This window comes from Oribacterium asaccharolyticum ACB7 (assembly GCF_000238075.1).
Lineage (GTDB): Bacteria > Bacillota > Clostridia > Lachnospirales > Lachnospiraceae > Oribacterium > Oribacterium asaccharolyticum.
Map to the genome: position 1 here is coordinate 520707 of NZ_JH414506.1, position 57671 is coordinate 578377.

Annotated in this window: 53 protein-coding genes (2 of these 53 cut by a window edge); 10 read left to right on the top strand and 43 right to left on the bottom strand. The window is 44.0% G+C overall.

The features are described from left to right. From HMPREF9624_RS10380 to HMPREF9624_RS10475, 21 genes are all read right to left on the bottom strand, one after another. A protein-coding gene (locus tag HMPREF9624_RS10380; protein ID WP_009537707.1) for a replication initiator protein A crosses the window boundary here: on the bottom strand, nucleotides 1–104 show its beginning. The gene continues 667 nt to the left of window position 1, outside the view; 104 of the gene's 771 nt are visible here — the first part of the coding sequence; the start codon lies at nucleotides 102–104; its stop codon lies off the left edge, out of view. 87 nt (nucleotides 105–191) lie between these two features. Then, nucleotides 192–476, bottom strand: a complete 285-nt coding sequence (locus HMPREF9624_RS10385; RefSeq protein ID WP_009537708.1) for a CD1845 family protein — start codon at nucleotides 474–476, stop codon at nucleotides 192–194. Then, on the bottom strand, nucleotides 477–638 hold the full coding sequence (locus HMPREF9624_RS11820; protein WP_001843395.1) for a hypothetical protein: 162 nt from the start codon (nucleotides 636–638) through the stop codon (nucleotides 477–479). Then, complete coding sequence (gene rlmD / locus HMPREF9624_RS11825) at nucleotides 635–2266, bottom strand: 23S rRNA (uracil(1939)-C(5))-methyltransferase RlmD (RefSeq protein WP_009537710.1); 1632 nt, start codon at nucleotides 2264–2266, stop codon at nucleotides 635–637. The genes HMPREF9624_RS11820 and rlmD overlap by 4 nt, the downstream gene beginning before the upstream one ends. A gap of 25 nt (nucleotides 2267–2291) precedes the next feature. Continuing rightward, nucleotides 2292–3335, bottom strand: coding sequence for a DUF1304 family protein (locus tag HMPREF9624_RS10395; RefSeq protein ID WP_009537711.1), 1044 nt, complete (start codon nucleotides 3333–3335; stop codon nucleotides 2292–2294). Continuing rightward, nucleotides 3274–5406 carry a 1,4-alpha-glucan branching protein GlgB gene (gene glgB / locus HMPREF9624_RS10400; RefSeq protein ID WP_009537712.1) on the bottom strand — a complete coding sequence of 711 codons (2133 nt, stop codon included), beginning with the start codon at nucleotides 5404–5406 and terminating at the stop codon, nucleotides 3274–3276. The genes HMPREF9624_RS10395 and glgB overlap by 62 nt, the downstream gene beginning before the upstream one ends. Nucleotides 5407–5561: 155 nt before the next feature. Continuing rightward, nucleotides 5562–6869: an alpha-amylase family glycosyl hydrolase gene (locus HMPREF9624_RS10405; protein WP_009537713.1), complete on the bottom strand. Its 1308-nt coding sequence runs from the start codon at nucleotides 6867–6869 to the stop codon at nucleotides 5562–5564. 16 nt (nucleotides 6870–6885) lie between these two features. Then, nucleotides 6886–8055: an aminotransferase class I/II-fold pyridoxal phosphate-dependent enzyme gene (locus HMPREF9624_RS10410; RefSeq protein ID WP_009537714.1), complete on the bottom strand. Its 1170-nt coding sequence runs from the start codon at nucleotides 8053–8055 to the stop codon at nucleotides 6886–6888. After that, nucleotides 8052–8534 carry an Lrp/AsnC family transcriptional regulator gene (locus HMPREF9624_RS10415; protein WP_009537715.1) on the bottom strand — a complete coding sequence of 161 codons (483 nt, stop codon included), beginning with the start codon at nucleotides 8532–8534 and terminating at the stop codon, nucleotides 8052–8054. The genes HMPREF9624_RS10410 and HMPREF9624_RS10415 overlap by 4 nt, the downstream gene beginning before the upstream one ends. A 193-nt stretch (nucleotides 8535–8727) precedes the next feature. Then, nucleotides 8728–9438: a hypothetical protein gene (locus tag HMPREF9624_RS10420; RefSeq protein WP_009537716.1), complete on the bottom strand. Its 711-nt coding sequence runs from the start codon at nucleotides 9436–9438 to the stop codon at nucleotides 8728–8730. Between the two features lie 205 nt (nucleotides 9439–9643). Then, nucleotides 9644–10069: an ATP synthase F1 subunit epsilon gene (atpC, locus tag HMPREF9624_RS10425; protein ID WP_009428699.1), complete on the bottom strand. Its 426-nt coding sequence runs from the start codon at nucleotides 10067–10069 to the stop codon at nucleotides 9644–9646. 11 nt (nucleotides 10070–10080) lie between these two features. Continuing rightward, nucleotides 10081–11472, bottom strand: coding sequence for a F0F1 ATP synthase subunit beta (gene atpD / locus HMPREF9624_RS10430; protein ID WP_009429180.1), 1392 nt, complete (start codon nucleotides 11470–11472; stop codon nucleotides 10081–10083). A 19-nt stretch (nucleotides 11473–11491) separates the two neighbouring features. Then, nucleotides 11492–12397 carry an ATP synthase F1 subunit gamma gene (gene atpG / locus HMPREF9624_RS10435; RefSeq protein ID WP_009537718.1) on the bottom strand — a complete coding sequence of 302 codons (906 nt, stop codon included), beginning with the start codon at nucleotides 12395–12397 and terminating at the stop codon, nucleotides 11492–11494. A gap of 12 nt (nucleotides 12398–12409) precedes the next feature. Further along, nucleotides 12410–14431 (bottom strand): F0F1 ATP synthase subunit alpha, encoded by a 2022-nt coding sequence (gene atpA, locus HMPREF9624_RS10440; protein ID WP_009537719.1) that lies wholly within the window; start codon nucleotides 14429–14431, stop codon nucleotides 12410–12412. A gap of 6 nt (nucleotides 14432–14437) precedes the next feature. Continuing rightward, the gene (locus tag HMPREF9624_RS10445) at nucleotides 14438–14926 is read right to left on the bottom strand and encodes an ATP synthase F0 subunit B (RefSeq protein WP_009537720.1); all 489 of its coding nucleotides are present in this window, start codon (nucleotides 14924–14926) and stop codon (nucleotides 14438–14440) included. A 36-nt stretch (nucleotides 14927–14962) separates the two neighbouring features. Further along, entirely contained in the window at nucleotides 14963–15178 is a 216-nt protein-coding gene (atpE, locus tag HMPREF9624_RS10450; protein WP_009535206.1) for an ATP synthase F0 subunit C, read from the bottom strand. Nucleotides 15179–15343: 165 nt separating this feature from the next. Next, nucleotides 15344–16030 (bottom strand): F0F1 ATP synthase subunit A, encoded by a 687-nt coding sequence (locus tag HMPREF9624_RS10455; RefSeq protein ID WP_009427848.1) that lies wholly within the window; start codon nucleotides 16028–16030, stop codon nucleotides 15344–15346. A 202-nt stretch (nucleotides 16031–16232) separates the two neighbouring features. After that, nucleotides 16233–17366: an SH3 domain-containing protein gene (locus HMPREF9624_RS10460; protein ID WP_009537721.1), complete on the bottom strand. Its 1134-nt coding sequence runs from the start codon at nucleotides 17364–17366 to the stop codon at nucleotides 16233–16235. A gap of 119 nt (nucleotides 17367–17485) precedes the next feature. Beyond that, complete coding sequence (locus HMPREF9624_RS10465; RefSeq protein WP_009428860.1) at nucleotides 17486–17671, bottom strand: hypothetical protein; 186 nt, start codon at nucleotides 17669–17671, stop codon at nucleotides 17486–17488. 313 nt (nucleotides 17672–17984) lie between these two features. Next, a complete protein-coding gene (lepB, locus tag HMPREF9624_RS10470) occupies nucleotides 17985–18551 on the bottom strand; it encodes a signal peptidase I (RefSeq protein ID WP_009537722.1) in 567 nt (188 codons plus the stop codon). Continuing rightward, the gene (locus tag HMPREF9624_RS10475) at nucleotides 18544–18798 is read right to left on the bottom strand and encodes a hypothetical protein (protein ID WP_009537723.1); all 255 of its coding nucleotides are present in this window, start codon (nucleotides 18796–18798) and stop codon (nucleotides 18544–18546) included. The genes lepB and HMPREF9624_RS10475 overlap by 8 nt, the downstream gene beginning before the upstream one ends. A gap of 253 nt (nucleotides 18799–19051) precedes the next feature. Between HMPREF9624_RS10475 and xth the strand changes: the two genes are divergently transcribed. Genes xth through HMPREF9624_RS10490 form a run of 3 tightly spaced genes read left to right on the top strand, consistent with a single transcriptional unit; the run spans nucleotide 19052 to nucleotide 21826 of the window. Continuing rightward, nucleotides 19052–19807 (top strand): exodeoxyribonuclease III, encoded by a 756-nt coding sequence (xth, locus tag HMPREF9624_RS10480; RefSeq protein ID WP_009537724.1) that lies wholly within the window; start codon nucleotides 19052–19054, stop codon nucleotides 19805–19807. 16 nt (nucleotides 19808–19823) lie between these two features. Continuing rightward, nucleotides 19824–20618 (top strand): phosphatase, encoded by a 795-nt coding sequence (locus HMPREF9624_RS10485; RefSeq protein WP_009537725.1) that lies wholly within the window; start codon nucleotides 19824–19826, stop codon nucleotides 20616–20618. 23 nt (nucleotides 20619–20641) lie between these two features. Further along, entirely contained in the window at nucleotides 20642–21826 is a 1185-nt protein-coding gene (locus tag HMPREF9624_RS10490; RefSeq protein WP_009537726.1) for a M20 metallopeptidase family protein, read from the top strand. Between the two features lie 4 nt (nucleotides 21827–21830). On the opposite strand, the gene HMPREF9624_RS10495 is transcribed toward HMPREF9624_RS10490, so the two are convergent. The 5 genes from HMPREF9624_RS10495 to HMPREF9624_RS10515 form a co-directional block, all read right to left on the bottom strand. Then, entirely contained in the window at nucleotides 21831–23129 is a 1299-nt protein-coding gene (locus tag HMPREF9624_RS10495; RefSeq protein ID WP_009427986.1) for a UDP-N-acetylglucosamine 1-carboxyvinyltransferase, read from the bottom strand. 204 nt (nucleotides 23130–23333) lie between these two features. Further along, nucleotides 23334–24332 (bottom strand): helix-turn-helix domain-containing protein, encoded by a 999-nt coding sequence (locus HMPREF9624_RS10500; RefSeq protein WP_009537727.1) that lies wholly within the window; start codon nucleotides 24330–24332, stop codon nucleotides 23334–23336. Between the two features lie 179 nt (nucleotides 24333–24511). After that, entirely contained in the window at nucleotides 24512–25399 is an 888-nt protein-coding gene (locus tag HMPREF9624_RS10505) for a YitT family protein (protein ID WP_009537728.1), read from the bottom strand. Nucleotides 25400–25421: 22 nt separating this feature from the next. Then, entirely contained in the window at nucleotides 25422–26834 is a 1413-nt protein-coding gene (gene murC, locus HMPREF9624_RS10510; protein WP_009537729.1) for a UDP-N-acetylmuramate--L-alanine ligase, read from the bottom strand. A gap of 111 nt (nucleotides 26835–26945) precedes the next feature. Beyond that, on the bottom strand, nucleotides 26946–27440 hold the full coding sequence (locus HMPREF9624_RS10515; protein ID WP_009537730.1) for a QueT transporter family protein: 495 nt from the start codon (nucleotides 27438–27440) through the stop codon (nucleotides 26946–26948). A gap of 297 nt (nucleotides 27441–27737) precedes the next feature. Here HMPREF9624_RS10515 and HMPREF9624_RS10520 point away from each other — a divergent pair, with 297 nt between their 5' ends. After that, a complete protein-coding gene (locus HMPREF9624_RS10520) occupies nucleotides 27738–28244 on the top strand; it encodes a GNAT family N-acetyltransferase (protein WP_009537731.1) in 507 nt (168 codons plus the stop codon). A 41-nt stretch (nucleotides 28245–28285) separates the two neighbouring features. On the opposite strand, the gene HMPREF9624_RS10525 is transcribed toward HMPREF9624_RS10520, so the two are convergent. Next, complete coding sequence (locus HMPREF9624_RS10525; protein WP_036595106.1) at nucleotides 28286–30604, bottom strand: ATP-dependent helicase; 2319 nt, start codon at nucleotides 30602–30604, stop codon at nucleotides 28286–28288. Nucleotides 30605–30925: 321 nt separating this feature from the next. On the opposite strand from HMPREF9624_RS10525, the gene HMPREF9624_RS10530 reads away from it, so the two are divergent. The 3 genes from HMPREF9624_RS10530 to dtd are packed head-to-tail and all read left to right on the top strand — an operon-like array spanning nucleotide 30926 to nucleotide 32181. Further along, nucleotides 30926–31546, top strand: coding sequence for a DUF1836 domain-containing protein (locus HMPREF9624_RS10530; RefSeq protein ID WP_009537733.1), 621 nt, complete (start codon nucleotides 30926–30928; stop codon nucleotides 31544–31546). A 1-nt stretch (nucleotide 31547) separates the two neighbouring features. Continuing rightward, nucleotides 31548–31724 (top strand): DUF4250 domain-containing protein, encoded by a 177-nt coding sequence (locus tag HMPREF9624_RS11670; RefSeq protein ID WP_009537734.1) that lies wholly within the window; start codon nucleotides 31548–31550, stop codon nucleotides 31722–31724. Between the two features lie 10 nt (nucleotides 31725–31734). Further along, nucleotides 31735–32181 carry a D-aminoacyl-tRNA deacylase gene (gene dtd, locus HMPREF9624_RS10535; RefSeq protein WP_009537735.1) on the top strand — a complete coding sequence of 149 codons (447 nt, stop codon included), beginning with the start codon at nucleotides 31735–31737 and terminating at the stop codon, nucleotides 32179–32181. 142 nt (nucleotides 32182–32323) lie between these two features. On the opposite strand, the gene HMPREF9624_RS10540 is transcribed toward dtd, so the two are convergent. The 3 genes from HMPREF9624_RS10540 to HMPREF9624_RS10550 all read right to left on the bottom strand — a co-directional run bounded on the left by HMPREF9624_RS10540 (nucleotide 32324) and on the right by HMPREF9624_RS10550 (nucleotide 35036). Beyond that, entirely contained in the window at nucleotides 32324–33190 is an 867-nt protein-coding gene (locus tag HMPREF9624_RS10540; protein WP_009537736.1) for a hypothetical protein, read from the bottom strand. A 73-nt stretch (nucleotides 33191–33263) separates the two neighbouring features. Then, complete coding sequence (locus HMPREF9624_RS10545) at nucleotides 33264–34535, bottom strand: replication-associated recombination protein A (protein ID WP_009537737.1); 1272 nt, start codon at nucleotides 34533–34535, stop codon at nucleotides 33264–33266. A 114-nt stretch (nucleotides 34536–34649) separates the two neighbouring features. Further along, a complete protein-coding gene (locus HMPREF9624_RS10550) occupies nucleotides 34650–35036 on the bottom strand; it encodes a VOC family protein (RefSeq protein ID WP_009429151.1) in 387 nt (128 codons plus the stop codon). A 234-nt stretch (nucleotides 35037–35270) separates the two neighbouring features. Between HMPREF9624_RS10550 and HMPREF9624_RS10555 the strand changes: the two genes are divergently transcribed. After that, nucleotides 35271–36173, top strand: coding sequence for a CAP domain-containing protein (locus HMPREF9624_RS10555; RefSeq protein ID WP_009537739.1), 903 nt, complete (start codon nucleotides 35271–35273; stop codon nucleotides 36171–36173). Nucleotides 36174–36252: 79 nt separating this feature from the next. Here HMPREF9624_RS10555 and HMPREF9624_RS10560 read toward each other — a convergent pair whose 3' ends face one another. The 13 genes from HMPREF9624_RS10560 to HMPREF9624_RS10620 all read right to left on the bottom strand — a co-directional run bounded on the left by HMPREF9624_RS10560 (nucleotide 36253) and on the right by HMPREF9624_RS10620 (nucleotide 56351). Beyond that, the gene (locus tag HMPREF9624_RS10560) at nucleotides 36253–37251 is read right to left on the bottom strand and encodes a LacI family DNA-binding transcriptional regulator (protein ID WP_009537740.1); all 999 of its coding nucleotides are present in this window, start codon (nucleotides 37249–37251) and stop codon (nucleotides 36253–36255) included. Nucleotides 37252–37312: 61 nt separating this feature from the next. Then, nucleotides 37313–38707, bottom strand: coding sequence for a glycoside hydrolase family 32 protein (locus HMPREF9624_RS10565; RefSeq protein ID WP_009537741.1), 1395 nt, complete (start codon nucleotides 38705–38707; stop codon nucleotides 37313–37315). Between the two features lie 86 nt (nucleotides 38708–38793). After that, nucleotides 38794–40107, bottom strand: a complete 1314-nt coding sequence (locus HMPREF9624_RS10570) for an ABC transporter substrate-binding protein (RefSeq protein ID WP_009429126.1) — start codon at nucleotides 40105–40107, stop codon at nucleotides 38794–38796. Nucleotides 40108–40241: 134 nt separating this feature from the next. Continuing rightward, nucleotides 40242–41066, bottom strand: coding sequence for a carbohydrate ABC transporter permease (locus HMPREF9624_RS10575; RefSeq protein ID WP_009537742.1), 825 nt, complete (start codon nucleotides 41064–41066; stop codon nucleotides 40242–40244). Continuing rightward, nucleotides 41066–41932: a carbohydrate ABC transporter permease gene (locus HMPREF9624_RS10580; protein ID WP_009537743.1), complete on the bottom strand. Its 867-nt coding sequence runs from the start codon at nucleotides 41930–41932 to the stop codon at nucleotides 41066–41068. Before HMPREF9624_RS10580 ends, HMPREF9624_RS10575 begins: the two co-directional genes overlap by 1 nt. 285 nt (nucleotides 41933–42217) lie before the next feature. Beyond that, nucleotides 42218–43129, bottom strand: coding sequence for a TDT family transporter (locus HMPREF9624_RS10585; RefSeq protein ID WP_009537744.1), 912 nt, complete (start codon nucleotides 43127–43129; stop codon nucleotides 42218–42220). A 13-nt stretch (nucleotides 43130–43142) separates the two neighbouring features. Further along, nucleotides 43143–43700 (bottom strand): C-GCAxxG-C-C family protein, encoded by a 558-nt coding sequence (locus HMPREF9624_RS10590; RefSeq protein WP_009537745.1) that lies wholly within the window; start codon nucleotides 43698–43700, stop codon nucleotides 43143–43145. 459 nt (nucleotides 43701–44159) lie between these two features. Next, on the bottom strand, nucleotides 44160–46652 hold the full coding sequence (locus HMPREF9624_RS10595) for a Cna B-type domain-containing protein (RefSeq protein WP_009537746.1): 2493 nt from the start codon (nucleotides 46650–46652) through the stop codon (nucleotides 44160–44162). 123 nt (nucleotides 46653–46775) lie between these two features. After that, nucleotides 46776–49364 carry an ATP-dependent chaperone ClpB gene (gene clpB / locus HMPREF9624_RS10600; protein ID WP_009429811.1) on the bottom strand — a complete coding sequence of 863 codons (2589 nt, stop codon included), beginning with the start codon at nucleotides 49362–49364 and terminating at the stop codon, nucleotides 46776–46778. A gap of 204 nt (nucleotides 49365–49568) precedes the next feature. Further along, nucleotides 49569–52991, bottom strand: a complete 3423-nt coding sequence (locus HMPREF9624_RS10605; protein WP_009537747.1) for a TIM-barrel domain-containing protein — start codon at nucleotides 52989–52991, stop codon at nucleotides 49569–49571. Between the two features lie 53 nt (nucleotides 52992–53044). Then, entirely contained in the window at nucleotides 53045–53884 is an 840-nt protein-coding gene (locus HMPREF9624_RS10610) for a carbohydrate ABC transporter permease (protein WP_009537748.1), read from the bottom strand. Nucleotides 53885–53895: 11 nt separating this feature from the next. Continuing rightward, a complete protein-coding gene (locus HMPREF9624_RS10615; protein ID WP_009537749.1) occupies nucleotides 53896–54834 on the bottom strand; it encodes a carbohydrate ABC transporter permease in 939 nt (312 codons plus the stop codon). Nucleotides 54835–55016: 182 nt separating this feature from the next. Next, on the bottom strand, nucleotides 55017–56351 hold the full coding sequence (locus tag HMPREF9624_RS10620; protein WP_009537750.1) for an extracellular solute-binding protein: 1335 nt from the start codon (nucleotides 56349–56351) through the stop codon (nucleotides 55017–55019). A gap of 198 nt (nucleotides 56352–56549) precedes the next feature. On the opposite strand from HMPREF9624_RS10620, the gene HMPREF9624_RS10625 reads away from it, so the two are divergent. Together HMPREF9624_RS10625 and HMPREF9624_RS10630 are read left to right on the top strand one after the other, a co-directional pair. After that, the gene (locus HMPREF9624_RS10625) at nucleotides 56550–57425 is read left to right on the top strand and encodes an AraC family transcriptional regulator (protein ID WP_009537751.1); all 876 of its coding nucleotides are present in this window, start codon (nucleotides 56550–56552) and stop codon (nucleotides 57423–57425) included. Nucleotides 57426–57502: 77 nt separating this feature from the next. After that, nucleotides 57503–57671: the start of a glycoside hydrolase family 66 protein gene (locus tag HMPREF9624_RS10630; protein ID WP_154646773.1), read on the top strand. The gene runs 1643 nt beyond the window's last position; only the first 169 of its 1812 coding nucleotides appear in the window; it begins with the start codon at nucleotides 57503–57505; its stop codon lies beyond the right edge, outside the window.

A 57671-nucleotide genomic window follows, 5' to 3' on the forward strand; every position in this document is an offset into this window, starting at 1 on the left:
TCAGCAGACAATCCCTTAAATTCTTCTCCGTCTACCAATATTTCAGGTACTTTTAGAAAGTTAAATCTTTCTGCTTCTCTGTTATAGAAATAGTCAAAGTCCATCGCTTCACCTCCCTCCTTAAAAATTGGCAAAGAAAAAGACGATAGTTTTTTATCTATCGCCTTTGGTAACCATTTGTATGAATTTTTTTAGATTGATTTTATTGCTTCGTTGATTTCCTGAAGGAACGCTATAACAGCTGCTCCGACCATCGGTATTCCATAAGGACTTAACAAAAATCCTAATACCAATGCTTCTATTCCGATGGCAACTTCTTTTTGCATAAAAGATGCAATTGCTCCAAATATGCAAAACATCATCAGCAAGTATAGTAGGGCTGTTCCGATACCAAGTAGGAATGTCAGAAATGCTGTAAGGATACTCAACACCAAGCTAATTGGAAACAAGATTATTTTTATTATCCATCTCATCATTTAGTAGTCCTCACTTTCTAAAGCATTCTTTGTATCTCCACACACCATATCAATGCAAACATTCACATCAATATAATTTTTTAGGACTTTTTTTCGTCCTCCCTCTCCATCTTCTACAAATACATAATGCTTGTAAAACTGCTTAAAATGCAGGATTTTCACGATTTCACTCTTTGTATCAACGCTATGCACTCCACATGCCCCGTCCTTGGGAAGTTATCGATTCCCACCCACTTCTCCAGCGTATATCCACCTTCTCTTAAGTACTTCATATCTCTCGCCAGACTTCCCGGGTCACAGCTTACATAGACAATTCGCTTGGGGCTGAGTTCCAATGCTGCGGAAAGACAGGCTTTGTCACATCCTTTTCTGGGGGGGTCCAAGGAAACCACATCCACCAGATTTCCCACGTCCTTGCCTTCTCTCTTCTGTTCCTCCACCCACTTGGGAAGGACTTCTTCTGCCGCTCCCACAAAAAACTCCGCATTTTGAAGTCCATTCTTTTCCGCATTCTCCTTGGCATTTTCAATCGCTTCCGGAACGATTTCCAAACCGTAAACCTGCTTTGCCTTTTGTGCGAGGAAGAGGGAAATGGTGCCAATCCCGCAGTAACAGTCCCAAACGGTTTCTTCTCCTGTTAATGCCGCATACTCCAAAGCTTTTCCATAGATTTTTTCGGTCTGCACAGGATTCACCTGATAAAATGAAGGTACAGAAATAGAGAAGCTTAACTCCCCGATTTTATCCTCTATACTGTCTTTTCCGTAAAGGCAACGGGTTTCTCTTCCTAAAATGGCATTTCCCCTAGCTTCATTGATATTGATACACAGTCCAACAATCTTTTCTTGAACTTTTTTATTTAATCCACAATGTCCATCATCTTCACTTTGTGTCTCCACTCCACAGTGCAACTCTGCTCTACTTTGTGTATCCATATCGCATTGCATATCCGCCCTGCTTTGTAAACTGCCTTCCTCGTCATTTAGCGAGAGTCCCTGCAACCTCTCCCAAAGCTCCTTTCCATGGGGCAGGCTCTTTCCGTTTAACACAAGGCAAAGCAAGATTTCTCCGGTGACAAATCCCTTTCTCAGGAAAATGTGCCGAAGCAGACCCTTCCCTGTTTCCTCCTCATAGCCGGAAATTTGATATTCTCTTGCCCATTCTTTGATGCAGTTTAAAATCAAGGGATTCTCTTCACTGTTAATCAGGCAGTCCTCGGTTTCGATAATGCGGTGGCTATGAAAGCCGTAAAATCCTATGTCCAAAGAATCATAACTTTCCTGTTCCTTCTCCGGAGCCTTCTTGCCTTCTTCAAAAGCTCTTCCGCCTAATGCTATTTCCTCTCGATGTTCTTTCCTATTCTGCACCGGATACTGCGCCTTATTCCGATATCGCTCGGTCTTTCCCCCTAGGATTCCCTCTCCTTTCGCATGCACTTCCTCTTCCGGAATGCCGGCAATCCGAATCAGACTTTGGGCAATTCTATCCTCTTTCCAAGCGAGCTCTTTTTCATAGGACAAATGTTGCAGCTGGCAACCGCCGCATTTTCCCGCAACAGGGCAGAGGGGTGTAACGCGATAGGGAGATGCTTCCAGAAGCTTCTCTACCTTGGCATAGGCATAGTTCTTTTTCACCTTTAAAATCTTAGCCTCTACCACGTCTCCCATCACGCTGCCCTTCACGAAAAAAACCAAGCCGTCGCACTTTCCGACGCCCTGGCCTTCTTCCGTTAAGTCTGTAATTTCTAAAGCAACGAGGTCATTCTTTTTATAGCATTTCGTTTTTTGCACTCTTTCTCCTCCTACAACCTTGGCTTTACCATCGTAAAAACAAACTCACAAGGCTTAAAAAGGGGAGCCCCCCTTGCTTCAAGATAATCGTCTTATCCGAGCTGAGTCCTCCATAGACCGCAACAAGGAACATCATACTTAAAATCACCACGGAAAGTTCGATGTTTCCGCCCGGCCTGTACGTCCCGTAAAGAAGGGCGATTCCCAGTAAACCGTTATAAATTCCCTGATTTTTAAAGAGTGTATTCAGGTTTTTTCCTCTCAAGTCCCTCACGCTCATCTTAAATACACGGGCGGTGCTTTCGCTATCCGTCATAAAGCTTTCCAGTAGCATGATATACAAAAAGAGTACCGCACTGCAGCTCATAAGCATCTTATTTACGATACTGAATTCCATCTTATTTTTCTCCCTGTTTTTCTCTATGTTTTCCTTAATGAGTCTGGCATAAAACATATTGCCGTATTGGTAGCGATAACCGCCATTTTCCTGAATGGCAATCTTGTTCCGATAGGGGACAGTCTTTCCGCCGGATAAGTCCTTGGCAAAGCTCTCCGCAAGACTGTCCTGATACATGCCCCCATTCTCTTTTACATAGTAGAGAAAACCGATTCCGTAGTTATAAGCCTGCCAAACCGACTTTTCATCCAGAGAAAGCTCTCCCGCCTTCGTTTTTAACTCTTTATAATAGCTTAGTCCCTGTTCGATAGAGTCTTCCGTATCCAAAGTGTTTACAGGAAGTCCCATGGACTCACTGGACTGCATAACGTCTTTTAGCCTACCTCCGGACTCTACATTCATGATCGCATACAGAACCTCGAGGTCTGCACTTAACCCTTTTTCCTTCGCTACCCTTTCCAGCATTTCCTTATGCTGGAGAACCGTTTTCGGGAAATGCCAGCGGTATACGTTCTGCTTTCGATAGAGAAAAATCAAAAGCGCAAAGGTAAAGAAAACGGCTAAAACCGCAAGCGCAGAACGAAAGAATTTTTCCTTCTCCGTGCTTTTCTTATGCTGTACGAGGATTTTTAGCCACCAATTCCCCCTGCCGTGTCTTCTCTTTCCTTTCATCCCTTCCCTTCTTCTCTATCGAATCTTCCTCCGGGCACGGTTTTGTATTGGCCTCTCTGTCTTCCTCTTCTTCCACAAAAGAAAATAGCGCTATGCCATAGCCCTTTAAAGGATAAGCAAGATGATAGTTCCGTCCGTCACACTCTCCCTTTACTACGGGAAAATATTTTTCTTCCTTGGCCTTTCCTTCTTCTGTAAAAAGCAGCTTCGCCTCTTTCGACTTCGGCATACCAACCCAGTAGTCCGCTCTTTCAACAGGAGTCATATTCACAACGAAAAGAAGACTTTCTTCATGGCCTTTTCTATGGAGTCCTTTACCACCTGTTCCTTTACTTTCTGAAGCTTCTTCTGTCTCCGTTTCTTTAAGCGCATTATTCTTTCCTGCTGCCTTTTCTCCGGACTTTCCGATGACATAGTGATTCTTTCTGTTTCGAATAAAACTGTAAATGGAGCGGGAACTGTCATCCGCATTGACCCAGGAAAATCCCTCATACTCATAATCAGCCTCATAAAAAGCGGGATATTCCCGATATAGGTGAAGTAAATCTCGCATAAAATTATGAAGAGAACGGTTTTCCTTCTCTTCCAGCAGGTACCAGTCAATGGAGCGTGCCTCACTCCATTCGCTGTACTGTCCGAAATCCTGTCCCATGAAAAGAAGTTTCTTTCCGGCGTGTCCCAGCATAAAGAAATAGCCTGCCTTCAGGTTTTGGAAGCGCTCTTCCTCTATCCCGGGCATCTTTTCAATCATGGATCGCTTCAGATGTACTACCTCATCATGGGAAAGGACAAGAATAAACTTCTCCGAATACGCATAGCTCATACCGAAGGTCATTTTATTGTGATGATATGAGCGATAAAGCGGATCTTCCTTCATATAGGCCAGAAAATCATGCATCCATCCCATGTTCCACTTAAAATGGAAGCCGAGACCTCCTTCTTCCGGAGATTTCGTAATATCTGGCCAGGCAGTAGATTCTTCCGCAATAATCATGCTGCCGTCTTCTCTTTTACGAATAATAGAATTCAAATGCTTGAAAAACTCAATTGCTTCCAGGTTTCCGTTTCCGCCAAAACGATTCGGAAGCCACTCTCCGTCACGCCTTCCGTAATCGAGGTAAAGCATGGACGCCACCGCATCTACTCGAAGGCCGTCAATATGATAGAGTTCATACCAGTAAAGGGCATTGGCAATCAGGAAGTTTTGCACCTCCGTCTTCCCATAATTAAAAATCTTGGTTCCCCAGTCGGGATGCTCTCCCAGCCGGGAATCCGGATGTTCATAACAGGCTTCTCCATCGAAATCGGCAAGGCCATGCGCATCCTTTGGAAAATGTGCCGGTACCCAATCGAGAATGACCCCGATGCCGGCCTCATGCAGAATGTCCACCATTTCCATAAAGTCCTTCGGACTGCCGTGACGGGAGGTCGGCGCATAGTATCCTGTCACTTGATACCCCCAGGATCCGTCAAAGGGATGCTCTGCAATGCCCATTAACTCCACATGCGTGTAGCCCATATAGTTGCAGTATTCTGCAAGATCTCTCCCGGCTTTCTGATAACTGATAAAGCCGTTTCTCTCCGGATTTCCCTCTCTCTTCCAAGAACCGAGATGCACTTCATAAATCATCATGGGGCTTTCATCCATGTTTTTCTTTTTACGCGCTTCCATCCAAGCCTTATCATTCCAGGAAAAATTCGTCAGATCCGTCGTAACGGAGGCTGTGCCCGGACGGAATTCACTAAAGAATCCATAGGGGTCCGCCTTATAAATCCACTCATCCTTCTGTGTCAGAATCGCATACTTATATAATTCATTTTCCCCCATATCGGGAACAAAACATTCAAAAATACCGGAATCTTCCACACGAATCATGGGATTTGCCTCCGGATTCCAGCCATTTCTGTCGGATACTAAGGAAACAGCCTTGGCATGAGGTGCCCAGACAGCAAAATGCACACCTTCTTTTCCCTCAAAAGTACAGGGATGTGCACCCATTTTCTCATAAATCTGATAATGTCTTCCCACTCCGAAAAGATAACGATCCAATTCCGAAAAAAATCTATCCATAACTGCCTCCTTTGCCCAAGGCTTCCGTGTTCTCTCCAGTATATCGCATTCCTGTGGGCACGAAAAGTCATTTAGCCTGTCCCCGCTATATTCCTTTCCAAACGAGATACCGTGCATTTCGCGAACGATACTCGTCCAGAATAACATCCGGTCTTTTATTTTACTTTAATCAGCCTTCCGCTATGAGCAGGACAGAAGACTCTAAGTTTTCCGTCATCGCCGATTTCCACCTCATCCTGGTTCACAAGGTCAAAGGCAAGTCTTGCCCGAAGCGGGATGCGAAGACGGATGAATTGATCCATGGAATCATTGTTCAGTACCGTAAGAACGCCACTGTTTTCGTCCGTTCGGAGGAAGGCATAAAGACGATGATCCAAATAGATTTCCTTGTATCCCCCGTTTTGCAGTTCCGAATTCTTCCCGTGAATCTCCGCAAGCTTGGCAATATAACTGGTAAAAGCGTCCGGCGTATATTCCGCCTTTGTAAAGCTCGGAGAAAGTAGTGCCTCCTCGTCCTCCTCCTTTGTACCCGATAAGCCGTACTCTGCCCCGTAGTACAAAGCCACCCTTCCGGGAAGAGCAAAAAGAGCGGTATATACACCATATAAATTATTGCGGTCTTCCAAGACTGTCGCAATTCTATCGGTTCTGGGATTTTCTAAAAACGTATTACTTTGCAGGAGAAGCTCAGGATTTTTTCCAAGTCCTGAAACAAGTTCATAAAAATTTTTCTCATTAAAGGCTTTCACAATAGCACGATACACATCGTAATTGCATACGGACTGCAAGGTTTCCGCATTGATATAGCGAGCCAGCTCCCCCTTTTTGATATCTCCTAAAAGGAAAAACTCCGGCTTCATCTGGCCTGTAAAATAACGAAGAGATTTTTGAAAATGGATGTCCATAGACGTACAATGGGCAAGTCGAATTCCGTCAATATCATAACGACTGATCCACTCCTTGATTCGCTCTACAATATACATCCTAAGGTCTTCATCATCGAAATTAAAAAGCGGATAATTTTCGAGCTCTTTCCAGGAAGAATAGGAAAAAGCATCTCCGCCTTCAGAAGATGCGGTAAAATCCACATCTTTGTACCAACTCTTGTAAGGAGATTTTTCTCCTTTTTCAAGAAGGTCCTGAAAGGCAAAAAATGCTCTGCTGCTAAAGAGTACCGCCTCATCAAAAAGTACTCTTAATCCCATATTGTGCGCCAAATTAATATAATGACAAAGCTCTTCTTCCGTGCCCAGGGCAGGATTAATCTTTGTAAAATCTTTTGCTCCATAGCAAAGAGGATCTTCCGAAAAGAGGGGCCCCAATATCACCGCATCCACACCTAAAACCTTCAGATAGGGCAAATGTTCTTCCAGACGGAGAAAGGAAGATTTCTCCGTCTTCGTCTCCGGAAACATTCCTCCGGGGAGAATGTGGTAAAATATCGCACCATCGTACCAAGCCATATCCTTGCTCCTCTATCTATGCTTTCACTTCTAATTTTTGAATAAAACGCTCAATTCGTTCCATGGCAATTTTCAAATTTTCCAGAGAATACGCATAGGAAATACGAATAAAGCCCTCTCCCGAATCTCCGAATGCGGTTCCGGGCACTACCGCAACCTTCTCTTCCTTCAAGAGTCTCTCCGCAAACTCCGTGCTGGAAAGTCCAAATTTCTTGATAGACGGAAAAACATAGAATGCGCCGTAAGGTTCAAAGCAATCCAAGTCCATTTTTCTAAAATGGTATAAGAGAAAGCGCCGCCTTTCATCATAGGCTTCACGCATCCTTTCTACATCGGCATCTCCGTTTCGTAACGCCTCTACTGCGGAATACTGGGAGGTGGTCGGCGCACACATGATGGCAAACTGATGGAGCTTTAACATCTGCTTTAAAATCCGCTCCTCCGCACAGGCATAACCGAGCCTCCAGCCGGTCATGGCATAGGCCTTGGAAAAACCGTTGATATAAACCGTTCTTTCCCGCATTCCCGGGAATTCAATAATAGAATGATGCTTTCCTTTGTAGCTTAAAGAAGCATAAATCTCATCCGTCAGAACATAGAGGTTATGCTTCAAAATAAGAGGAACGATTGCCTCCAAATCCTCTTTTTCCATAATACTTCCCGTAGGGTTGTTCGGAAAAGGAAGGATTAAAAGCTTCGATTTCTCCGTGATAGCCGCTTCCAGCTTCTCCGCTGTCAGGCGGAACTCATCCTTTTCTTCCAGTGGAATCGGTACCGGTACGCCATACGCCATTCTGGCACAAGGCAAGTACGAAACATAGCAGGGCTCCGGAATCAAAACCTCATCTCCCGGAAGCAGTATGACCCGCATAGCCAGGTCAATGGCTTCCGATCCGCCTACCGTAATCATCACTTCATTTTTTGCGTTATAGCTTATGCCGTGCTGACTTTCCACCTTACGACTGACCTCTTCACGAAGCTCCATGAGTCCGGCATTGGATGAATAGAAGGTTCGTCCTTTCTCCAGGGAATGGATTCCCTCTTCCCGAATATGCCAGGGTGTATCAAAGTCCGGTTCCCCGACTCCCAGGGAGATGGCATCCTTCATTTCCGATACCAAATCAAAAAACTTACGGATTCCGCTGGGTTTTATCGCAAGGACTTCAGGATTCAGTTCTCTCATCATGGGGATACCTGCATTCTTTCATCCGACTTTGCTACACTGAGTCTTGTTCCGTGATCCTTATAACGCTTCAAAACGAAGTGCGTTGCAGTGGACAGCACAGACTCCATCGGTCCAAGCTTCATGGAAACGAAATTGGCCACTTCCTTCATGGTTCTGCCCTTAATCATCACCGTAAAGTCATATCCTCCGCTCATAAGATAGAGCGCATCCACTTCTTCATATTGGTAAATGCGCTCTGCAATACTGTCAAAGCCCATTCCTCTTTGCGGAGTCACCTTCACTTCAATCAAGGCATCCACACGCTCATCCTTTGTATTATCCCAGTTAATCAGAGCATGATAGCCGCAAATAGTACCGTCTTTCTCCATTGCCGCAACTTCTGCAGCCACTCTCTCCCGGTCTTCTCCTAAAAGAGCTGCTATGTCCTCTGTACTGAGTTTCGCATTTTTTTCAATGATATTTAAAATTCTTTCTCTCATAGTCTTTTCCATTCTTCCGTTTTATCAAACAAATCAAGCAGAGTTATGTCTCTCCTATTTTACCCAATATACCAATAGCTATCAAGCCCGCAGGGTAAAAAGATAGGAAGTCGAACGACTCCCTATCCAAGCATCTCTGTTTCTTCTTTACGCAAGTATAACCGATTCCCTTTTATGTAAGTATCTCTCTTCTTTATGTAAGTATCTCTATTTCTTCTTTTGTGAAAATCTCCTCCAGACTGTCCGTCTCCTGCTTGTAAAGATAGGACTCTCCATATTCATCCTTTCGAATCCGCTTCTTTTCTGTATGGAAACGGCCAATACAGCTCGCCTCTATTCCCTTTTCTCTTGCAAGACGGGCAAAGTCTTCCCCCTTTTCCAGGCGAAGGAGGAAGGCGCCTTTCGCGTGAAGGGCATACGGGGAAATCTGAAAATGCTCACAAAGCTCGATGGTACTTTGCAAGAAGGAAATCTTCCTGTAGGAAAAGGAAAAACCGCCTCCTCCGATTTCCCCCAGGCCGGAAAGAATCCCTCCCTTTCCAAGAGGCAAAACTTCCGTAACGGAAAATTCTTCGGCAAAACCCGGAAACAAATCTTCTACCTTTCCCCTCCATATTTCTCCCGCATTTTCCTTGGCCCGGACATCGTCCTCATAAAGAGGGACAGGTTCTCCGTTTCTTTCCTTATCTGTAAAAAGGTAAATATTTTCTGCAGAAAAAGAAAGACTTTCCTCCTCCCAAAAAAGGCGGGGCAAGTCCTCGATTCGCCTTCTCTCTTCTTTTTGAAAGCGCTCGGAAAAAGGAAGTCCATTCCCTTTTTCCCATAGAAAGCGGCTACCCGAGAGCCCCGGGTAGCCCAGTAAAACAAGATCCTCTATCTTTTTCTGAGATTCTTCTTTATTCATCCTTTATTCCGCTTTTTATTTTTCCTACGATTGGCTTTCTTCTCGCTTTGATTCCGCAATCTATAAACAGTCTTTCCGGCTGAATGACTACATCCTGCCGAGAAGCGGTGTCAAAACCATTCCCAGCACCATGAGCGCGGCTAAGACAAGAACAATCACTGCGGTAATCGACTTTTTTTGTTTCGGACTAAGCATATTTTCTCCTTTATAAATAGGTCTTCTTGTAAAATTCCAGTCTTCCCAAGGCTCTTGCAAGTGCGGCCTGTGATTTCTTATATTCCATATAGCTTTGCTTCTGTCGAAGCTCTTCTTCGGCTCTTTCCTTCGCCTCCTCGGCTCTTCGAATATCCATCTCCTCCTTGGTCTCCAGAGTATCCACAAGAAGCGTTAAACGGTTATTGGCGAATTGCAAAATACCTTTCCCGACCTCAACATGTACCCAGGATCCATCCGGCTTCTGCGCATCCAAAACCCCGATTTCCACCGCAACGACGATGGGGGCATGGTGCGCCATAAAGCCAATCTGTCCGTCCAGTGTGCGGACATTCAGATACCGAAGTTTATCGTCATAGTAGACCTTGTTCGTTGCAATAACCTTTGCACTGAACAAGCCTTCATTTCCTCGCATCATACGGAACTCCTTTAGTTCTTTAAGCTTTCCGCCTTCTTCTTCACATCATCAAGATTCCCGACATTGAAGAAAGCAAGCTCCGGAACCTGATCCATTTCTCCGTCAATAATGGCCTTAAAACCTTCAATCGTTTCTTTCAGAGGAACATATCGACCGGCAACACCAGTAAACTGCTCTCCCACGAAGAAGGGCTGAGAAAGGAAGTTACGAATCTTTCGAGCGCGATACACGAGAAGCTTATCTTCCTCGGAAAGCTCTTCCATACCGAGAATTGCGATAATGTCCTGTAATTCCTTGTATTTCTGTAAAATCTGCAGCACGCTTTGCGCCGTCTCGTAATGCTCTTTTCCCACGATATCTTCTTCCAAAATACGGGAAGAAGACTCCAGCGGATCTACCGCCGGATAAATACCCTGCTCCACAATCTTACGGGAAAGCACGGTTGTAGCATCAAGGTGCGCGAAGGTCGTCGCCGGTGCCGGGTCGGTAAGATCATCCGCAGGCACATAAACTGCCTGTACGGAGGTTACGGAACCGGCCTTCGTGGACGCAATACGCTCCTGCAGCTGTCCCATTTCGGAGGCAAGGGTCGGCTGATAGCCTACTGCAGAAGGCATTCTTCCGAGGAGGGAGGAAACTTCTGAACCCGCCTGCACAAAACGGAAGATATTATCTATAAAGAGCAGCACATCCTTATGCTGTACATCCCGGAAATACTCCGCCATGGTAAGCCCCGTCTCCGCCACTCTCATTCTGGCACCAGGAGACTCGTTCATCTGCCCGAAGACAAGCGCCGTGTTCTTGATAACGCCGGACTCCGTCATCTCGTTATAGAGGTCGTTTCCCTCACGAGAACGTTCTCCCACACCGGTAAAAATGGAATATCCGCCATGCTCTGTTGCGACATTTCGAATCAGTTCCTGAATCAGGACCGTCTTTCCTACACCGGCACCGCCGAATAAGCCGACCTTTCCGCCCTTCGCATAGGGGGCAATTAAGTCAATGACCTTGATTCCGGTCTCCAAGACCTCCTGCACCGGGCTTTGCTCGGTAAAGGCAGGCGGTTTTCTGTGAATTTCCCATCTTTCCTCGGTAGTAATCGGGTCTTTTCTGTCAATGGTCTCTCCCAATACATTAAAGAGTCTTCCGAGAGTTTCCTCTCCTACCGGAACGGCAATTCCTCTTCCCGTGGACTGCACTTCCATATCTCTTTCCAAGCCCTCACTGGGGGATAACATGATACAGCGAACCGTATTGTCTCCTAAATGGTCTGCCACTTCCATGGTCGACTTCACTCCGTGGTTATCCACCGTGAGAGCCGTCTTAATGGTAGGAAGCGGATTTTCCATAAATTCCACATCCACAACAGGACCCATAACCTGTACGATTTTCCCTGTTTGCATCTACCCTTCTCCTCTCTTCCTATTTTTTCCTCGCCTTTGCAGCCCTTTGTGCCTTGGCTCCTGCAGCAATTTCCGTGATTTCCTGCGTAATCTGTGCCTGACGCACACGGTTGTACTGAATACGAAGCTTCTGCTTTAGTTCATTTCCATTTCGATTCGCTGAATCCATTGCAGTCATTCTTGCATGTTGCTCTGCGCAGAAAGACTCCACGAGAGCACTGTAGATATAGCCGTTTAAGTAGTCCGGAATGATATTTTCCATCAGCGCATCCGGATTTGGGAAAATGCGAAAGGCCTCATAATTTGCCGTAATCGGCACTTTTACGAAAACCGGGTGCAACTTGTCCAAGGGCAGAAGCTGCTCCTCAAGACTTTCCATCTCTAAAGAACTCTTCATCCTGGTATAAGCAATATGAAGCTCATCAATTTCTCTATTCTGAAAAAGCTCCAGCATCCTTCTGGTAATGACTCTCGCTCTATGGAGCGTCGGGTTCTGTGCCGTGTAGCGAAAGGTCTCATCAATCGCTATCCGTCTTGTATGAAAATAACTTCGCCCCATCTCGCCGACAACGAAAAGTCGAGTATTTTTATATTGCTTTAAAAGCTCCTCCGTCTCTTTAATGACATTGTGATTATAGGCACCGGCAAGACCCTTATCCGCCGTAACACAGATGATAGCAACCTTGCCTTCTCCCTCAGCTGTCCCCTCTCTGGAATCCAGAAAGGGGTGGGTATAGTCTTCGGGCAAATGTCGCATAACACGCGCAATCATCGACTGCAGAGTGTAGAAGTATGGCTCCGTCTGGGCCAGCTCCGCCTTCGCCTTACGCATCTTCGTACTGGATATCAGATACATCGCATTGGTAATTTTCATCGTATTATCAATGCTGCCGATTCGGTCTCTTAGTTCTCTTGTTGTAGGCAAAATATGCCTCCTTTATGATTGTTCTTCCGCCTCTTTCTTCCGGAAGTCATGGTAAACGGAAATAATCTGCTCTACAAGGTCGTCTGCAAGCATTCCGGAAATCTCAATATTTCGTAAAATCTCCGGTTCTTTCTCTTCAAAATATTGAAGAATCCGATTCTGTAAACTCTTAACCTCTTTCTTATCTACATCCAAAAACTCTTTATGAAGAGCCAGAACAAGAGTTACCACCTGCTCACCTAAAGAAAGCGGTCTTCCAAGGGGTTGCTTTAAGAGCTCCATGAGAATTGCTCCCTGCGTAAGCTGTGTCTTTGTACTCTCATCGAGGTCGGAGGAGAACTGGGTAAATACCGCCATCTCCCTATACTGCGCCAAATCGATACGAAGCGATCCGGCCGCCTTCTTCATGGCCTTCGTCTGTGCCGCACCGCCTACACGGGAAACGGAAAGTCCTACATTGACCGCAGGACGCTGTCCCTCAAAAAAGAGGTTACTCTCCAGGAAAATCTGTCCGTCCGTAATGGAGATGACATTGGTCGGGATATAAGCGGATACATCGCCGTCCTGCGTCTCAATAATCGGTAAAGCGGTGATACTTCCTCCGCCAAGCTCGTCGGAAAGGCGGCAGGAGCGCTCTAACAGACGAGAGTGCAGATAAAATACATCGCCGGGATAGGCTTCACGACCGGGGGCTCTTCCCAAAAGAAGGGAAAGCGCACGGTAAGCTACCGCATGCTTACTTAAGTCATCATAAACAATGAGCACATCCTTCCCCTCGTACATAAAGTACTCCGCAAGGGAGGTTGCCGCATAGGGCGCGATATACTGAATTGGCGCCGGATCGGCCGCTGTCGCCGCAAGGACGCAGGTATAGCTCATGGCCTCATGCTTCTTTAAGTTTTCAACAAGCGCCGCAATGGTGGACTCCTTCTGTCCGATAGCCACATAAATACAAAGGCAGTTTTTCCCCTTTTGATTTAAAATGGTATCCATCGCAATAGAGGTCTTTCCGGTCTGTCTGTCTCCGATAATTAACTCTCTCTGTCCTCTACCGATAGGGAACATGGAGTCAATCGCCAAAATACCGGTCTGCAAAGGAACATTGACCGTTTTTCTGTCAATGATTCCCGGAGCTGGCTGCTCAATCGGACGGTAGTCTCTGGTAACAATTTCTCCCTCACCGTCAATCGGATTTCCTAAAGCATCCACTACTCTGCCAAGGAAGGCATCCCCCACAGGAATCCCCGCCATTTTATTAGTACGAACGGCACGACTGCCTTCCACGATTCCCTCTTCATCTCCAAAGAGGATGACACCGATACGGTTTCTTTCTATATTTTGCACCATACCTCGGACACCGTTGTCAAATACAACAACCTCTCCATACATGGCGTGGTCCAGTCCGTTGATGACCACAATGCCGTCTCCTACGGAACTGACAAAACCGATTTCCTTCTTTTCCGCCTTCAGGTCGAAATCGTCTACCGAGCTTTGCAGGATACTCACGATATCCTGACTGCTTCCGCCGAGGCGCTTACTCATTACTTCATCAAGAAACTGTTGTCTTCTGCCCTTGGTACTCCAGTCGTACTGGTCATTTCCCACCTCAAGAATAAAGCCTCCACCTAAGGAAGCGTCCTCTTCGAGCCTCATTTCAATATTGCGTGTATGGTATTTATTATAGACAAAAGTCCGGATTCGCTTTAACTGCTCTTCCTCCGGTTTAGTTACATAACGCAGACGAACTCTTAACTTTGTGGCTTCCTCTTCGGAAACTCTTTGATACTCATCGGCAATATCCATCCAGGAGCTTAACAAGCCGTTCTGGCATAAAACTTTTAAAATATCTCTTACTTCAGTAGGAAAAATACTGTCGATTATGGCTAGTCTATTTTCCAAGGGAACAGTTGGGTCAGACAACTGAGACGCTGTTTCCGGTAAAACTTCAAAAATGCGACTGGTTTCCTCGATTTCACTGTTGGGAACATGCATTTTATAAAGCTGTTGTGCATAATCACTGACTTTTTGCAGCATAATCCTTTACCCTTTCTTCTCTGCATCCTCTAGGAAAGTGTCGTAAAGCTTCTGGTTATTCTCCACGGAATCCTTGCTCGCCGCAATCTTATAGGCAGCCTTAGCCACAAGCATAGCCACTTCCTCTTCCATCTCGTGCTGCTTTTGCTCTGCCTGCCTCTGTGCCTCTATCTTTGCATCGGCAATAATCTTCGTCGCCTTTTCTCTGGCATTTCCTATAATTTCATCATACTCGCTCGTTGCCTGCAATCTGGTCTTCTCGAGCTTTTCCTGGCGTTCCGCGTCAACCTGCGCCATGGTATCTTCATACTGCTTCTTTAAGGCGTTGGCCTTCTGATTTGCTTCTTCCGCTTCTCTATAGGAGTTATCCAACTCATTCTGTCTAGCTGCAAGAATTTCCCGAACCGGCTTAAACAAAAAGCGATACAGAAAAAACACCAGCACAAGAACGTTAATCACGGTAAAAATAAAAGTTCTTAAATCAAGGCTTAGCATCCTCTTCCTCCTTAGCTTAGCAATTTCCTCCGAAGTTTACTTTAAGAAGAGAATAATCATTAAGCCGATAACGAATCCGTAGATTGCCGTTGCCTCTGCGAGGGCACATCCCAAAAGTAAAATGGTCATAATCTTGGAACTGGCCTCCGGCTGCCTTGCTACCGCCTCTGTAGCCTTTCCGGTTGCGAGACCGATGGATAAACCTGCTCCGATACATGCCAATGCTGCAATTGCTGCTCCGATTGCTGTCATAATTCACACTCCTCTTCTGTCGCCTTTGCGACCTACTCTGTTTCTTTCTCTTTGAAACACACTACTTAACTCTTAAAATTCTTTTTATTCTATCTTCTTACTTTATTGCTTTTTCTCTACAATTTGCCCTTAACCCGGATTGCCCCGGTATATCCTTTTTTCCCCTTACTCCACAGCTTCCGCAATATAAAGCGAAGTCAAGAACACAAAGACATAGGCCTGTATCAATCCGTCAAAAACATCAAAATACAAAGACAAAATAGCGGGAACTCCCACGGGAACCACCAAGGTTACCAGTTCCATAATAACAAATGCGCCCAAGACATTTCCGAATAAACGCATGCATAGGGAAAGCGGTCGGATAAAAATTTCCAAAATATTGATAGGCGTAAGGATTGCCATAGGCTTTGCAAAACGTTTCATCCATCCCCCAAGCCCAAAAGCCCTGATTCCGGCCGCTTCCACTAAAACGATACTCATCACGGCAAGAGCTGCCGGAATATTTAAGTCTTTTGTGGGCGGTTTCATGCCGAAAATACCGGTCAAATTCACAAAACCGATAAAGAGTAAAACGGATGCCATATACGTGCTGTACTCCGTCGCTTCCTCTCCGAGAGTCCCTTTTGTAAACGCATCCAGCTTTGTCACAATCAATTCCGCAATCTGTTGTCTTCTTCCCGGATTTCGAACGCGCAGATTTCTCCCTAAAAGAAAGGCAGCCAAAATCAGGATTGCCATCACAATCCAAGTCACGAAAACCGACTCTGATACGGGAATCCCCCCGAAAAGCGGTATCGTAAAGGCGGTCTCCACATTTAACTCCTCCAAGAGAGACCGTGCAAGCTTTTCCATTTTCTTCCCCCTTCCTGCTCTAAAATTACTTTTGACATTATAGGCTCATTCTTTCGTAATGCAAAGCATTTTTATTAAAGTATAAAAATTTAATAAAAGGAGTTATGAAAAAGGAAATTCACGGCATTCAAGTAAATCTCTCTTTCACAACTCCCTCTTCAATTTAAGAAAGCATGACATTCTTTATTCTTTATTTAAGTCCTTACGGTGCAACCGTCAAAGTCGTAGATCCATCTCTGTTACTTGCGCTGCTTGAACTCTGTTCCGTATTCGACTTCGTTGTGGACGCCGCTGTTGTCTCTACTGTTTCACTGCGCACATACTGTTTCGCAACATAGGCTTCCTGCCCATTATAGTTAATGCTAATCCACTCATCATTGTAATCCGATTTGAAATCCACTTCCGTTCCGGCTTCCAAAACCGTAAGTACCTCCGAATCCGTAGTACTCGGCTTCGTTCTCACTCTGACTCCCGTAGTAACAAAGTAGCGCTTTGCCGCTTCCGTACTTTCCTCCGTGCTGCTCTCCGTTTCGATGCTTTCCGCAGTTTCCGCCGTAGTGCTCACAGCAGCTGTTGTCATTACCGGAGTCTTTCTCTTCGGAAAGGCAATCATGCGGATAATGAGAACAACAACCAGTAAAATGGCAACCGGTAAAGCAATCTTTAAAATGTTGTATAAATCAATTTCCTGACCGGCAGTCTTTCTTCCCTTTCTTTGTACACTTCCGCTCCGCCCGCTCACTCTTCGCTTTACGTTGCCGCTTCTCTGCCCTGCCACAGTTCTTCCGGAAGCGGAAGACGCCTTCGCGGTTCTTCCGTTGTTTCTTCGAATCGGAATCCCTAAACCGCCGTCATCCTCTTCTTGTGCGATAGTGCTGCTTACCCTTCTTTCACTATATCCGTCTGTACGAAGACGAGGAGCCTCTTCTCCGTAAGAGTTCGGATTGACTCTCGGAGCGGTGCTCTCTTCTCTTCTCCCCTCCTGGTTCTCATCTACATAAGAGGAAAGCGCATCTCGAAGCATGGAGAAAGAGTCGTTGGCATCCTGTGCGGAGGTTTCATTCCCGAGTTCGGCAAGCTCACCGAAAGCACGAATTCCATGATAGGTATCTCGCGCCTGTGCAGAAATAACTCCGCCCTCAAAAAGCTGATTGATGTCCCCTTCCAAACTACTGGATACCATAAGGGCTTGATCAATCTGCATTCTGACCAACAGAGTTAAAATTTCTTTATCTAAAATAACAGCTTCTTTATATTGTCCATTAAGCAAAAAATTCTGCACATCCGAGAGCTGTACTCGGATCTCCCCCCAAACAGTATTCTCTCTCTCTGCCATACTTCCTCCTTTTGCTTTCACATTCATCAGTAGTATACCCAGAATGCGAACGTTCTTCAAGGAAGAAATATAAAATATCTGCTTCTATACACAATTTTTAAATCTTCTGTTATTTTCTTCTATGCAATTTCCCAGCGACCTGAAACTTTGCCTGCAAAAGGGCCCGGATTCAGTCTGGAATAAATCTTTTCTATCCCCGAATCATCGATTAAAGCAATACAAAACATATTGATGGCCTTTCCTTCATAGAACTTTCCGTCTGTAAGACCATCCCGAAAACTATCTCCAACATACTGCAATTTCATAAACTACTCCCTTACTCTCCCTATACTTCCCGGAGCTTTCTTTTTCTGAGGGGGCGGTTCCCTCCGGCCCCCTCTTACAACTTGGTTTGTTTCTTGATTTTATGAGAATTATTAATTACAAATATATTATCGCAAAATTTTTCAAAAAAATAAGTATTTATTTTGCACAAAAAAAACCGAAAAAAAGAGAGTTTATTAGACGTAAATGTCTTCTCTCTTTTTCACGGTTTAAGTAGCCCTACTAATACAGAGCCTGCATATTCCTTATTCTGTTTATTCAGGTCTTGGAAAGTTAAAATTTTCCGTAACTTCCTTATAGAGAGGATCTCCTTAAAATCGTAATGACCTTTCCCTTAATCTGCTTTTTATGGATTGCGCCGAAAGCGCGGCTATCCTTAGCTCCGGAACGCATATCCGCCATTAGGAAATATTCATCCGTCCCCAAAGTAATCGGGTATTTTACCGTTTCATTTTCATAGGGTTTGGTTTCAAAAAATATGCTGTCCTCTACTTGGGTATTCCCGTTAATCTTCAGTCCGCCTTCTTCAGGAATCTCTATGACATCTCCGGGTTGACCGATTACTCGCCCTACATACTGTTTCCCCTCTACCTGATAGACCAGAACATCGGAAGGAAATATTTTATTTTCCAGTCGGTAATACAGCATAAGGTCTCCTGCACTGAGCTTCGGCTTCATGTCATCATTTTTCATCGGTGCAATTCCGAAAATCACGAAGAACATAATATACACCAAGGCGGCCATCAGTGCCAGATGTGTCAGGAAAGAGGAAATATCCGAGACTTGTCTGTAATATCCTCTTCTTTTCCGAATGACATCCAGAGGAAGAACGGCCTTTTTCCCTTTTTCTTTCTTAGCCATTTTCCGTTCCCTCCGAAGTAGGGGATTTCAGTTCAGAGAGTCTCTTCTCCAGCTCGGCAATCTTCTCTTCTTTTTCCTTTATTCTTGCTTCATAGGATACTTCCTGCACATAAAAAACGGAGCGGTACTCTGCGTCCAAGTCCTCCAATTTTTTCCATACCGAGGTCGGTTTCAATCCGAAAAATCCCTTTTTAAAGCGTATTTTCTTAATATACTCCGCTACTTCTTCCAGTGTTTTTGATGCCATTTCTCCATCCTTTCCCTATTCTTTTTCCAATACAGCATCTCATTCCCTTTCATTCTTCAGTATAGCTGTATCACTTTAATTTGAACAGATGCGACTCTTGATTCAATCCTGTCCTGTCTCCGTCTTGCCTAATCTGTTGTTTCGATATAAGATAAGCCAAAGTTACTGATAAGGAATAGTTTATTAACTATAGTATTCCTTTCGACATAAAATAGGATTTCCTTAAACGACTGTGTTTATAGAAAGGATTATAATGAAAAAACTGATTTCATGGAATGTAAACGGCTTGCGTGCGGTAATGGGTAAAAATTTTATGGAAGACTTCCGGAAGCTCGATGCCGACATTTTCTGCCTGCAAGAAACCAAGTTACAGGCAGGACAAATCGAGCTGGATTTGCCGGGCTATTTTCAATATTGGAACTATGCGGTGAAAAAGGGATATTCCGGAACTGCTATATTTACAAAAGAAGAGCCTCTTTCCGTAAGCTACGGTATAGGTGTAGAAGAGCATGACCAGGAGGGACGCGTTATTACCGCGGAATTTAAGGATTTTTATCTGATCACGGTTTATGTTCCAAACTCCCAGGGGGAATTAAAGCGGCTCCCGTACAGAATGGAGTTTGAAGATGCTTTTTTAAACTATATTTTAAATTTGGAAAAGAAAAAGCCCGTCGTTTACTGCGGAGACTTAAATGTTGCGCATGAAGAAATTGACTTGAAGAATCCGGATACAAACCACTTAAGTGCCGGCTTCTCCGACGAAGAGAGGGCAAAATTCTCCCGCGTACTGGATAACGGCTACCTTGATTCCTTCCGCTATTTTTATCCGGAAAAAGAAGAATACAGCTGGTGGAGCTACCGTACAAAGGCGAGGGAGCGAAATGTAGGTTGGAGAATTGACTACTTCGTCGTTTCCAAACAGCTTGAGAAAAAGCTGCACTCCGCCTCCATCCATACGGAAGTTATGGGCTCCGACCACTGTCCTGTAGAACTCATCCTAGACTTATAATAAAGAGAGGTTTTTTATGCAATTACGATGCGATGTTCATACACATACTTTATACTCCAGGCATGCTTATTCCACAATTTTGGAAAATGTTCATGCAGCTAAGGAAGCCGGCCTGGAGTTGCTCGGATCCACGGATCACTTTTCTTCCATGCTCTATCCGGAATATGAAAATATCCGTCACTACCAGTATCTTTGTGTCAGCCACACCTGGCCCAAAGAAATTGACGGCGTACGTCTTCTGCAAGGGTGTGAAGTTGATATTGTAGATTTGGACGGTCATCTTTTCGGATACGACATTCCTATTGCCAAAAATATCGACGGTGATTTTTACAACGACAAAAAAACGCTTTCTCTTTATGAGAGAGTAACAAGGAAAATGGATTACGTGATTGCTTCGGTCCATAAGCACAGCTTCGCCGATTCCGCAACTCCCTTGGAGTGCACTAAGCTTTATCTGGAAGCTCTACGAAATAAAAAAGTATTGATTCTCGGACACATTGGACGCTCCGGTCTGCCCTTTGAAATTGATCCGGTACTGCTTGCCGCAAAGGAGGCCCATAAACTCATTGAGATTAATGAGCATTCCATGGACAGCGGAAATCACTGCATTGACCGTTGTCGCGCCATTGCCGTACGCTGTGCAGAGTTATCGGTTCCTATTTCCGTTTCCAGTGATGCCCATTTTGCTCTTCGTATCGGCCAACTGGACAAGGTGAAAAAGCTCCTCAGCGAAATTCATTTTCCGGAAGAACTGATTGCCACAAGGTCAAAGGACAGTTTCCTCTCAGCCATGAAGGACGCCGGTCTATAATTTTCATAAAAAGGAGTGTAAGGATGAACAGTTTGGCTTTAGCCACAGAATTCGAAGAGGAATTAATTCGTATGCGCAGGTATTTCCATGCACATCCTGAAGTTTCCTGGGAAGAATGGAATACACAAAAGAAAATAATTGAGATTTTAGAGCAGGAGGGGATTCGTACCCTCACTCCATATAAAACAGCGGTCATTGCCTTTGTTTCCGGAACGAAAGCAGCCGGCAATGGGGATAAGAAGAAAAAGATTCTCGGAATTCGGGCGGATATTGATGCACTCCCCCTTCAGGAAAAAAATTCCTGTTCCTATATTTCCGAAAATGACGGCGTGATGCATGCCTGCGGGCACGATGCGCATACTGCCATTCTCCTGGCCACTGCCATTTTGGCAAATCGGCATAAGGAAGAGTTTTCTTTGGACTTCCACTTTGTTTTCCAACCTGCGGAGGAATTTATCGCTGATAGCGGCGCAGGCTATTTAAAGGATCTTCCCGCCGTAAAAGAATGTGATCGCATGATTGGACTGCATGTTTTTACGGCTTTCGCGCCGGGTATTGCTTCTCTTCCCGTAGGTCCCGTAATGGCTTCTGCTGATACCTTCTCCGTAGAAATCAGGGGAAAGGGCACTCATGCGGCACATCCCGAGCACGGAATTGATCCTATCAGCGTCGGCGTCTCCTTCTGTCAGGCTTTGGAGAGAGTAAAAGCCAGAGAGCTTTCCTCCGTGCGCCCCTCCGTAATCAGTGTGACGGCCTTTGAAGCGCCCAGCAATTTTAACATCATTCCCGAATCCGCCCTCTTAAAAGGTACCTGCCGCGCTTCCGACCCCCATATGCGGGAAGAATATCCGCGCATCTTGAAAAGAATTGCGGATGGTATTGCTTTGGAAACCAGAGCGGAAATTAAGGTGCAGTATTTTCCAGGACCGCCCGTCACCATAAATGACGAAGAAGCGGTACTCACCGGGCAAAAGGCTCTTAAGCATGTATTTCCCAAGGAAAAAATCCAAACTCTTCCCTTTATTACCGGCGGAGAAGATTTCGCAAAGTATGAGAATCCGAAAGCCTTCTTGATTTTGGGGGTAGGAAAAGAAGAGGAGGCCTTACGCTCTCCTCAGCATAGTCCCTACTTCCAGATTGAAGAGTCTGTATTAAAATACGGTGTGGCTTATTTCCTGGAGTACGCAAACTGCTATCAGGCAGAATGAATTTTTAAACAACCTGCAGTCTGAATTTCTTCTGGTCTTTTTCATTTTCCGCAAGGCAAATGTCCGCTCCAAGACCCTGCAATTTTTCTTCAAAGTGTTCATAGCCTCTTTGAATATAGCCGATGTCGTGGACTACCGTGATACCCTGCGCAGCAAGTCCCGCAAGAACAAGAGCCGCTCCCGCGCGAAGATCCAAAGCATTTACCGAAGCGCCGGAGAGGCTCTTTTGTCCTTCGATAACGGAGACATTTCCTTCTACCTTGATGGTTGCTCCCATACGGGTTAATTCGTCGACATATTTAAAGCGATTTTCAAAGATAGACTCCGTAACAACCGCATTTCCCTTCGCCAAGGCCAATGTAGCGGAAATCTGCGGCTGCATATCGGTCGGAAAACCCGGATAGGGCAGGGTCTTTACATCGGTAGACTGCTGCTCCAATTTCCCGATAACCCGAATGCTTTCATCATATTCAATAATCGTATTTCCCATTTCCAGAAGCTTCGCGGAAATGGATTCCATATGCTTCGGAATGACATTCTTAACCAGCACATCTCCCCTGGTAATGGCCGCCGCGCACATAAAGGTTCCGGCTTCAATCTGGTCCGGAATGACGGCATAAGTCGTACCGTGCAGTCTTCGAACCCCTTTGATTCGAATTGTATCCGTTCCGGCACCGCGGATATTGGCCCCCATGCTGTTTAAAAAGTTTGCCACGTCTACAATATGCGGTTCTTTCGCCACATTTTCCACTATGGTTAAGCCCTCCGCCAACGCAGCGGCAAGCATGATATTAATCGTTGCCCCTACAGAAACCACATCCAGATAAATATGACTTCCGATAAGCCCGTCCTCCGCCTTTGCCACCAAATAGCCGTTTTCAATCTCGGCCTTAGTGCCAAGTGCTCTAAATCCCTTTAAATGTTGGTCTATGGGGCGCTGTCCGATAGCGCATCCCCCCGGAAGAGGGACTGTCGCCTCATGGTATTTCCCGAGTAGCGCGCCGATAAAATAATAAGAAGCGCGTATCTTTCGGATATATTCGTCATCAATGCTATGGATATGCAGGTTTTTAGCTTCAATGGCAACAGTGTGTGCATCGATTCTTTGCACATCCGCACCAATCTCCTTCAGCGCTTCCAGCATAACATTTACGTCCCGCACATCGGGTAGGTTCTCAATGGTAACCCTATCTTCCGTAAGCAAAGCGCCGGCCACTATCCCGAGCGCCGCATTCTTTGCTCCTCCTATAACCACTTCTCCGCGAAGAGCTTTTCCTCCCCGCATGATGAATACTTCATCCATATTAGACCTCAACTGTTTTTGTTCTTTTGATTTTGCTCTTTTACTTTTATTGTTTTGAAAAATATACCGTCCGAAATGGCAAAATATAATCCTACTCTATCGCTCCGTTTCTCACTCTTTTTAAACAACAAAAAGGACACTCCCTAGTAGAGTGTCCTGTAATTATAGTGCTTTTTCTTAAAAAGCGCAAGAAATTGCCGATTCCTACTCTTCCGTTTTTTTCAGGCGTATTCTTTGCTGCACTTTTTCCGCCTTTTCTTTTTTAAGCTTCCGTCCCTCTTCCTGCTCCATCTTTCCGGATTCTGCGAGTTCTTTTTTAGGAAAGAGAAAGCTGTCCGCAGCATAGGAAAAGGACTCTTCTCGCCTTTCTTTTTCCGCAAGTTTCGCCTTGGCTTCCGCCGTCTCCTCTTCCAGCCGGCGGATTCTCTCCCTTTCTTTTCTTATTTCTTCCCGGATGCCGCTTCTTCTGGCACGCTCTTCCTCTTCTCTTTTCTTCCTTGTTTCCTTTGTCCACTCATCGAGAAGCCAGCTGCTTTTCTTCTTTCTTCCGCCAATAGCAGCCTTCCATTCCTGCGTCTTATCCGATTCGTTTCCTTCTTTTCCATTTTCAACTTTCGGCACACCGCTCTTAGAGATAGCCTCTAAAGAAGAATAAAAATAAGAATTCTCCGCATCGTCATACTCGCCCTCTTTCCCCGGGTCTTCCTCTTCCGAAGGAGTATTTCCTCCGAAAAGTTCTTCCGCATCAGGTCTTTCCGCCACTTTTTCCATTTGACCGATTCGCGCTATCCAATCATGAAAATCTTTCTCTACAGAAAAAAGAGCTTCTTTCTGCTCCATCTCCCGGAAGCCCTCCTGCAAAGACTCTTCCACCTTTCGAAATATAGCTTCCTTCATTTGCCAAAAGTAGGGATAAAAACGGCTGTAAAGAGGATTAAAGTTTCCGAATAAGAGCGCATCCGGACTCACTTCCAAGACATCGGAAATAGCCAGAAGAAGTTCCAAACTGCAGCCTGTATTGCCTATCTCTATACGAGAAATGGTATTGGTTGTAGCAAAGACCAATTCCGCCAAATCCTTCTGCCGCAAATTTTTTAAAATTCTGTATTTTTTGATCTGTTTTCCAACAAGAGTATAATCCAGCTTTTTACTCTTCCAGTTATACTGTTCCCGTTCCTTTCCCTGTAACTCAGCCCGTCCCATTTCCATTTTCTCCTATAGCCTAAACTCCGGAAATTTTTCCGGCTTTTGTTTCTCTTATCAGCTATAGTAGCTTGCTTGTCTCATCGGAAAGAATAGCGAAAATCGTTGTATTATTTCTCTGTATGTAGATTTATATCGGAATAAAAGCGATTTTTCTTGCGGGAAAAGAAGATTTATCTTTAATCCTCCCCCTGAATCCGGATAAAACGTTCTCCAATTCCGTAAACAGTCACGATAGGGGATACTTCCATAAAGCTTTTGGGATAATGTTCAGCAAGGAAAGAACGAATCAAGGCAGACTGTCTCGGAGACACAATGGAGGAAAGCATCGTCTTATCAGAGTGTGTATACGCCCCCACCACCTTATGAATGGTCACCCCTCTTCCGATTCCCAGGATATACTTTGCAATTTCTTCGCTGTCTGCATTGTCGTAAGGAATAATCTGTGCCTTGTATAACTTTTGACGAAAACCGAAAAGCATGTAATCCATAATATAAATGCAAATCACATGGTTAACCAAAGCATAGAGTGCCACATTCTTACCGAATACAAAGCCCAAAGAAATCAGGATGCTGCCGTCTAAAATCAACATAATACGGCTCAATGCAACATTCTTAAAAATTTTCCGATTCAGAATCCGCGCAACGGTATCCGTTCCGCCGAAGGTTACTCCCGCACGAAGGACCAGTCCGGAACCAAAACCGTAAAATAGAGAAAAATAAATACAAACGAGAAACATTTCTCCCTGTACGAATACAAAGTGAAACATTCTTGTTAAAACCAGAAGTGTCGGGTAAAGGAAGGATACAAAGATAATCTTCATAAACTCTTCCCGCTTCAGGCAGAAAAATGCCAGAATCAGGATGGTAATGCTGAAGAAGTAGTAAATATAACTGTAGTTAATGCCGGTAAAACTTTGAACCATCTGGGAAATTCCGGTTACCCCGCTGGTGGAAAGCTTATTCGGTATCAAAATGCTGTTCACCGCAAAAGCTGTAATAAAACAGCCCACAATAATCTGCAGATAATTTAAAATTTTCCCCTTGTACTTTTGCAAAGCTCCCATTGTTTTGCTCCCTTTTTCTCGCTCAGCTTCTCCAGTCTTCCGCCTTTTCCGCTCCCGGAAGGCTCAGCAGGTGGTCTCCCACATTCACAATATCTCCCGCTCCCATCGTAATCAAGAGATCCCCCTCCTTGACATGGGAAAGAATGAATTCCTCAATGGACGGAAAGTCCGGAATATAGTAAACATTGGTATTTTGTGACAACATCAACTTTCTAAGATCATCGGAACTGACTCCCACCGTATTTTTTTCTCGTGCTGCATAAATGTCCGCCAATATGATTTCATCCGCCTGGGAGAGAGCCCCCGCAAAATCATCCATCAATGCCAATGTTCGGGAATAGGTATGAGGCTGAAAAACCACCCAGAGTCTCTTATGCACATATTTCTTTGCGGTAGCTATGGTGGCGGCTATTTCCTGCGGATGATGTGCATAATCATCGATAATCGTAAAGCCGTTCAACGTTCCCTTTCTCTGGAATCGACGATCCGTCCCTCCAAAAGAAGCCAACGCGTCTTTTATCGTTTCCAACGGAATGCCGATTGCTCTGGCAACCGCAATGGCAGAAAGAGAATTATAGATATTATGTTCTCCCGTCACTCCAAGAGTCACTTGTCCCCTATCCTCTCCTCTTTCAAAAAGGGTATACGTGGGATGGGCAAAGTGGTCATAAGAAATGAAGTTTGCCGTATAATCCGCATTACTGTGTCCGAAAGTGATAATTTTTCTTCCGGGAAGATTTTCCAGAAAATACTCGGAATGCGGAATATCCTTATTGAAAACCAGGATTCCGTTCTCCGGCAGCTTTTCAATAAACTTTCGGAAAGACTGCCGAATTTCATTGATATCCTTGAAGAAATCCAGGTGGTCTGCCTCAACATTCAAAACAACCTCTATCGTCGGAAAGAAAGAAAGGAAAGAATTGGTGTATTCGCAGGCTTCCGCCAGAAATACGTCGGATTTTCCCACCCTCAGGTTTCCTCCGATATCCTTCATCATTCCCCCCACCGTAATAGTCGGATCCATTTGGGCTTCCAGCAGAATCTCGCCAATCATCGAGGTTGTCGTCGTCTTTCCGTGTGTCCCGGAAACATTGATGGCTTCCTTGTAGTTTTTCATGATTCTGCCCAGAAGCTCTGCACGACTCATTGTGGGAATACCCTGCCGTTTTACCTCTTGCAATTCGGGATTACTTTCTGCAATTGCGGCAGTATAAATGCACAGCTCTATTCCGCTTTTTACATTATCCGGGCTCTGCGGCACGGAAACTTGAATTCCCAAGGACTTTAGATGTTCCGTTAAAGGAGAAGCCTTCATATCCGATCCGCTCACGGTAAAACCGCGGTCATGCAATATTTCCGCAAGACCGCTCATGGAGATTCCTCCAATCCCGATAAAATGCACCCATATGGGTCGATCAAAATGAATATCGTACATATGCCCTCCTGTTAAAAAGGAAATCCCTCTAGGAATAGTAAAAATAGTAAAATTTCCTTCTGTAAATTCCATCGATTGGAAATCCTCGGACCGAACTCAAAGCGGAATCCTCTACTGTGTCCTGAAAATAACTTCTCTTCTGCTCTCCAACGCCAAAAGTAAAATATTTCCCAAAATCCCCACAGCCAGAACCTCTCCCGCTCCCACCGTGGCAAATAAGAAATAATACGCATCCGGTACACCGTATGCATACTGTAATACAAAGGGAACAATGATGGCATTTGCCAAAATAGGCGGAATACAAACCAGCCATTTGCTCACATTTCTAAGCTTATAGCTTAAAATCGCCGCCAAAAGAGTTGCCAAAGTTCCGAAAATCACATCCGGCATAGCCGCTCCCGAAAAGAAGTTTCCGAGAAGACAGCCCAGAGCTAAACCGGGTACTGCGGAAAAACTGAAAAAAGGCAGAATGCAAAGCGCCTCCGCAATACGAAATTGTATTGCTCCAAAACTGATTGGCTTAAAGAGCAGCACCAACGCCACATAAACTGCTGCGATTATGGCAGCCTCCGTCATCATCTTAGTTCTCTTGTCTTGAAAATGCATTTTTTCTCCTTTAGTTTTGTTTTAAGTGTGGAAGGTCTCGAACACACTGGATGAAAAATGGGAAACCGCAAAGCGCCTGTTGCAATGCAAAAGTACCGCTGCAAAACGCCTTTCTTTCCCATTAAGATAACGAAACAGAGTTTAGCACAAAATATAGGAAGAAACAACATGGCAAGTCCTTAGGAAGCGCCGAAAACAGCGGTAAGTCCCGCTTATTCTTCTCTCCGTGCTTTCCCAGACTTGCCTTTTCTCTTGCTTCTTTGCTATGCTATAGAAAAAGCAAATAAGGAGGGTTCTATGTATACGGATGGCCGTTATCTGTTTCGTACAGCGGAAACAGATGACGTAAAGGTACTCTGGGAAATGGAAAAAATTTGTTTCCCTAAAAATGAAGCAAACAGTTTCGAGGATGTTAAAGATCGGGTAGAAAAGGCCACGGAGGATTATTTAATTGCTTTTGACCAAGTGAACGGAAAAATTGCCGGTTACTTAAGCGGGATTCACTCTTCTTCCGATTGTTTCCTGGATAAATTCTTTACTGACGCTTCTCTACACGAAAAAGGCGCTAAGCATTGTTATCTCCTGAGTTTGGAAGTCCTTCCCGAATATCGAGGAAAAGGGATTGCTTCCAAAATTATGGAGCGTTATCTGAAAAGAGAAGAAGAACGCGGCACGGAAAAAGTTTTTCTCACCTGCCATGCTCATTACATTCCTTTTTATGAAGATATGGGCTTTGAGCATATCGGCACTTCGTCGTCCGTATGGGGCGGTGAAACCTGGGAAGATATGGTTTATAGGATCTAATTTACTTTGTTCCAAAAAGAGGGGTCTCCCCCTCTTTTCTTTTACAGCTTCTGTAGTTTGGCAAAGCCTGCCATCATTTTCTTTTGTCCTGCCTTATCGAAAAGAACCGTGACAAGATAATCCTTCTTATCTTCCTCCAGGCTAAGTACCGTACCCTCTCCAAACTTCATGTGTGACACACGGTCTCCCTCTTTATAATCCGGTTTTTCTTTTCCGGCGGATGCAAAGCCTTTCTGCAGGAGCCCCGACTGCTTTAAGCTGTCCAAGCTGCCGAAAACATTTTTCTTCTCTCCCGCTCTTTTTTCTCCGTAGCTGTTTCCTCCGGAAAAACCTCCGCCGCTCCTTCCCTGGTAGGTGAGAATGGAAGACCGGGCGTTGTTTAAGTAGCTGTTATAGTAAGAACGTCCGCTTTCCTCCATAAAGAGCTCCTCTTCCGAACGCTTCGGGGTAAAAAGTAGATTCTTCTCCATCAATTCATCCGAAAGCTCCTCGAAAAAACGACTGATTTTGAAGTACTGGCTCTGTCCGTTTACCATTCTTCTTCTGGCTGAACTGAGATAAAGCTCTTCCTCGGCACGCGTAATTCCCACATAGCAAAGACGTCTTTCCTCTTCCATTTCCTCTTCATTTCCAAAGCTCATGGAACTCGGGAAGAGTCCGTCGCTTAAACCGACTAGAAATACAACGGGAAATTCCAGTCCTTTGGCACCGTGCAGTGTCATCATTGTGATTTTATCTTCCGTTAAATCGCTTCTGTCCAAGTCCGAAAGAAGAGAAACTTCTTCCAGGAAGGCGGAAAGACTTGCCTCTTCTCCATTTTCCCGAATATAAGAAAAAAGCTTGCCCTCCAACTCATGAATATTTTCCATTCGGCTTTCCGCCTCAATGGCTCCTTCGGACTGTAAATCCGCTTCATAGGCCGTATCCTTCAAAATTCGTTCAATAAGTGTATCCAGCGCTTCTTCTTTCCAGCCTTCCACCATTTCCTCAAATTTCTGGATTTCGGATAAGGCCTTTCCGGAAAGTCCTGCAGCCTTTGCAAAAGGAAGAGATTCCATCAGGGAAAAACCGCCCAAATTTACTCCGTAATCCTCCAGTTTGGCAAGACTTGCATCTCCAATCCCCCTTTTCGGAACATTGATGACACGCCGAAATGCCACATCATCTTTGGTATTAACCATCAGTTTCATAAAGGCAAGAATGTCCTTTATCTCTTTACGCTGATAGAAATTAACCCCTCCCACAATCTGATAGGGAATGTTCCAATTGATACATTGTTCCTCAAAAAGACGAGACTGCGCATTGGTTCTGTAAAGAATCGCAAAATTCTTGTACAAGAGTCCTTTCCCCCGTATGGTTTTCACAACCTCTCTGGCCTCTTCTTCTCCGCTCTCATACTCCCTGAATACAACCTTTTTTCCTTCTTTTTTCTCTGTCCAGAGTTTCTTTTCTTTACGACGGGGATTTTCCGCAATGACCGCATTGGCCAAATCGAGAATCGGCGCGGTGGAACGATAATTCTGCTCCAACTTTACAGTATGGCAGGAGGGGAATTGGGACTCAAAGGAAAGGATATTTTCCAAATTTGCTCCACGGAAACGGTAAATGCTCTGATCATCATCCCCCACAACGCAGATGTTCTGATACTTTTTCGCAAGTGCATAAATCAGGCGGAACTGTACATCATTGGTGTCCTGATACTCATCTACCAAGATGTAGCGGAAGCGCTCCTGATACCGGGAAAGCACTTCCGGAAAATCCTGAAACAACTCCAGGGTCTTTAAGAGAAGATCGTCGAAATCCAAGGCATTGTTCTTTTTCATCTTCTCCTCATAAAGAGTGAAGCAATCATAAATCAGCTTACTGATATAATCTCCTTCACTTGCCTTCCGATAGTCCTCTGCATTGCCCCCTCTGTTTTTCGTCTGAGAAATCTGAGACAGCACCGCCCTTTCCCGAAGCGTTTTCGAATCAATTTTTCTCTCTTTTAGAATCTGACGCATAAGGGTACGCTGGTCATCCGTATCATAGATGGAAAAATCCGTTCCGTAACCGAGAAGGGAAATGTCTCTTCTTAAAATCCTTAGACACATGCTGTGAAAGGTGGACACCCAAACTCCGCCGCTCTCTAAAGGAAGGAGCTTTGCTACACGCTCCTGCATTTCCTTGGCGGCTTTATTGGTAAAAGTAATGGCTAAAATATGAGAGGGAAATACCCCTTTCTCCTCAATCAGGTACGCAATCCTATGCGTTAAAACCCTGGTTTTTCCGGACCCCGCACCGGCTAAAACCAAAAGAGGTCCTTCCGTATGGCGTACCGCCTCTGCCTGTTCTTTATTTAAAATGGCCTCTAAATCCATGAAATCCCCTTTCCTCGCGGAAACGCAATCAAGTATCCACGATTCCGCTTCGCACTTATTTTTAACGAGTATCGCTCGTGTAGCGTGCGATATCTCGTTTGGAATAGTACTGCCTCGGTATTGTACCATTTTTAGTTCTTTTGCAAAACCGTTCAAAGTTCATCTCTCCTAAAACTTGCTTTTTTCCTCTAGTCTTCTTTTCTCCCACTCCCCGTTTTTCTCTTATGTCTTATGATGCTGTTCTTCTCCTTGTTAAGCTGTTTTTCTCTTGTTCGGCTGTTTTTCCCTTGTTAAGGTATTTTTCTATGCTATACTTTTTGCATGGACGAAAAATTATTAAAGGAGTTAATAGAATACTTACGTAATTTACATCATGTGCACGGAAATGCCCTTCCTTCTTTAGAGCTCTACATGGATCAGGTCACCGGTTTTATGGATGAACACCTCTCCTCCATGCGGCGCCACAAAGAAGATAAAGCGCTCACCAAAACCATGATTAATAATTATGCCAAAAACAAAATTCTTCCTCCGCCTGTACGGAAACGCTACAACAAGAATCACATGCTAATCTTACTTTTTATTTATTACTACAAAAGCATGCTGAGTCTTTCCGATATCGAAACCATCCTTCGTCCTTTAAATGAAAATTACTTTTACAGCACAAAAAGCCCGCAGCTGAAGGACATTTATGAGGAGATCTTTTCCTTTGCCAATATAGAGATGCAAAATGTCATGGCGGATGTGGAGGAAAGCTTTGAAAAGGCCAAAAACTCCTTCTCGGAAAAGGATCCCCTTTTTGAAAACCTACCCGAAGAGGAACGACAGGACTTGCAAAAATTTTGTACCCTGAGCTTACTGGCCTTTGATGTCTATTTGAAGAAACAGTTGATTGAAAAAATCGTAGATGACATGGCCAAAAAACAGGAAAGGAAGAAGAAATAAAATGAGTCTGCCCAAAGACCCCATGATTCTCCTCAGCTTTGTGAACACGAAGCTCCGAGATGAATTTACCGACTTGGAAGAGTTCTGCAAGGAAGAGGACATCTCTATAGAGTCCCTAAAAGAACAGCTGGAAAGCATCGGTTTTCAATATAATGAAACAATCCGTCAGTTTAAGTAAGGAGTAGATTATGCGTTGTTTAGTACAAAGAGTTCTTTCCGCCTCGGTTTCCGTTTCAGGCGAAAGTTTGGGGCGTATCGAGAGAGGATATCTCATTCTTTTGGGTGTCAATAATCAGGATACGGAAGCCGTAGCCGATAAGATGCTGAAAAAAATTCTGGATGCCCGCCTCTTCGAGGATGAAAACGGAAAGACCAATCTTTCCATAAGAGACATCTCCGGCTCACTCCTTATCGTAAGCCAGTTCACGCTCTATGCGGATACCAGAAAAGGAAATCGTCCGAGCTTTATTCAGGCCGGAGACCCTGCACATGCAAATGCCCTCTATGAATATTTTCTACAGAAAGCGGAAGAAGCAGGCATTCCGACAGCGCACGGACAATTCGGGGCCGATATGAAGGTAAGCCTTGTGAATGACGGGCCCTTTACCATCATGTATGACAGTGATGTGACATAGTGCATTGTAAAAGCGAGGGTTCTTTTCTTGTCCAAGATGGAAAGCCCTGCAATTTGCAAGCAAGATTGGTTCTGAACAAAAAAGGAGACAGCGAGATTGTTCGCTGCCTCCTTTTTTAAGTCCCGATTATAGGACAAAAATCTTACTCTACCACTTTAATTGCTTCCGCAAGAGAAGCTCTGGCCTTCAGAGAGGTGCTGTAGCTTACCTCTACCGTTTTCCCCTTATTGGCTTCCGCCTCTTTTAAAAGTTCGTCATTTCCATTCGTTGTAAAGCGGAAGGAATGTGTATCGTCTCCCTTTAAGGTAAAGATATCCCCATCTATGGTCTCGATTGTTCCCTTAACCCTTAAGGTATCCGCTGCTTCGTCATCCAGACTGTCTTCCGTAATCGTATAGAAGGCAAGAGGATTGTTGTTTAAATCCCCAAGATAGTAAACACTGATTTCCGATCCTACTTTTAATCCGTCCTTCGTCAAATCGGTCTCAAAGCTTGCCCTTTGGAAGGTGACGGTATCACCGTACTTCTTTCCTTCCGTATTCTCTCCCTCCAAAGCTGCTGCACGGAAGTCGGGGATTTCCTTTACGGAAAGGCTGGTATCCGTTACCGCGGTAATCTCTCCGTAGAAATTCTGTTCATCATTAAAATCTTCCACTGTGAACTCATAGGGAACGGAAACCGTGACTTTTTTCACCTTCATTCCGTCCTGCGGTTCTGTACCCTCATAGCCGATTTCTATCTCATCTCCGGGCATCAACTCCCAGTTCTTATCCAGAGTGGCACCGGTCACATCGAAGTTCATCACCTTTCCGTCGCCGGTTTCTACAGTCAGTTTTCCGTTTTCAAGCTTCTGCACGGTAGCACTTAAACTGTTCTCCGTCAAAGCCTCGGAGCTTGGTTCTTCCTGAACCGCTTGTGTTGTATTCTTTGTATCTTCCGCTTTCTTTCCGCATGCCGTAGCAAAAAGCATCAGCCCTGCCAGGCAAAACCATATCGTCGTCTTCTTCATATCCATTCCTCCTCTATTGCTGTATACCCTATCCTAACATGAACTCTATAAAATAAATTTGCCTTTTTCTGTATTATTTCTTAAAGTCTTCCTCATAAAAACGGTAATCTTTAATTTCCGCAGGCAAATATTGCTGTTCAACGAAATGTCCCGGATAGTCATGAGGATATTTATAGCCTATTCCCCTTCCGAGCTTTTCATGCCCGCTGTAATGCGCATCTCTAAGGTAAGAAGGAATTTCCAAATTCCCCCTCTTTCTAACTACCTCATTGGCCGCAAAAATCGCCTTCACCGCGGCATTGGACTTCTTTGCCGTCGCAACATAGCAGGCCGCCTGGGTAAGAATAATCTGTGCCTCCGGCATTCCCACCCGCTCCACCGCAAGAGAAGCACTCACGGCAAGAACAAGTGCCTGCGGGTCCGCATTTCCCACATCCTCCGAAGCGCAAATCATAATTCTTCTTGCTATAAAGCGAATGTCCTCTCCGGATTCGAGCATTTTCGCAAGATAATACACCGTAGCATCGGGATCGCTTCCCCGCATGGATTTAATAAAGGCGGAAATCGTATCGTAGTGCTCCGAACTGTCATCATAGCGAAGAAGCTTCTTTTGCAAACATTCGCCGATATTTTCTTTACTAAGGCGGATAACGCCGTCGGAATCGGGATTCGTACTGAGAACGGCAAGCTCCAGCGTGTTTAAAAGCACTCTGGCATCACCCAAAGCATTTTCCAGTAAAAATTCCTTCCCTTCCTCCGAAAGGATCGTCCGAAAATTCCCGAGTCCCCTCTTCTTATCCGACAAGGCCTCATCCGTAAGACGCGACAAAGCCTCCTTCGATAAAGGTTTTAGTTCAAAAAGGCGGGAGCGGGAAAGCAAGGCGGAATTCACCTCAAAATAAGGATTCTCGGTTGTCGCTCCAATGAGAATCACTGTTCCCTCTTCCACAAAGGGGAGCAAATAATCCTGCTGCGCTTTATTAAAGCGATGAATCTCGTCCACAAAAAGTATGGTTTTTCTGCCGTACCCTCCCAGATTCTCCTTTGCGCGACTCACCGCTTCTTCCATATCCTTTTTTCCGGCGGTTGTAGCATTGATTTGGATAAATTCCGCCTTCGTATGGTTTGCAATGAGCTTTGCAAGGGAGGTTTTTCCCGTTCCCGGCGGACCGAAAAAAAGGAGAGATTGTAGCTGGTCTGCACGAATTAAGCGGGAAAGCAATTTATTTTCCCCGATAATGTGCTCCTGACCGACAAACTCTTCCAAATTTCCGGGACGCATCCGCACGGAAAGTGGCGCCATTTTCTCTTGATTTTTCTCTGCCTGATAGCTAAATAAATCCATCTCTCCCCTTCGCATTCCTATTCGGAAGCCGTAAAACCACGCTCTTCCCTTATGCTCTCTGCCCTTCTACTCTTTATGCTTCTACTCTCTATCCGTCTTCTCTCTTTCCTTCTTCTACTGCCATGTAATGGGCTTCGTTCTGTCCGGAATGATTTCAATCCAGTATCCGTCCGGATCTTCAATGAAATAAATGCCCATACCATGATTTTCAAAGCAGATACAGCCCATCTTCTCATGGAGCGCATGGGCAGCTCCCATATCCTCCGTGCGAAGTGCGAGGTGGTACTCCTGCTCCCCGAGATCATAGGGCTCTGTTCTATCCTTCATATACGTTAGCTCCAGACGGAAGTCCGTAGAATCGTCCCCTAAAAAGACAATGATAAAATCATCCCTTTCATTTCTGCTCAGTTCGTGAAGGTCCAGTGCCTCTTCGTAGAATTTCATACTTCTTTCCAAATCCAGTACATTAAAGTTAAAGTGGTTAAATGAGAATGGGCTCATTGTTTCTCCTTTCCTTTTCCGGTGTCCCTTTGGGACACCCGCTTTTCTTTCTCTATGATAATGCTTTTTCTCGCTTTCAGCAATGCCCGCAGAAAAGACCGCTGAGCGCTTCCTTCGGTTTTCCGCCATTTTCCCCTCCCCTTTTATATTTTTTTCTTTTCTGCCGATAGGAAAGGCATGGGAAGGCACTTCTCTTATCCTTCCTTTTTCAATACGGAAATAGGGAGGAATGCAATGAAAAAGAAAATAAGGGAAAAAGCAAGGCTTTTCTGTACGCCGAAGAATCTTATGCATAGCCCGGGAAACTCGCTCTATATCTTATCGGGCTTGCTCTGCACCCTAACAAGCTTCGTCTTTCTTCTTTCCGGAACCGCTAAAGCAGACTGGGTAAGGGGGAATTCTAAAAATGCATGGTGGTATGATCTTGGAAACGGAAATTACTACAAGTCCTCTTGGCAATGGATTGACGGCAATCATGACGGCATTGCAGAGTGTTACTGTTTTGATGAAAATGGATGGATGTTTGAAAATGCCATTACGCCGGATAGGTTTACTGTAAATGAAAACGGGGCTTGGACGGTTGATAACATTGTCCAAACTAAAAGTGCGAATTTGATTTCTCAGAATAATACGAATAACAATACTGACACTGTAAGCAATATAAGCAATAATTTCACAGAAACAAAAAATAATAATCTTAACGAAACAAGAAACAATGAGAAAAATCAAACTATTGAAGATTTTAACGAAAGACAAGACGAATATCGTGCAGATCTTTTAAGAAGAGTGAATAAGCATCGAGATAGACAAGGCTTGAACACTTTAGAGGAAAATGATTACTTACAAGAAATGGCACAGATTAGGGCTGAAGAATTAAGTATTCGGATGTCTCATATTAGACCGAATGGTAAACTAGCTTTGGGATATGGTGTGAGTGGCGAAATTGCTACAAAAGGAGCAAAAACTCCGGGAGATGCTTTTCTTGCTTTTAAGGTAAGCAAACAGCATAATGAAACAATGTTGGATAGAGATTTTTTGACTTTCGGTTCCGGATATTATGTTGATGAGAAGGGAAAGTCTTATTGGATTATTCTTTTTAGCACATCTCCTAAACCGGAAACGCAGAGAAAACAATAAGCCACAAAATCCCCGGGCCAAAACGACTCGGGGATTTATTACATTTTAAAGTTACAGGACAAAACGTGTTGATGGCTTCTCATGTTGAATGACCCGGAATCAGTGTTACCGGGCGGCTTACATCCAGTCCGTCTAACAATCGTTTCTCCAAAAGATCGATCATTAATTTTACTGCCATTCTTCCTTTCTCTGATACATCCTGATAGACAGTCGTTAATCTCGGATAACAATATTTTCCTAAAATATTGCCGTCAAAACCTGCAATGCCGATGTCTTCCGGTATTTTGATTCCCAAATCATGAAAATAATGCATAGCTTCTACTGCAAATGCATCCGCCAGAAAGAAGAACGCGGTTTTTTTTCCTGCAAACCTACTCATCATTTTATAATTTTCATTTCTCCTTTGTTCTGTTTCGTAAAGACAAAGAAAATCATTTGAAAGAAATTCTTTTCCCGCTTCTTTCCATGCCTCTCTATAGCCCAACCAACGCTCGTGATCAACGCCTATATTCTTCCGAGCACATACATAAACTGACTCGTATCCTTTTTCCAGAAGATATTTCGTCATAATATAGCCGCCTTTTTTATCCTGCAGTCCTACATTAACATAATCCGAATTTTCTTTATTAATCAGATCAATAGCAACAATCGGTTTATTTACCAGCGTTTTCAGCTTTATATAGTCCCTGTAGGTGAAAGTAATGGCTATGAGTCCGTCTACATTCCATGCCAATGCCATATGAAAAATCTCTTCTAAGTTTTGCGCTGCATATAGCATCATATAATATCCGGCTTTACGAAGCATTTCTTCCATTGCACCGATGATATGACTGTAAAAAGTGTCTGAAATAGCAGAATTCTCGTAATAACGCGAAGAATGAATAACAACTCCAATGATTTTGGAGCTGTTATTCTTCAAAGCACGAAGCCCTAGTTTGGGAACATAATGGTATTCATCCAAAAGTTTTTGAATCTTTTTTGTATTCTCTTTTGATACTTTCTTTACATTGCCATGTAAAACATTATAGACAGTGGTCATACTTACACCTGCCTGCTCGGCAATCTCTCTTATAATCATCTTTCTGTATCCTTCACGCTTTTTCTTCGCTTAATTGAAGTCATTCTGTGACGAAATCAGTCTAGCTAATGACATCTCCTGTCAATTCATAAATTGCACTTCTCTCAATTTCCAAGTCTCCACCTTCAGCAAAAAGCTTAAGTTGATAAGGTTCTTCCGGAAAAATAAGATTGGAAAAAACCAGTCCTCCATCATTTATAAAGAGTTCTGACTGCGAAACATCCAGAATCAATCTTAGATTTAGATATTCTTTTTCAAAGTCAACTTTCGCTTTATATTTCCCCGGAAAATTTTCATGGGGATTTAGTCCTGTATTCAATCTATCTACAGTGCAGGAACGTTCCTCCTTTGAAAAAAGAATCTCCAATTGTTTGCCCTGTCCTGTTACTGCTCTGATTCCAAACGAGGAAGCACCCATTTTGTTTGTAGGATAATAAAGCTCCAAATCCAATGCCTCCGAGCAATCCTTAAGTGTCCATTCTTCTCCCGCTCCCATTTTCATTTTATGCATTTCTTGCTTATTTTTCCGAAGTGCACACATCTCTTCTATCGGAATCTGCGTCAGATAAAATTTGCTTCCTCTTTTTTTCAATTTTAATTCCCTTATAGAGGACATCTGTCCTTTAAAGGGACTGGTCGGTAAGAAATCCCGATACTGCCAATTATCAGCCCAGGCAATCATCAACCTTCTGTCATCCGGAAGATTATTCCAACTTACACCCGCATAAAAGTCCTTCCCGTAGTCCAGCCAATGCCCTTTCTGCTTTTCCTCATCCGTTCTAAAACTGATTCCATCAAACTCTCCAATAAAATACTTCATTCCGGTACCACCTGCAGGAGAGCCGTTATTTACACTGATGATAAGAATCCATTTTTTTTCTTCGGAGTCCTGTACTTTTAACGGAAAAAGATCCGGGCATTCCCACGTACCGACATGGTCTGACTCAGTCCCGCTAAAAGAAGATATCTGTTTCCAATGAATCAGGTCTTTAGACTCATAAAGAAGGACACAATCCCCTCCGGTAACAATCATCACCCATTTATCTTCATAACGAAAAACTTTAGGATCTCGAAAATCTTTTCTCTCCTCTGTAAGAACCGGATTCTTCTCATATTTTTCCCAGCTTCGTCCCTTATCATAGCTAAAAGCTAATCCCTGGCTTTGCTTTTCTGTTCCCCGCTCACAGTAAGTAAAAAAAGCAGCCAGCCTGTGATTTTCTTCATCTACAACAGCACTTCCCGACCAAATTTGTCCATGTTCATCCGGTGCAATAGCATTGGCAAGTCTCTTCCAATGAATGAGATCTCTACTCACCGCATGTCCCCAGTAGATTTCCTCCTGTATGTTATATTGATGAAACAGGTGATATTCTCCTTCGTAATATACCAAGCCATTCGGATCATTAATAATATATTTTTCTGCCGAAAAGTGAAATTTAGGTCTATATTTTTCCATATGTATACCATCAGGCACTCAAGTTATGAGTGCCTGTCTTTCTCATTTCATTTACATCCTGCTTATTCTTCTCTCTTTTTGTTTTACTATGATTTCTTTAATTCCTTAAAATCAGCCTTTAAGTGAGAAATCATATCGTCAAAACTATATTCTCCGCTAAAATAGCCTTGAAAATCTGCTGCTGCTTTAGGCTCAAACCCGGAAGGAAAGCCTCCCATTACCCATGAAGTTGTTTTTCCGGCATCAATATATCTTTTTACCTCTTGCGAAAGGGGATCGGAAATCTCTATTCCCTCATAATTCTTAAATGCCGGAACAAATCCCAATTCATTCACAACCAGTTGCTTCCCTTCATCTGACTGGAACAGCCAATTCAAGAAATCCTTTGCTGCTACTTTTACTTTTTCGTCAGACTGCTTATTTACACACCAGTGAATGGAAATTCCGACGGAAATACAGTCTTCTTTTACACCCTTTGTCGGAATAGGAAGCATCCCCATCTTATTCGCAGTTTTCTCATCAATCCCTTTTAATTCCGGTCCAATCCAGTTTCCCTGCTGTACAACCGCAATTCGCTCAATAGCAAGGCCTCCACCGATTTCTGTAGAATAATCCACTGCATTCAGCTTCGACAAATCATTTCTTGACGGAGTATATTTTGTCTCAAGATCCAGCAATGCCTTTAAAGAATCTGCATATTTTAATCCCAGTTCATCGGAATTTCTTAGTTCTGTTGCACTTTTATATTCGCAAGACAAAGGAACATTCAAGGTATGAAGCCCGGGAATCCAGGTCTCTTTTGCTGCATAATCTTCCACCGCTTCAAGTTGTGGATACTTATCCTTCAGTTTTCCACTATCAATCTGCTCCTGTAAGTCGGCAAAAGCCTTGTCGATTGCATCGTAACTGGTAAGGGTTGATGCATCAATTCCGGCATCTTTAAATATTTCCTTATTGTATACCAATCCATAACCTTCCACACTGACAGGAAGCCCATATACTTTTCCGTCAACAGTCACATCATCAATACTTCCATCTACTGCATTTTTCACCCATGGTTCTGCGCTTAGATCTTCTACATAATCCATCATGTTTGTAATATTGTCACCCAATGCAAAAATATCAACGGCATTATTTCCCATGAGCTTTGCTTTTAAGTTTGTATTATAGTCATTCCCCTGAATGCTCTCTACATTTATTTTTACATTAGGATGCTCTTTCGTGTATGCGTCAGCTACCTTCTGTAAAGGATCCGCAATTTCCGACTTATTCTGATACAAATTAATCGTTACTGTGTCCCCTTCAGCACTTCCTGCACCGGTTTTACTTCCACACCCGCTCATCATGCCAAGTGTAATTGCCGCAACGAGAAGTACAGCCATCTCTTTTTTCTTCACCATCTTTTCCTCCTTATAATTGAAAAACTATCTTGACACAAGTTCTTTACAAGACAAAAGTCTTCTATAATGACTTGTGTTAAATTTATGATTTTTCTTGAAATTCTAATCCTTCTCTTTCCTTCAAAATAGTAGATTTACTTTCCTACTCCGGCCGTAATTCCCTTCACAATATACTTTTGGCAGCTAAGGTAGAACAGCACAATCGGAATCATGCATAGCATTAATGACGCAGTGGCAAGATCCCATTTCTTTGTAAATTGTCCAAAGAAGAGATAAGTACGAAGCGGCAGTGTCTGCATGCCATTCTTATTAATAACAAGGGAAGGAAGAAGAAAATCATTCCAAATCCACATCACGTTGATTACCGCCACAGTGGCAATTATTCCTTTCAACAGTGGTAAGACAATATTGATAAAAGTCTGTACCATATTGCATCCATCTATAATTGCCGCTTCCTCCAACTCTATCGGAATGTTTTTAATAAACCCGTGAAATAAAATGATGGACATTGCACATCCAAAACCCATATACATAAAAACCAGACCGGGCCTGTTCATCAGATGCAATTTACTCATAATATCCACAAGCGGAAGCATGACACATTGAAACGGAATCAACTGGACTGCCGCAAACATAAGGAACAGAATTTTGCTGGTTCTTGTCTTATACCGTACAAGCACCCATGCCGCCATGGAAGAAATTAAAATAATCAAAGCCGTAGAAATACACGTTATTGCAAAAGAATTCATAAATGCTTTTACATAATCCATCTCTTTAAAAGCCTTAGTATAATTCTGAAAAGAGAGTTGTTTCGGTAAAGCAAGAACATTTATATAGATATCCTGCAACGACTTAAAGGAGCTATTAACAAGAATAAATACGGGAGATACAAACAGTAGTGCCAAGACAAAACCTACTGTCATGATAGAAAGTCGCTTTATTACCCGCTTACTTTTCATTATGCTTCAACCTCCCTTCTCTTCGTAATGGAAAGTTGAATAATCGAAATGGCCATGACCACAATCATGAAAATTACAGCCTTTGCTTGGGCGAGGCCAAACCTATTCTCTCCAAAAGCCGTAGTATAAATATTCAGCGCAAGCATCTGCGTGCTGTTAACCGGACCTCCACCTGTCAAAGAAAGATTCTGGTCAAAAAGTTTAAAGGCGTTTGAAATGGATAAAAATAATCCAATCGTAAAGGCAGGCATCATAAGAGGTAGAATAATATAGCGCATTCTATTCCAACCTACTGCATTATCCAGTTCTGCAGCTTCCAATACATCTTCAGGAATGTTCTGCAACTGCGCAATATAAATCATCATCATGTATCCCGATAATTGCCAGGTCACAACAATCAATAATCCCAAAAATCCGGTTCTCTGATCTGTAAGCCATCCCCTAAGCCACAAAATATCCAGTTTTTTTCCTATTGCTTCAAAAACCTGCACAAATATAAACTGCCAAGTAAATCCCAGTAAAATTCCGCCAATCAAGTTTGGCATAAAAAAGATTCCACGTAAAAAATTTACACCTTTTATTCTTTGTGTAACCAGTGTAGCCAAGACAAAGCCAATCAGATTTACTGAAATAACCGCACACACAGAGAATAAAAAGGTAAAAATAAATGCATTTCTAAACGACAAATCGCTTGTCAGTATTGTTATATAATTCTGCACCCCTACAAAATGCTTAGCTTTGCTGATCCCATTCCAATCTGTAAAAGAGTAACCAATTCCCATCACCGTGGGAATCAATTGTACCAAGGTAAAAGCAACTAAAGCCGGTGCCATAAATAGGAAGAATCCCTTCTTTGATTTCTTCATGATGTCATACCTCCCTACTTCTCAACTATAGCAATTTTCATTTGATTTGATAATAGGTTTTATATAAAACCTATATTTATAACAAAGGATTTCCCTTACATATGTGTAAATTTTATATAAAACCTTTTCTTACGAATAAAAGTCAAAGCATTCAAAGTAATTTTAAAAATGGAAGTAATTATGAACAAAAAAGTGCCCGTCTGGGCACTTTTTTCTTTGGGCGTATTCTATTCCTTTTATAAACCTAAAGCAGTTTAGCACTGCCACCGGCGAAGCGCCGTTCTCCTACTTCTTTGCAAGGATAAATTGAAAATACCGTAAGCAGGCATAAATCGTAAACACTGCCGCAATAATCGTCTCCACTAAAACCACGGGCTGTAAAAAGGCAACATTCATGCCCATCTTTGTCAGTACCGCAAAGCACTGCTTCGTTGCAATCGCGGAAATTACGAAGGGGAAGGTGAAAGCCGCATAGCTCGGGTAGAAGGGGAAGCGCAGGAACTGTACACTCTTAAAGAGAGCAAACAGGTAAATCACGGAAGTTGCCACCAGTAAGAACAGAACAAAGCTCTTATTCTTCTCCGGAAAAGCCTGAATATAGCCTGCCGTGCAGAGTGCCATCGGTGCGGCATAAATCATCATCAGGGGCTTCGCAGGATCCGGTACGGGAAGCTTCATATATCGCTTCGTCACGACACAAAGCAGAATCAGTAAAGCGACGAATCCGAAATAAAAAGCAGCCTGCCCGTAAGCGAAGGTCTTATATGCCGGTGTGGTCAGGGATGCCACAACAATCCCGACATAAACGATATACCATACGGTATGCACATTTTTCTCTTCGAAATGAAGGATATAAGTCTTCGTAAAGTAGAGAATCAACACAATATGGATGGCATTCGCAAAAACCCAAAGCGGGAAAGAGATTCCCGGAATAAAGGGCTTCACATATACGGAAAACAGCATCAACGCCATGGGAAAGGTCGCAAAAACGCCCGCTCCGATGGGAGTGGAAAGCTCTTCCTTCACCGCCTTCGGGAAAAGAATGAGCTTCAAGAGAAGCAAAATAAGAATCACAAAGGCAACGCAGCCGAAAACCAAACGGATACCTTCTCCATAACTTTGTAACAAATTACCAAGTGCTGCCATACCGAGCATCACGCCCGAGAAGGCAAAGGGGATTTTTTTTATTTTTTCCATTAATGACAGCTCCTTATACTGCTTTTACTTCGTGTACAGGGGGAAGGAAGGGTGCTTCCAAGCCTTGAATCGGTTCCGCATCCACATTTTTAACGCCCAGCTCTCGGCAAAGAATCTCGGCAACCTTTCCTGCGCAAAGTCCGGTAAAGGCGATACACTGCTTCTTGTGCTCTCCTTCCGCCATTTCAAAGCCTCTGGTAAGGACACGGCAGCAAGCGGCATGCTTAGCATTTGCCTCTCTAAACCAGTCATGCAGTTCCTTGGAAAGTGCCATAAGAGCATTCACCTTCGGATCCTTCGGGCCATCCGGTGTCGTTCTTCCGAAGAACATACCAAGGGCAAGGATTCCACCGTTTAATGCACCGCACATACAGCCGGAACGTCCTGCTCCGATAGACATACCGGAAGACATCGCAATAACAGACTCGGGTACATCCGCCTGGAATGCATCGCGAATAGACTTCATTACAGCCTCACAGCAGAAAAATCCGCCGGCATAAAGCTCTTCCGCATTCTCTAAAACCGCGTGCGGGCTTACCTCTTTTGCATGATAAGTAATAATTGATTCCATAAAATCTCCTTCCTGCCTCTCCTATTTCTGACCGTAAATAGGAATGTTTTCAGCAATACATAAAATAGCTCAACGTATCCAGTATATAAAATCAACTTACTGTTTGGCTAATTGATAGATTAAATGATTTTTATTATTTATTTAAAATCATGATAATATCTATTTTGAAAATCTATTTTTTTACAGCAAAAAACCCGGCGTTTCCGTCGGGCTTCCTGCTGTATAGAGTAGTAAGGGTCGATTAAACCTGTTCGCTAATTTTAATGCTGAACTTCTCGTCCAGACAACTGTATTCTACTCTATTAAAATATAAAGGTCAAGCATTTTTAAAACTATTTTTGGCATTTTGCATACTTTTATCTGCAAATATCTTTTACAATTTGAATATTTTGCATAAATTCAATTTATACTGTTTATTCTCTACTACAATTTATTGAACTATATGACTTATGCCAAAGCTTAAAATTCTCTCTTTTTAAAAAGAAAATTCTTAAAAGAAAGACTTCCTAAGGAGAGGACACTCAGTGCAAACAGAATACCATAGAGCTTCATTGCAGACTGATCGGCAGTCTTTGTAGCGCCACGTCCGCTGCCCTTTACTTCCGGTCTGCTTTCTCCGAGAACGTCACCCTTTCTATCCGTATTCACCGTTTGATCTCCTACTGAAGGACGATCTGCACCAAGTACACTACCCGGTTCTTCCGGAGTATTGGAAGGCGGATTGGACGGATTTCTCGGCGTATTGCCGGAAGGCGTTCCGGGCGTATTGCCGCCACCGCCAGGTGTATTCGGTCTATTTCCGCCACCACCCGGTGTGTTCGGTGTATTGCCACCACCACCCGGTGTGTTCGGATTTTCCTTCGTATTGACGAAGACGTTCTTGTAGCCGTTATTTTCTTCATCGGCTCTGCTTGCTGTATAACCGGATAAATTCTCCTCTGTTACCGTATATTGGATTTCCCTTCCGGCATCATCATACTTCGGCATATCAAAGGTATGTTGCCATCCATTCTGCGCCGTTAAGTAATAGGAAGCAACACGCACACTGTCCGCATAGAGCTGTACGGTCAGGCCCTGCGGATGTTCTCCGCTTCCCTTCCAGATTTTCGTCACAGGGATAGCCACACGGTCTCCGGTATAGTTTGTGATGGTGAATCCTGTATCTCCTGTTCCGGAAATTGCCGGAGTAAAGTCGGAAAGATTTTCCTCCGCTACAGTATAGCGAATCTCCGCTCCTGCCGGATCCTTCTTCGGAAGATTGGAGAAAGATGCCGTCCAGTGGTTCTCTTCGGAAAGCTCCTGTACCCTGTTTTCATTCTTTACGCCGTTTTCCACAAGATAAACCTTTACCTTGTTCGGCTTCTGTACGGATGATCCTCCGAGAATCCATTTCTTTTGAATAACAATGTTTCCGCTTGCGGGCTTATCCTCGCCCTCTTTTTTATTGACAAATACCTTGGTTACCGTAGCGCCATCCGCAATAGAAGTCTTTAACTCCTCTTTGGTAATGTACTGCTCGTTCTTATCCAGAACATATCCGTCCGGTGCCTTAATCTCCTTGATCACATACTCTTCCCGAACGACATTCTTTAATTCCGCAATTCCGTTTACATTGGTAGTGACTTCTTTCTTGATTTGGGTTCTTTTATTTTCGATGGTGAATTTCGCTCCGGAAAGAGGCTGTCCGTCTTCATTTTCCTTCTTAATTCGAAGGGTGAATCCCTTACCGTTCAATGTTCCACCGGCTTTCTGCACGGCAAACTCTCTATGGTGTGTTCCCATGCTGATGCTGTCTCCGGTGATGGAAGCATCATTGTAATAGGTTGTACCGTCCTGCGGAACCTCACCGATTTCCACGAAATACTGTAACTCCAGGCCTTCTTCCAGACCCATATCTCCTACGGTATAGTCAAAGGATCTCTTATCGGGAGCATAATGTAAGTGAACCGTTTGTCCTCCTGCCGGCTCATTGTTATTCTGCGGCTTCATGAGCGCCCACTTCGGTCCCCGATTGGCTTCCGTGTCATCCACTGCCGTATGGAAAACATAATTGCTGTCACGATAGCCCGATCTCCAAACGCCTCTTACGAGTCTCGGATAAAATTGATCCGCATCCGAAGCATTTTTCCAGTTCATGGAACGGGTAGGATCGCTCGGATCCACATAGTTGAACACTTCGCTGATCAGCTTGTCATAAAGCTTAATATTCGTGTATTTTTCGGAAACGACTCCGTCTGTTGTAAGCTTTCTTCCATTCACTTGAATATAAAAGTGAAGTAAGTAGTGGGTAAGCCCGTCGGCATCCTCGTAGGTTTCAATCTTTCCACCGTGATTCTTCCAGAAGCTGGGCTCCGCATCCTTCGTTACCCCCTGGTAATCCATATCTACCGAAGCAACAACCTTACCGTTAATCGTAATATTAACGGGAACGCGCTGCTTGGTTTGCACTACAGACCGGTCAATCTGAACCAGGAAGGTGAAGCTTCCATCCGATCCGCTGTAGTTTTCGGCATTTTTGGTGTACGTGATGGTAATTCGCTTGGTGCCTCTGTCAAAATGCGCATTCGCCATAACGAGTCCGTCATCGTTTTTGATTGGAACATCTTCGTTCTCGGCCGCTTCCAAGGCATCCGGAAGTTGAATGACGGTATAGTCTCCCTCACTTACCGCCTTCCCGGAAAGCGCCAGCTTCACCTTTAATGCAAACTGGGTAAAATAATAAATCTTCGTATTCGCATCAACAGGCTTGTTATCCAGCGTCATTTCCACGCTCCGCACAGCATCGGAAATTTCCTTTGCTGCAGCTCTACTCTCTCCCCCTACCGCGGAAGAAGATAAGGAAACTGTACTTCCCGAAACAGTGGAGGCATCTTCCGCATTAACCACGGAAAATCCCTGCCAAAGCATCACCACGGAAAGCAGTAACGCCAGCAAATTTCGTTTTGCTTTCATTTTCTTCTCCTTTTTGTGAATTTACGTTTATCGGCTACAGTTTGGTATTCTAGCATAAATATTTTTATTTAAAAATATAAACTTTAAGAGAAAATAGGAGAATTTTAAAAAAGAGGTCAAGTCTTAAGACTTGACCTCTGCGTGCAGTTCTCCATTTTTGAGTAGAATTTCGATTTTATCGCCTTCTTTTACCTTGTCTTCCAGGATACACTTTGCAGCAAGGGTTTCCACGTGCTTTTGCATATAACGCTTCAAGGGTCTTGCTCCAAAGCCCGGCTCATAGGCATTTTCCAAAATGAACTCCAAGGCATCTTTTGCAATCTCGATGTGCAGTCTCTTATCCTGCAAACGCTTATTGATGTCCTTTAAAACAAGATCAGCAATTCGCTCCATATCCTTCTGCACAAGCGGCTTAAAGAGGATAATTTCATCCAGACGGTTCAGGAACTCCGGTCTGAAATGAGCATGCAACGCGTCCGTCACCTCTTTCCGTACCTCTTCCGGAATCGTACCGTCTTCTTTGATGCCGTCCAGAAGACTCTGTGCCCCGATATTCGAAGTCAGAATAATAATCGTGTTCTTAAAGTCTACAGTTCTACCCTGCGAATCCGTGATTCTTCCGTCATCCAAAACCTGAAGCAGGATATTAAAGACATCGGGGTGGGCTTTCTCGATTTCATCGAAAAGCACTACGGCATAGGGCTTTCTTCTTACCGCTTCCGTGAGCTGTCCGCCCTCTTCGTAGCCTACATAGCCGGGCGCCGCACCGATAAGACGGGATACGGAATATTTCTCCATGTACTCCGACATATCGATTCTGACCATGGCATTTTCATCATCGAAAAGATTCTGCGCAAGGGACTTCGCAAGCTCGGTCTTTCCTACACCGGTGGGGCCTAAGAAGAGGAAGGAACCGATCGGCTTCGTCGGATCCTTAATGCCTGCCTTCGAACGAAGAATCGCCTCGCAAACCTTCTCTACCGCCTCTTCCTGTCCGATGAGTCTCTTGTGGATTTCGGCATCAAGGTGCAATACCTTCGAACGCTCGGATTCATTCAGCTTTGTTACGGGAATGCCCGTCCAACGGCTGATGATTCTCGCAATTTCTTCTTCCGTTACCTTATCATGCACAAGCGTACTGTTTTCTTCCTTTTGCGCTAAGGCTTCCGCCTCTTCCAGTTCCTTTTCGACTTGGGGCAAATCCTGATACTGCAGCTTGGAAGCCTTCTCGTACTCTCCCTTTTGCATTGCAATATTGATTTCCGCCTGCAAATCGTTCTTCTTTTCTCTTAAAGTCTGCAGTTTGGAAACGGCGTTTTTCTCATTTTCCCACTGCGCCTTTTGGACATTGAACTTATCTCGAAGCTCGGAAAGCTCCTTTTGCAGAGCTACGAGTCTTTCCTTCGAAAGCTGGTCGTCCTCTTTTTTCAGCGCAAGCTCCTCAATCTGCAGCTGCATAATCTTTCTCTGCTGCTCGTCCATTTCTTCCGGCATGGAATCCATTTCCGTCTTAATCATGGCACAGGCCTCATCCACAAGGTCTATTGCCTTATCCGGAAGGAAACGGTCGGAGATGTAACGGTCGGAAAGCGTCGCCGCCGCAACGAGTGCGGTATCCGTGATTTTTACGCCGTGGAAGACTTCATAGCGCTCCTTTATACCTCTTAAGATGGAAATGGTATCTTCCACCGTCGGCTCGTCCACCATAACCGGCTGGAAACGACGTTCAAGAGCGGCGTCCTTTTCAATGTATTTTCTATATTCATCGAGGGTTGTTGCACCGATACAGTGCAGCTCGCCTCTGGCAAGAAGCGGCTTCAACAGGTTTCCGGCGTCCATGGAACCCTCGGTTTTTCCCGCGCCAACGATATTGTGAATTTCATCGATAAAGAGGATAATCTCGCCTTCGGACTTTGTGACGTCATCCAGAACCGCCTTCAGTCTTTCTTCAAACTCTCCTCTATATTTTGCACCGGCAATGAGAGAGCCCATATCGAGCGCAAAAATTTTCTTATTCTTCAAAGATTCAGGTACATCGCCCTTCGCAATTCGCTGTGCGAGCCCTTCCACGGCAGCCGTCTTTCCGACACCGGGCTCTCCGATTAGACAGGGGTTATTCTTCTGCTTTCGGGAGAGAATTCGGATAATGTTTCGGATTTCTTCATCTCTTCCGATAATCGGGTCGAACTTCTGCTGACTTGCCCGCTCCACCATTTCATATCCGTATTTGTTTAAGGCATCATAAGTGCCTTCCGGGTTATCCGTCATAACCTTCTGATTTCCCCGAACGGAGGAGAGCGCAGAAAGGAACTTCTCCTTGGTGATGCCGAACTCTTTAAACAGCTCCCGAATCGTCTTATCTCCATCCTTTAGAAGAGCAAGGAAAATATGCTCTACGGACACATACTCGTCTCCCATGGCTTTCGCGTGGTCCTCCGCATTCATGACGACCTTATTCGCATCCTGGGAAAAGTACTGCTGGCCTCCGGATACCTTAGGGAGCGCATTGATTTTCTCTTCCACCGCTCTTGTAAAGCTATCCAGCGGAATGCCCATTTTCTGTAGAAGCTTCGCAATCAGGCTGTCCTCCACTTGAAGAAGGCTTAAGAGCAAATGCACCTGCTCCAGTGCCTGATTCCCGTGATCCATGGCAATCTTTTGGCTGTTATTGATACTTTCTACCGACTTTTGTGTAAAACGATTTATATTCATACTCACTACCTCACTTTTTCTCTAAGATAAGTCTATTATAAATGTATTGTTAGCACTGTCAAGCGATGAGTGCTAACTTATTGTGAAAAGTCTGTGAAATCTAAAGTCTATAAAATCTAAAGTCTGTGAACCCTGAACTGTTTGAGCAAGGAAGCACACTTCTAAAAAAAGCGACAGCTTTCGCCATCGCTTTACTTTATCGTTTTACGAAACCGTAATGACAATATCCTCTTCCGGCATAAGTCGAATTACGAGAGCTCCGTCTTCTCTAAGGAAGAATCCCGCCTCATAGCGGAGGGCATTTACGGAAGGAAGCTTCTTTAAGGGTTCTCCGTTCAGTCGAATTTCGCAACAATTCTTTTTTGCCTCCTTCTCTTTCAAGAAATCGGCCAAACCGGGAAGAAGGAGATAAGAAAACTCTTTCATTTTATGCATAACAATCTCCCAAGCGCCTTCCTTTTTCCGGAAGAAGTAGGAATTCACGGAATCCTCCTCGCTTGTATAACTCTCCGCTTCAGGAAGGGCTACCAGGAGTACTTTTTTCCTTTCGGCTCTCATACTTTCTCCAAGATTCAGGTCTCCATTTAATTCCAACGGAATGAAAGAGCCTTCCTTAATATATACCGGAATCTTCTCAATAGGCACTTTTTTTACATTACTCTTTCCCCCCTGCACAATTTCTCGAAAATCAAAGAAGTTGATCCATTTTCCCTTTGGAAAATAAATCTCCCGTTCCTCTTTTTCCTCATGGACAGGTGCCACCAAAAGGGATTCCCCGTACATGTATTCATCTTCAAAGGCGATAGCTTTCTTATCCCCGGGGAAAGCCATAGGAAGCGATTGCATCATAGGTATTCCATAACGGTGTGCAAGTTGAGCTGCCTGAACACTATAAGGTAAAAGATTTTCTCTCAACCAAGCGTAATGTTTATAAAGTCTCACAGTATAGTCACTATAAACCCAGGGCTCTCTCGGCTGTGTTCCGTGATAGCGCATAATCGGGCAAAATGTGGCAAATTCAGTCCATCGAATGTAGCTTTCCTCATCACAAAGTCCGTCATATCCGCCCGCGTCCACACCCCAGAACGGAAGGCCGGAGGCTCCGGCGCTCAGTCCTCCATGAATAGAATAAGTAAGGCCTCTGAATCCGGATAACTGATCTCCGCCAAATTGACAGGCATAGCTTTGGGTTCCCGCTGCCGCAGACCGGGAGAAAAGCACATGATCTTCTCCTCGATACTTCAAAAACAGCTTTCGATAGGCTTCCGTATATGCCGTAGCATAGGCATTATGCATTTCATCGCCCTTACGGCCATCATAAAATACCGCTTCATCCGGTGTGATTTCCCCGAAGTCCACCATTGTTCCGTCAAAGCCCGCATCCATCCTGTCTTTCCACTCCGCTTCCAAAAGCTCCATAGCACGCGGGTGAGAGAAATCAATTTCCGACGGGAGTTTTTTACTTCCTGTATAGAAGGGCGTCCTGGTAATCGGCAGCTCTTCCTTCGGACAGTTCGGTAAATACGCAGCAGCTTCCTCCTCTCCGATATGAGAAAACTGCCACGAAAATACACGGATGCCTCGCTGATGGGCAAAATCCGCAATCTGATATAGCTCTTCCTTATTACAGTGGTCTCCAAACTTCCATCCTGCGCCTTCCGCATACAAGCCGGAATGAGGGATATCCAAGTTTTGGAAGCGGTTGATAACCCCCTCCATTTCCTTTACCACATCATGCGTAGGGCCATCCCCCCATCTTCCCACTCCGCCGCCTGCCCAGGGCTCAAAAACCCATTTCGGCGGAAGAAGCGGCTTCCCGGTAAGCTCCGTATAGGCATTCATATTTTCTGCAGGGCTTCCGGTAAATATCGTGAAGTCCGTTTTCTCTCCCATGGTAGAAACTCTTAGTCCATGATACTCTCTTCCGCTGTCCACCCGAATACGATAAAAGCTGTTCATAAAAAGGGAGTATCCGGCTGTAGAATGGAGCAAAGGAATATTCTTGTAAGACTGATTTCCAATAGAACAACCGCATCCTTCAAAGGCATCTCTATGCCAGAGACTCAGTATCTTTCCGCTCTGGTTCACCGCGTCAAAACGCTCTCCAAAGCCGTAGAGCATTTCTTCGGGATGCATGCTTTGTCGAAGGTCGAAGGCCATTCTCCCCTTAGTTCTATATAGTCGAAAATTTTCTTGATTTAATAAAAACTGATCATCAATGGAAATTTCCCATTTCTTCCCCGGTACAATAGTCACTTCACCGAAAGAACCGTTGATTCGAAAGCAGTCTTTCTCCCTTTCCAATTTAAAAGGCACCGGCACTCCCTCAAAATCGCCCTTTTTTTCAAGATAAAAACGTACCGCTTTTTTATGGGGAATAAGGTAAGCTTTTTTCAGCTCTCCCTCCATAAGAAAGGAAAGAGTAACCCTATCTTCTCCCGCTTCAACACTCTCTAATGAAGAAAATGACTTCCAATTCCCTTCATCCGCATTTCCAAGCGTGCCGTCCGCATACCACCAGGAGGTCAAGGTTCGAAGGTAAGAAATCAACTTATCCAGCGCTTTGCATGCCTCCTGAATCTCCTTTTTCCGTAGGGCTTCGTTGCACAGCCTTCTTTGTACCCAAGGATCAACTTTATCGAAGGCATTTTCACAACGAGCATTGGGGAAAAAGTCCAGTCCCTCCAAAATCAGAACATCCTGCCAACACTGTACCGTAACGATACGGTCCGCAAGATTCTCCTCCGTCGTCTCTTCCTCCGTTTTTTGCAAATCCAAAATCTTCTTCCTGCTAAGGGAACTTGGCCATTGCAACACTGCCGGCCTCTGCCAGTGCATAATTCCGCTGGGAAGGATAATGCAGGCACACTTTACGTACTCTACACTCGCCTTCTCTCCAAAATAACACTCCAGGAAGGTTTCCGGGTCATAGTCAAATTTATTCTCATAATTGGAATTCAAATCCAAGGGCGTTAAAGCCAAAAGCTCATTGGTCTGATTTTTCTTTCTGTAGATTTGAAAACGGAAGCAATCCTTCTCATCCGGTATCCCACCGAATAGCGTCCAGGGGATTGCAAAGGAAGCTGTCCAGGAATCTTCTCTTAGCTCAAGCCCAAGCTGATAAGCCGAATCCGGAATTTTGCCTATTTCAGCCTCATTTTTTTCCTGAAAATCATCATTTAAAATAGCCTGATCCCCACCGTGATAAGTCATTCCCTTTTCTGTATGAGCATTCTGCCTTCCATCCGAGTCTGCCGTAAAAACGGCATAGTCCCTCTGACCGAACCGCTTTCCGGAAAGGACAAGCTCTACTTTATCTTTCCTCTTCATCCATTCCGATTCTCGAGTATTTCCATCCTTAGGCCGTAGAACTCTCGGACTATTTTCATAGCAAGTTACTTTCACGTAAAGATTGCTTTTGTCCCACAGCATCTCGGCTTCCGTCTTGGAAAGAACCGCTCTTCCGCCTGCACTGTAAAAAGTCTCAAAGTGTACGGTCTTCTCCCGGTCTGCTGCATTTTCCCGCTCAGAAAATCCCTTCACAGCCTTTCCCAAATAGACAGCCCCGATTCCATAGCTATTCTCTTTTTCTATGTCCATCTCTATTTCTCTACTTTCCCACTTCATGGTCTGTTCTCATCCTTCCATTTATCCATTCTTTCTTTTCCATTCTTTCTCTTCTATTCTTTCACTGCGCCCTCGGTCAGGCCCTGCTTAATAAACTGTTTTTGGAAAAGGATAAACAGCAGTATATTGGGTAGAATCACGATGGTGCTTGCCGCAAACAGGCGTCCAAACTCCGTCGTGTGTTGCCCTCTAAAGAGTTGCAAGGCCACCGATAAGGTCCTCTTATTCATAGATTTTGTAAAGGTAAGAATATCAAAGAGATTTGACCAGTAACCGTTTAGCGCAAAGACAACCTGCGTTGCAATAGCCGGCTTACTTAAGGGGATAATGCAATGCAGTAAAGTTTGCAGCCTTGATGCACCGTCAAGATACATGGACTCTTCCAGTTCCCTCGGTATGGCTTCAAAAAAACCTCTGTAAAAAAAGGTACTGCCGGCCGCACAGGTTCCGCCCCAAAGTAGCCATATTCCCTTATAATCATCGATGAGATGCAGACCGTTCAGTACCGTATATTGCGAAATCATAGCCAGCTGCGCGGGAATCATCATGGTTAGTAACAGGATATTGAACAAAAATTCCTTTCCCGGAAATTTAAACTTGGCAAAGGAATAGGCCATGGTTACCGAAACAAACAGATTGATGAATACGCCTCCGGCCGTGACAATCACCGTGTTCAAAAAGTACGTTTGAAAATGACCGGAGAACCAAACTTTCACATAATTTTTAGTATAAAGCGGAAGCTTCGGGAAAATAATCGGTTCATTGGGAAGTACGCCCTTAACCTTCATAAAGGAGGTGGATACCATGGATAAGAATGGCAGTAAGCTGATTACACAGATCAGAATCAGAAGGATATGAACCAAGAGCTGTTCCATTGTCTGTTTCTTTTTCATTTTTATCCTCCTTACTCATCCTGACCGTAGCGCAGATACTTCTTTAAAAACATGGACAGGATGAAAACAACGCCTCCCATCACTAAACCGCAGGATGCGGCATAACCGAATTCAAAGTAATTAAACGCACGTCGATACACATAGTCCATAACCACATCGGTTGTGCCTATCGGATCTCCCTTTGTGAGCAGAAATACCTGGATAAAAATGTTCATTGCACCGTTAATCAGATTAATCAGCAAATAAAAAGTGGTGGCTTTCAAACCGGGAACCGTAATATACCAAAACATCTGTACATTGTTCGCACCATCCACCTTGGCAGCCTCATAACGGTCCATGGGAATTCCCTGGAGACCGGCCGTGTAGATAATCATAACCCAACCGAATCCCTTCCAAATGGAACAGAACCAAATGACAAAATTTGCCGTCCAGGTATTTTTCAGCCATGAAACCGGCTGCTTCAGAATCCCGATGCTCGTCAAAATATAATTGACAAGGCTCCCGTTATCGGGCTGAAAAATATAATCCACGATATTACAGAAAACAACCCAGTCACAAATAACAGCGATATAAAGTAAAATTTTGTAGATATTTTTTCCAAAACGCAGATTATGGATGAAGACCGCAACCAAGAGTCCTAAAATCAGCTGTCCGGGGACGGTAATCAGGATGGCAAGGATATTGTTTCGAAATGCCATCCAGAAAAAGTAGGCATCGGACCCTTTTACATGGATATCTGTAAAGATTTTTCTGTAATTGGCCAAACCCACAAACTCGTTTTTTGCTCCGGGCATAATGCTGTAATTGGTGAAGGATATATAGATATTTTTGATTTGCGGGTAGAGGACAAACAAAATAAAAAGCACGGTTCCAATCAATAAAAACGGAATAACCAAAATCCACTCTCTGATCCCTTTTTTAAATCGTCTTGAAAATGACTGTTCTCTCATTTCCCTACTTCTCCTGTCTAAGAACTTTTAAACGAGATATCGCACACTTTGTACACGATACTCGTTATGAAACAAAAATAGCGGAGATTTTTCTGAAAACGAGGTATCCGGCCCTTTAGACCAATCTCTCGTTACAAGCAAAAGCTTTGTTCGAAAATTCCCCGCTATTTCACTAAGTTCAATTATTTATCCGCATCCTGAAGAAGTGCATCAATTTCCGTTGCCGCCTTCTTTAAAGCGGACGCCGGCTCGTCTTCATGCAGCAAGCAGCTGGTAAAAGCAACTGTCAACTTGTCCGACATCTTTTCCCAAACCGGTGTCGGCGTTCTGGGTACGGCACCTTCCAACTGCTTCAAATAAATGTCCATATACGGTGTGTTTTTTACTTCTTCGCTTTCCGCAACCGATTTTACCGTCGGAACTAGATGTCCTCCGCCTACAGCTTGTGCGGTTTGTGCGTAATCGCTCATCAAGAACTGCGCAAATACCCATGCAGCATCCTTGACTTTGCTGCCGTTAAAAATAACCAGGTCTTCCCCGCCGTTTACCGTAAGAGAACCTGCACTGCCTGCCGGAAGAAGTCCTCCCTCTACCTTCGCAATCTGCTCCTCATCGTCATTTGCATAGAACCATGGTCCCTGATAAGAGAAGAGATACTGTCCGTCATACAGTCCGTTTGCCGCATCCGGCTTCCCTCCGTTCATACAGGGTCCAATAATTCCCTCGTCATACCATTTCACAATGGTTTCCATCGCTTTGATACTTGCTTCCCCGTCTAAATAGCCGGAAGCTTTCGTATAATCTTCATTGGTATACACACCGCCCAGAGAATTAAACAGCGGCGCCATGGACCACGGGTTCGGACCTTCACAGGCAATCAGATACTGATCTTTGTTCAGCTTATCCTTAAGAGCCACAACCTCGTCATAAGTCTTCGGAAAATCCTTTAAGCCCAACTGCTCCATCACTGCTTTACTCCAGGTACCGGAAAGGCAGTTGGTATTTAACGGAAGACCGTAATACTTCCCGTTATAATAATTGGTCTTCAGCGGTCCTTCAAAGAGCTTATCCTTCATCTCCTTAAAGCCCTCCAAATCGTCTACCGGTTCCAGTGCTCCCATCTTGGCGAGTTCCGGCACCCAGATAATATCCATTCTCATTAAATCCGGTCCGGTATTGCCGGAGATACCGGTAATGATTTGCTGCATCAAGCCGTCATAGGGCATTCTGACCGCATCAATATGGATTTTGGGATAGCGCTTTTCAAATTCGGGAATAATCTGTTCCGTTAAAACTTCTTCTTCCGCATCCGAGTGCGTGTGCCAATAGGTCACGGTTGCTTCTTCTCCATTGTAGGCAATGCCCTCTTCTGATGCTTTCTGATCCTCTCCGTCCGCCTTTTCCTGAAGAGAAGATGTCTCACTCTTTCCCGAATCGGTGGAAGAGCTGCCACAACCAAAGAGTGCAGTCGTCGCAACAAGTGTTGCCATAATACTTGCCAAAACTTTCTTTTTCATTTCTCCTCCTTTTTATAAATGAATATTTTTTGCTTTTATTTTGCTTTTTCTCCTTATCTTAAGCAATGCCTTTTTTTGTCTTGTTTGTGCGTTTTTTATATTTTTTAGTTTTGTACTCCTTTTTCCTTGTGCATATCGACCTATAGTGCTATCATATCGCTTATATTTATTGAAGTTCTATTTTCGGAGAAATGAGAAATGGGATTAATTGAATACGAACAGGTCATTCCGGAAATCAACTGCTTTTGTAAGGTCTTTCATTCACAACTCATTGAAGAAGAAAAGAAAAGTCCAACCAGTCACCCGCTCCCTCACTGGCATAGCAGTTACGAATTTAATGTCTGTATAAATGGAAGGCTGGAAAATCATATAGAAAATGAAGTGAGCTGTATAGAGTCGGAGGAATTTGTTTTAATCAATCCCAATGTCGTTCATACTTCTTTCGAAGTAAGTGAGGATTACCTTGGATTTGCCGTTTTAATTCCCGAGGAATATATCCGCATGTATTTTGAAAAACAGGATAAAAAGCAAGTTCTGCATTTTACCGAAAAAGATTATGCCCCGCATAAGGCCGAAATCTGGCAGCTCTTGTACAAGCTGTATCTGTATTCCCTTTCCACCGCTTCAAACAGAATCATCGGAATGAACAGCTGTGTTTTATCCATCTTTACACTCCTCCTCTCGGAGAAAGAAGCGGAAAAGGAAAATACCGATACCGAAGAAGCGCTTTTCGCAAAAAGCGGATCGCAATACACGGACTATGTCAACGTCCATTATAGGGAAAATATTCAGCTGAAGGATGTGGCGTCCCACTTCGGTTTTACCGCCACCTATTTTTCAAAGCTTTTTTATCGCGAAACGGGGCGAAATTTCAAATATTATTTGTCTTCTATTCGCTTAAGTCACGCTGTCTTCCTCTTAAAATCCACCGGTCTTTCCATTACGGAAATTGCGGAAAGAAGCGGTTTTCCCAAATTGCGGGCCTTTACGGATTTATTCCTGAAGGTAAACGGAATGACTCCGAAGGAATATCGGGATCAGTACCGAAAAGAAATGAAGAGGCTTCAGAAATGAAAAATATTATCCTGTTTTTTATGATATTCATTTTTTTAACAGGTCTTATGCTGACCGGATGCAAGGAGGTAAATAAAATGCAAGCAGAAAATACTACTTCTCTCCGCTTTCACCTTAATGGAAGCGATAAAGCCAGGTATTTCCCCGGAGATACCGTTACATTGCCTTGTTCTTTGGAGATTACAGGGTATAATGGCGAAATACTTCGATTAGAAACGCTTTTATTTCATAACGAAGTCCCGGTTT

Coding starts and splice junctions, on each gene's coding strand:
- HMPREF9624_RS10385 (WP_009537708.1), bottom strand. CDS start 476: ATGATGAGATGGATAATAAAAATAATCTTGTTTCCAATTAGCTTGGTG.
- HMPREF9624_RS10395 (WP_009537711.1), bottom strand. CDS start 3,335: ATGAAAGGAAAGAGAAGACACGGCAGGGGGAATTGGTGGCTAAAAATC.
- glgB (WP_009537712.1), bottom strand. CDS start 5,406: ATGGATAGATTTTTTTCGGAATTGGATCGTTATCTTTTCGGAGTGGGA.
- HMPREF9624_RS10405 (WP_009537713.1), bottom strand. CDS start 6,869: ATGGCTTGGTACGATGGTGCGATATTTTACCACATTCTCCCCGGAGGA.
- HMPREF9624_RS10410 (WP_009537714.1), bottom strand. CDS start 8,055: ATGATGAGAGAACTGAATCCTGAAGTCCTTGCGATAAAACCCAGCGGA.
- HMPREF9624_RS10415 (WP_009537715.1), bottom strand. CDS start 8,534: ATGAGAGAAAGAATTTTAAATATCATTGAAAAAAATGCGAAACTCAGT.
- HMPREF9624_RS10420 (WP_009537716.1), bottom strand. CDS start 9,438: ATGAATAAAGAAGAATCTCAGAAAAAGATAGAGGATCTTGTTTTACTG.
- atpC (WP_009428699.1), bottom strand. CDS start 10,069: ATGATGCGAGGAAATGAAGGCTTGTTCAGTGCAAAGGTTATTGCAACG.
- atpD (WP_009429180.1), bottom strand. CDS start 11,472: ATGCAAACAGGGAAAATCGTACAGGTTATGGGTCCTGTTGTGGATGTG.
- atpA (WP_009537719.1), bottom strand. CDS start 14,431: ATGCTGCAAAAAGTCAGTGATTATGCACAACAGCTTTATAAAATGCAT.
- HMPREF9624_RS10445 (WP_009537720.1), bottom strand. CDS start 14,926: ATGCTAAGCCTTGATTTAAGAACTTTTATTTTTACCGTGATTAACGTT.
- atpE (WP_009535206.1), bottom strand. CDS start 15,178: ATGACAGCAATCGGAGCAGCAATTGCAGCATTGGCATGTATCGGAGCA.
- HMPREF9624_RS10455 (WP_009427848.1), bottom strand. CDS start 16,030: ATGGAAAAGCTTGCACGGTCTCTCTTGGAGGAGTTAAATGTGGAGACC.
- HMPREF9624_RS10460 (WP_009537721.1), bottom strand. CDS start 17,366: ATGGCAGAGAGAGAGAATACTGTTTGGGGGGAGATCCGAGTACAGCTC.
- HMPREF9624_RS10465 (WP_009428860.1), bottom strand. CDS start 17,671: ATGAAATTGCAGTATGTTGGAGATAGTTTTCGGGATGGTCTTACAGAC.
- lepB (WP_009537722.1), bottom strand. CDS start 18,551: ATGGCTAAGAAAGAAAAAGGGAAAAAGGCCGTTCTTCCTCTGGATGTC.
- HMPREF9624_RS10475 (WP_009537723.1), bottom strand. CDS start 18,798: ATGGCATCAAAAACACTGGAAGAAGTAGCGGAGTATATTAAGAAAATA.
- xth (WP_009537724.1), top strand. CDS start 19,052: ATGAAAAAACTGATTTCATGGAATGTAAACGGCTTGCGTGCGGTAATG.
- HMPREF9624_RS10485 (WP_009537725.1), top strand. CDS start 19,824: ATGCAATTACGATGCGATGTTCATACACATACTTTATACTCCAGGCAT.
- HMPREF9624_RS10490 (WP_009537726.1), top strand. CDS start 20,642: ATGAACAGTTTGGCTTTAGCCACAGAATTCGAAGAGGAATTAATTCGT.
- HMPREF9624_RS10495 (WP_009427986.1), bottom strand. CDS start 23,129: ATGGATGAAGTATTCATCATGCGGGGAGGAAAAGCTCTTCGCGGAGAA.
- HMPREF9624_RS10500 (WP_009537727.1), bottom strand. CDS start 24,332: ATGGGACGGGCTGAGTTACAGGGAAAGGAACGGGAACAGTATAACTGG.
- HMPREF9624_RS10505 (WP_009537728.1), bottom strand. CDS start 25,399: ATGGGAGCTTTGCAAAAGTACAAGGGGAAAATTTTAAATTATCTGCAG.
- murC (WP_009537729.1), bottom strand. CDS start 26,834: ATGTACGATATTCATTTTGATCGACCCATATGGGTGCATTTTATCGGG.
- HMPREF9624_RS10515 (WP_009537730.1), bottom strand. CDS start 27,440: ATGCATTTTCAAGACAAGAGAACTAAGATGATGACGGAGGCTGCCATA.
- HMPREF9624_RS10520 (WP_009537731.1), top strand. CDS start 27,738: ATGTATACGGATGGCCGTTATCTGTTTCGTACAGCGGAAACAGATGAC.
- HMPREF9624_RS10525 (WP_036595106.1), bottom strand. CDS start 30,604: ATGGATTTAGAGGCCATTTTAAATAAAGAACAGGCAGAGGCGGTACGC.
- HMPREF9624_RS10530 (WP_009537733.1), top strand. CDS start 30,926: ATGGACGAAAAATTATTAAAGGAGTTAATAGAATACTTACGTAATTTA.
- HMPREF9624_RS11670 (WP_009537734.1), top strand. CDS start 31,548: ATGAGTCTGCCCAAAGACCCCATGATTCTCCTCAGCTTTGTGAACACG.
- dtd (WP_009537735.1), top strand. CDS start 31,735: ATGCGTTGTTTAGTACAAAGAGTTCTTTCCGCCTCGGTTTCCGTTTCA.
- HMPREF9624_RS10540 (WP_009537736.1), bottom strand. CDS start 33,190: ATGAAGAAGACGACGATATGGTTTTGCCTGGCAGGGCTGATGCTTTTT.
- HMPREF9624_RS10545 (WP_009537737.1), bottom strand. CDS start 34,535: ATGGATTTATTTAGCTATCAGGCAGAGAAAAATCAAGAGAAAATGGCG.
- HMPREF9624_RS10550 (WP_009429151.1), bottom strand. CDS start 35,036: ATGAGCCCATTCTCATTTAACCACTTTAACTTTAATGTACTGGATTTG.
- HMPREF9624_RS10555 (WP_009537739.1), top strand. CDS start 35,271: ATGAAAAAGAAAATAAGGGAAAAAGCAAGGCTTTTCTGTACGCCGAAG.
- HMPREF9624_RS10560 (WP_009537740.1), bottom strand. CDS start 37,251: ATGATTATAAGAGAGATTGCCGAGCAGGCAGGTGTAAGTATGACCACT.
- HMPREF9624_RS10565 (WP_009537741.1), bottom strand. CDS start 38,707: ATGGAAAAATATAGACCTAAATTTCACTTTTCGGCAGAAAAATATATT.
- HMPREF9624_RS10570 (WP_009429126.1), bottom strand. CDS start 40,107: ATGGTGAAGAAAAAAGAGATGGCTGTACTTCTCGTTGCGGCAATTACA.
- HMPREF9624_RS10575 (WP_009537742.1), bottom strand. CDS start 41,066: ATGAAAAGTAAGCGGGTAATAAAGCGACTTTCTATCATGACAGTAGGT.
- HMPREF9624_RS10580 (WP_009537743.1), bottom strand. CDS start 41,932: ATGAAGAAATCAAAGAAGGGATTCTTCCTATTTATGGCACCGGCTTTA.
- HMPREF9624_RS10585 (WP_009537744.1), bottom strand. CDS start 43,129: ATGGAAAAAATAAAAAAAATCCCCTTTGCCTTCTCGGGCGTGATGCTC.
- HMPREF9624_RS10590 (WP_009537745.1), bottom strand. CDS start 43,700: ATGGAATCAATTATTACTTATCATGCAAAAGAGGTAAGCCCGCACGCG.
- HMPREF9624_RS10595 (WP_009537746.1), bottom strand. CDS start 46,652: ATGAAAGCAAAACGAAATTTGCTGGCGTTACTGCTTTCCGTGGTGATG.
- clpB (WP_009429811.1), bottom strand. CDS start 49,364: ATGAATATAAATCGTTTTACACAAAAGTCGGTAGAAAGTATCAATAAC.
- HMPREF9624_RS10605 (WP_009537747.1), bottom strand. CDS start 52,991: ATGAAGTGGGAAAGTAGAGAAATAGAGATGGACATAGAAAAAGAGAAT.
- HMPREF9624_RS10610 (WP_009537748.1), bottom strand. CDS start 53,884: ATGAAAAAGAAACAGACAATGGAACAGCTCTTGGTTCATATCCTTCTG.
- HMPREF9624_RS10615 (WP_009537749.1), bottom strand. CDS start 54,834: ATGAGAGAACAGTCATTTTCAAGACGATTTAAAAAAGGGATCAGAGAG.
- HMPREF9624_RS10620 (WP_009537750.1), bottom strand. CDS start 56,351: ATGAAAAAGAAAGTTTTGGCAAGTATTATGGCAACACTTGTTGCGACG.
- HMPREF9624_RS10625 (WP_009537751.1), top strand. CDS start 56,550: ATGGGATTAATTGAATACGAACAGGTCATTCCGGAAATCAACTGCTTT.